Here is a 57,671-nt window from a genome sequence, read left to right as displayed (position 1 = left end):
AGTTAGGACGTAGACATAAAACAGATGTCGCAATCTTAGGAGATGCCAAAGAATCATTGAAGCGAATGGTTGATTTAGGCAGTTCTCGGCCAGTAGATAGATGGCTAAAAGCCAATCAAAAAAATAAAGAAAATTGGATTGCATGGTTAAGAAGTTTCGATGATAAAACTGATAAACCACTTCGCGTAGAACCTGTTTTTAAAGAAATTCGTAGAATAGCAGATGAAGATGCAATTTTTGTAACAGATGTCGGGAACACAACAATTCATGCGATTCGTCTTTTAGATATGAACGGCAAACAAAAATTTACAACGTCTGGATGGTTTGCTACGATGGGCAATGGTGTACCAGGTGGAATTGCTGCCCAACTTAGTTACCCTTATCGCCAAGTATTCACCTTAAGCGGTGACGGTGCGTTTGCCATGGTCATGCAAGATATCATCACCCAAGTAAAATACAAACTACCTATTATCAATGTTGTGTTTTCAAATGACTCTTTTGGTTTTATTGAAGCAGAACAAGAAGATAGTGAGCAAAAGAAATTTGGAGTATATTTAGAAGGAGCTGACTTTGGAAAAGCTGGCGAAGCGCTTGGCGCCCAAGGTTTTACCATTACAGAATATAGCCAATTGGAACCAGCTTTTGAAGCGGCTAGAAAAAGCACACGTCCAGTTGTAATTGATGTGAAAATCCGAAATACCCGACCTTTACCTGTTGAGGAACTGGTCTTAGACCCTGAAAAATTCAGCGAAAATGAAATCAATGTATTTAAAGAAAAATATGAAGTTCATGATATGCCCGTGTTGAAAGAGTTATTAAAGAATTAAAAAAACAGCAGATGCATTTTTCCGCATCTGCTGTTTTTTTATAGTTCATTTATTTATCATCATGTTTATGGAATTTTTCTTTGATATCTTCAAAACCTTCTTTGATTTTGTCGCCAAGTTTTTCAGCGCCATCTTTGATATCATCACCGGCATCACGAGCTTTGTCTTTTACATCGCCAAAAGCTGATTGCGCTTTGCCTTCAAGTTCTTTGCCTTTATCATCTGTTACTTTACCTTGAACTTCTTTAGCTGTTCCTTCAACTTTGTCTTTTGCATCATTTACGCGTCCATTTAAATCTGCCATGTGAAAAACCTCCTAGTTAATTTATATTACATAACTAGCATAGCATCATTTTTGACATGCTACAAACGATTCGCTTTGTTTTTTATCACTGAATACTTTAGCGCTCACTCAACCACCGTTTTGCTTGATTGATTTCATCCATGGTTATTTGATGACCTGAATTAGTGGGCATAATGGTAACCGTCGCCTGCCTATTTTTTAATTGTTGAATCAATTGATCTGACGCTTCCTTAGATACGATGGGATCATTTTCACTCACGGATAGCCAGATTTTTTTATCTGAAAGTGGAAAATTCTGGCTATCAACGCCTAAGGACATTGGATGAAGTAAAATTGCTTGTTTAATAGCAAAATGGCGCTCTAATAAGATATGAGCTGCAATATTTGCCCCATTTGAATAACCAACAATGACCCATTCTTCTAACTGGATCCCTTTTTTCTCACTAACTGATAAGATCATCTGAATGAGTCGGTCACTTTCTTCTTCCAGACTAACTAAGTCAAACTGATTTAATCCATTGCGTTTAAAAAATCGATTCATCCCCGATTCTTGAATTGTCCCACGAAAAGACAATACTGTTGCTTCTTCATCTAAATAGCGAGCAATCTCCACTAATGACGTTTCATCACCGCCAGTTCCGTGAAGTAATAATAATTTTTTCCCATACGAAGCACCTTTTTCAAATAGATAATGCATTTTTACTCCTCCTTTTCCATTTTTTTTAAATAAGTTATCTATCAATACGCTTACTTTTTGTAAGTGAATTTCATTTTAACATCTTTTATGTCATTTGTCACTTTACAAAACGTTATAACTGATACAAATATTCAGCAAGAGATGACGCTTTTTTTAATAGACTTTCCTTAAGTTGAATTGGCTCTATTTGTATAATGGCTGTTCCAAAACGAAGGAAATAATCCGTAATAAATTCCTCTTCTGTCTTATGATAATAACCATTAATGAGATAATTTCCCTCAGATGCTTGGATTGACATTGAGGGGTAATTTTCCTTAGAGAAAATATCTTTGCCTTTTTCATTAACTTTGATTGAAAATGACAGTTTTTTTTCGCTTTGATAAAAGGTTTTGGCTTTTTCTAGCAGTGTTTCAAGTGATAACGCCGCTTGGGTGTTTTCTTCTTCAAGTGACATGATTTTATCGCAACGAATGACACGAATTTGTTGTGTTTCATTATTCCAAATTCTAGCATACCATTGACCAAACTTAGATGAAAGCTGTACAAATTGAGCCTTGATCGACACGATTTCTTGTTCTTTTGCATACTGAACGTTAAAAACTTTTTCATGAAGGATTCCTTCAACGATTTCTTTTAAATACTGACTCGCATTACTATGGTTGACTTGTTCAAGCATGATGATTCTGCGCATTAACAAAAGCTCTTGCTGTAATTTCTCTGGTAAAACCTGACTATATTTTAATTCAAGGGTGCTACTTTCCATGTTAAAAGGAGTAGATCGATAGCCTTTTAGTGTTAGCAAAGCAAAATAAAGAGCATAAATTTCACCTTTCGTAAACAACCCAGGAGCCACTATTCGGGTATCTAATAGCTGATACTTGCCATATCTTCCAAGTTCCGAATAAATCGGCAAACCAATTTCTTCAAGAGACTGTATATCTCTTAATGCGGTGCTTTTTGAAATACTATATCGTTCTATCAGTTCTTTTAAATTGAAACTATTTTTATCAGCTAAAAAAAGAATCATATCATTTATTCGTTCTGCTTTTTTCATAACCCCTCCTAAAAGTATCATGTTTTGATACCTTTAAAAAGTATACTAAAAGTGGAAAGAAAATAAAAGAAATGAGGAATTGATATGACTTTAGAAATTGCGGTATTTTTATCCATGAACGGACGTGCTTGGGAGGCTTTAACTTTTTATAAAAAGCATCTAGGTGCTGAAGAATTACTCGTCGTAACGTATGAGGATATGGCAAAAAGAGACGAGACCTTTCAATTAACAGAGGAAAATAAACAGTTGATTTCTCATTCGGTTTTAAGAATCGGTCAGACTAAAATTATGATTGCTGAAGATGCAATGGATTCTAGCCAACTCTATACAGTCGGCAATAATTTTTCTTTGTGTATTCAAAGTGCCGATTTAACTGAAATTCAAACTTTTTATTCTAATCTAACGTCAGATGATCGAGTTAAAATCATCGTACCGCTGAATCAAAATATTTTTAGTGGTGCGTATGGAATTTTAGAAGATCCATTTGGGATACAAATTCAGTTGATGCATGACGAACGTTTAAAATAAACCATATATTTATCTAGAAGTAAACAATAGAAAACAAGATAACATACATTTCTTGATTGCTTATTGTTTAGTTGTTTTCCATTTCTTTTTTAGCTTATGCCAGTCAACCAATCGTCCCTGGATCATCTTCTAATTTTGGCATCACAATATATTGTTCTAATGGTGGTGTTTTCACAAAACCATTAGAACAATTTTTCAAATTCACGACAAATTTTTTCTAGCATATGACACCGTTTCATCACGCCACCACCAAAAATCATCACATCTGGCGCAATTACTAACGCCATTGTCTTCACTTTTTTTAGGAAAACTTACTTTTTCAATAATGTATAGATCATTATTCCTAATAACACATACAAATTTTGTGCCGCCAGCTTCGATACTGCCTAAAATTTTTCCTTCATCTTTGCACACTCAATTGTCTTATCTATGATCCTATATTTTGATTCAATTGATTTTAAAAATTGTGCGACTTTTATATGCGTTTTCTGGATACAAAATAATCTCCCCAAAGTCTTCAAATTCAATGGCTCCAGGACTAACCTGAGTCTCTAACGTGAGTCCACCATGATTGACTAATTTCTTACCTCGAACCACGGGGCCAGTTTCACCAAACTGCGCTGTGAAAATGACTACAGCTGGTTGATCAGTATACATCTCAACGGAAAGATCTTTTTTTGGTGCCGTAATAATTGCCTGTGGTTTATTAAAACCAGTTTGATTCAACATAAATGGATGATCCAACCCATTGACCAAAGTGTTTTGATCATAACTAGTTTCAAAAACTTGATTCATGCTCTTTGATTTTCTAAAATCGAAAGGAGTCTCCTTAACAGAGCGTAATTCACCCGTAACAGTTGTATCACTGTCTACCACTGCAAATCGGTCTGCATCCACAAATAACCCGTGCTCACCAACTGATTGTGTAACATCACCTGTCAAATTAAAATAGACATGATTTGTTGGATTATATAACGTTGGTTGATCTGTTTCAGCTTGATAATCGATGATCCATTCATTTTCGTTTGTTAATGTGTACGTTACATGAGCTTTTAACTCTCCTGGAAAACCATTTTCTCCATCTGAACTCACATAAGAAAATGCCACAGAAATATGGTTACTTTTTTCTTCTATTTCAACTTCCCAAATCTTTGCCTCAAAACTTTCAGCCCCACCATGCAACGTATGGCCATTTTCGGGAGAAACGGGTAATTGATAGTTTTGGTCATTAATTGAGAACGAACCATGCTTGATTCTTCCAGCAACACGTCCGATCGTTGCCCCAAAATACATATCTTTAGCCAGATATTCTTCCCCAGTCTCAAAACCTAACACAATATTACGCTTTTCTTCATTAACTGGTACGATCAAATCAACGATTCTGGCGCCTAAGTCTGTGACATTCATTGTCAAACCATTATCGTTCGTAAGCGAATACAAAATAGCCTTTTCTCCAAATTTTTGATTGCTGATTTTCAATACTTTCATCTCTCTTCCGTTTGAAATCGATTTTCCAACACAGTGAACTAATACTATTCTATCATCTTTGACGGTATTTTTTTCTTCAACGCTCATTTTAAACTACTTTTGTTTAAGTTTACAATATTTTTGTCAAGTTGCACTTAATGAAATAAATGCGTTTCTCTTTTAGCAACGTGAATCTTTTTTGATTCGATAAAAAACGAGGTATTCCATTTCGAATAAACAGAACGGAATACCTCGTCATTTTTTTATTAAATACTATAACCTTTTCAACTTTCGTGTTATTTGTTTTTCAAACTCTACGACTATGAATACAACAATTCCTGAAAGTAACGCCAATTTTATATAAGGCCAACCAATAACGGCTGTTCCTAATGCTAGATGCATGATTGGTGTAACTATCAACAATGCTTGTAAAATAAATAAAATCAGTAGTGACAACCATAAAACTTTATTTGAAAGTATACTTTTATTAATCGAAAACTGGTAAATTTCCCGGCAATTGATCATATAAAAAACTTGACCAAACACAATCGTCGTAATCAATGTCGTCTGCATAACAGCTTCAGACGCATTACGCCCTTCTAAGAATCCATTAACGAGAAAACCTAAAGCGGCTAATAAAAGAGACACGTAAACGATACGGAAAACAGCATATCTATCTAAAATATTTTCCCTAGGATTACGTGGAGGTTGCTCCATTCCATTTTTTGCCAATGGCTCAAAACCTAATGCAAAGGATAACGTAATCGTGGTCACCATATTCAGCCATAAAATCTGTACAGAGGTCAACGGTAGCGGTCTATCTAATAATAAGGAAACAACTACTAATAACCCTTGTGCAAAAGCCGTCGGCAAAGAAAAGTAAATTGTTTTTTTCAAGTTTTCATAAACGCGCCTACCTTCTTTGATTGCTAAGGTGATAGTTGCAAAATTATCATCTGCTAAAACCATATCTGCTGCAGCTTTGGTCACTTCAGTCCCTTTGATTCCCATAGCGATACCGATATCTGCTTGTTTCAATGCTGGTGCATCATTAACTCCATCCCCTGTCATCCCGACGATTTGCCCATTTTTTTGAATTGCGTGAACTAAGCGCAATTTATGCTCAGGCGTTGTCCTAGCATAGACATCATTGGTTAAAACAATATCTGCTAGTTCATCGTCACTAAGCTGTTCAATATCTTTTCCTACTAAGGCATTATTATAATTTTCAAGGCCAATTTCTTTCGCTATTGCCACCGCAGTATCTTTATGATCTCCTGTAATCATTTTTACTGAAATTCCCGCTTTGCGACTGTTTCGAACTGCTTCGATCGCTTCTTTTTTTGGCGGATCGATAATGCCGAATAATCCAGCAATAATCATCCCACTTTGTAGATCTTCATGAGCAAGAGTTGTTTGAGCTTTCGTTACTTCTTTAAAAGCTGCTGCTAAAATCCGTTGTCCTTTGGTAGCTTGTTGGCTAATTTTTTGCTGCCAATATCCTTCTTCAAACGTTTCGGTACTTTCATCAGCTAACTGATAGTCCACCATATTCAATAGAACATCTGGCGCACCTTTCAAATAAATATAACGTTTATCTTGAATCTCGACTAGTGTAGCCATGTACTTGTATGATGAATCGAATGGAATTTTGCTAATATCGTGTTCTTCTTCAACAAGTGCAGTATGATTAGCCCAGTCTAGCAAAGCACCTTCTGTTGGATTACCAATCACTTCCCTTACACCGTTTTTATAAGTGATTTTGGTATCGTTACAATAAGAAGCAATTTCTGCCATTTTTCTTACAGATTCATCTTTTTCCACCTGCCGAATAGAAGCTACTTCTACTTCTTCTAAAGTTGTATCAATTGTTTCTTTCGCAGTAACGAGTGCGACAACTGCCATTTCGTTTTTGGTTAGCGTTCCTGTTTTATCAGAACAGATAACTCCCATGCTACCTAATGTTTCAACAGCCGGCATTTTCTTGATGATCGCATGCTGGCGTGCCATTCGTGTCACCCCCACTGATAAAATAATAGATAAAACAGCTGGTAACCCCTCTGGCACAGCTGAAACTGCTAAAGCAATCATAGACGAAAGTAATTCACTTGCCGATAACTCACGGAAAAACAAACTGAACACAACAAGAAAGAGGATCAACGCCATTAAAAACAGAAAAATTTGTTTATTCAATAGCTTCATCTTTTTGATCAATGGTGTTTCATTCGTCCCTACGTTCTTCAAGTGCTGATTGATCTTACCGATCTCTGTTTGATCGCCGATTTGAATAACGATTCCTTTACCCGTCCCACTATTGACCAATGTCCCGGAATAAGCCATATTTATATGGTCACCCAAATCTTCCTCTTCTTCAAGAGTGCGATTACTTTTCTCAACAGGAGTTGATTCACCTGTTAAAATAGCTTCATCGATCACTAAGTTATATGCGTCAATAACGCGAAGATCGGCTGGAACGATATCTCCTGGGCTTAAATAGACAATATCTCCTGTAACTAAAGATTCAGCTTCGACTGTTTCTTTTTCCCCTTCTATTAAAATAACCGCTTCCGAGCTCATCATAGAGGTAAGACTATCTAAAGAGTCAGTAGCTTTTGCTTCTTGTACATAACCGATAACTGCATTGATGATAACCACCAGTAAAATAATCGCCATATCAATAAAATCACCACTGACTCCTTTTAATACTGCAGATACAAGCAATACATAGATGAGCAAATCATGAAAATGATGAAAAAACTTTTTCAGTTTGCTCGCTTCTTTTTCTTTAGAAAGAGTGTTACTTCCTTCTTCTTGTTTCGCTTTTCTTACAGATCTGTCGAGCCCATTTAGACTAGATTGTAATGCTGTTAACACTTGCTCCGCTGTCATTTTATACCAAGTCATAACGACTCCTCCTCAATAGTTACTTAATACTTCATTAAAGTTTACAAAAATAAAAGAATAATTCATACTAATAACCCCTTCCCTTAAGTAAAAAACCAGTATTTCTTAAACACTAGATTATAGCCATTTTCAAATAGTAAAAAAAATAAGACCCAGCTCATAAATGAGTTGGGTCTTATAACCATTGCTGTTTGAATTAACCTTCTGGGTTTGCGTTGGTATCTTTGATACCATACTTTTTGTTGAAACGGTCCACACGTCCGTCTGCTTGTGTAAATTTTTGACGACCAGTATAGAATGGATGAGAATCAGATGTTACTTCGACACGAATCACTGGGTAAGTGTTTCCGTCTTCCCACTCAGCTGTTTCATCAGAGTGCTTAGTAGAACCTGATAAAAATTTAAAGCCTGTAGTTGAGTCCATAAAAATAACTGGGTGATATTCTGGATGGATATCTTGTTTCATAGTCTTTTCGCTCCTTTGCCCTGATCCATTTGCTGCATCAGAGTTTATTTGTCGGTATACAACAGTACTATAATAGCATGATTCGTTTATCGATGCAATTATCTTTTAGTATTTTTTTTCGCTTGTCTGCCAAACGAAACATCATGGAAATCTTCAAAGAACTTCTGATTATTTTTTGTTTTACGTAAAAACTTAACGAATTGCTCTGTATATTCTAAAGAATCACCTGTCATATGATTACGCAACTTCCAAGTTTCTTCTAACTGCTCAGCCGACATTAGCAAATCTTCTTTACGTGTACCAGATTTTTTGATATCGATTGCAGGGAAAATACGGCGGTCTGCCAAGTCACGAGATAAATGCAGCTCCATATTCCCAGTTCCTTTGAATTCTTCGAAAATAACGTCATCCATTCGACTTCCTGTATCCACTAATGCTGTGGCAAGAATCGTCAAACTTCCACCCTCTTCAATATTTCTAGCAGCACCAAAGAAGCGCTTAGGTTTATAAAAAGCCGCAGGATCGATCCCACCACTTAATGTACGACCGCTTGCTGGAATTACTAAGTTGTAAGCGCGAGCTAAACGCGTAATACTATCCATCAAAATAACAACATCTCGTTTATCTTCAACTAAACGCATTGCACGCTCCAAGACTAATTCAGAGACACGTGTATGATTTTGTGGTTGCTGATCGAAAGTTGAAGAAACTACATCGCCTTTAACACTACGCTCTAGGTCTGTCACTTCTTCTGGACGTTCATCGATCAACAGTAAAATCAATTCTACATCTGGGTAATTTTCTGAAATACCGTTAGCAATTTCTTTCAACACGCTTGTCTTACCTGCTTTTGGAGGAGCCACGATTAGTCCTCGTTGTCCAAAACCAACAGGAGAAAAAATATCGATCATGCGTGTCGATAATCTACCTGGCGTTGTTTCTAATTTGATTTGTTTTTCGGGGTACAACGGTGTTAATGCTGGGAAATGTGGACGTTCTTTTGCTTCTTCTGGATCTTTGCCGTTGACACTTTCAACATGCATCAAGCCATAATAACGTTCTGATTCTTTTGGAGGTCTGGCTTTCCCGGCTACTTTGTCGCCATTACGTAAACCAAATCGGCGAATTTGAGAAGATGAAATATAGATATCTTCTGCACTAGGTCCATAATTGATTGGTCGTAAAAAACCATAGCCGTCTTGAGAAACAATATCCAAAATCCCTTCCATAAAGAAAAAACCTTGTTTCTCAGCTTGTGCTCTAATAACAGCTAAAGATAACTCTTTTTTATTCATTTGACTATAATAAGGGATCTTGAACTCTTTAGCATAGGAATAAATATCTTTTAATGTACTATTCTCAAGCTCCGCCATTGTTAAATAGTCACTCATTTAGCCACCTCGATTTCCTCTTCTGTTTCAATCATTTGGATATCCGCACCAAGTGCAGTTAATTTTTCAATAATGTGGTCATAGCCACGTAAAATGTATTCAACATTATAAATTGTTGTTGTGCCAGTTGCCATCAACCCAGCGATTACCAAACAAGCACCAGCTCTAAGATCTGAAGCCACAACTTCTGCACCATGTAATTGTGTCGGGCCATTAATGACAATCATATTTCCTTCGATCGATGCATCTGCACCCATTCGCACAAGTTCTGGGATATGTTTAGTCCGTTGTGCATAAATGCTATCAATAACTTCACCTGTACCTTTGGCTTTTAACATCAAAGGAGTGATCGGTTGCTGCAAATCTGTCGCAAAACCTGGATAAGGATAGGTTTTAACTGTTGTCATTTTTAAATCATGAGAGGGGTGTACTTCGATCATATCTTCTTCGATCGTCATTTTTACGCCCATTTCTTGTAATTTAGCAATAAAACTTTCTAGATGTTCATAAATCACATTACGAACTTTTACGCCTTCACCCATTGCTGCAGCTAAGGCTAAATAAGTTCCTGCTTCAATTCGGTCAGGAATGATCGAATGACGGCAGCCGTGTAATTTTTCAACGCCTTCGATTCTAATAATATCTGTACCTGCACCACGAATGTTTGCTCCCATATTATTCAATAAAGTTGCAACATCGATAATTTCTGGCTCGCGAGCTGCATTCTCAATGATTGTCTTGCCTTCTGCTTTAACAGCCGCTAACATCACATTGATCGTAGCGCCAATCGAAACCATATCCATAAAGATTCTCGTTCCATGAAGTCCGTCTTCTGTTCTTAAATACATGGCCCCATGTTCGTTTGTTACTTGAGCACCAAGTGCTTCAAATCCTTTGATATGCAGATCGATTGGACGCGGTCCAAGGTAACAGCCACCTGGAAGTCCAACGACTCCTTCACCAAATTTACCTAGTAATGAGCCCATAAAGTAATAGGAAGCACGAAGACTATTGATTTTGCCTTTAGGCATCGGAACGGAAACGATTTCTGTTGGATCGATAACGAGTGTATTGTCGGTAAATGTTGTTTTAGCACCCATAATTTCTAAAATTTCAATTAATGAATGTACATCTTGAATATCAGGTACACCATCTAATGTTACGGGCGAATCAGCCAAAATAGCTGCTGGAATCAAAGCTACTGCACTGTTTTTTGCTCCGCTGATCGATACTTCTCCAGTTAATGGACGATTGCCATTGATTACGATTTTTTTCATTTATTATTCTCACCTATCTATGTAAAACAAATAGTTTTATTTTTTTGTAATATACCCAAACTATTCTAACACATTAAGGAACAATAAAAAAGCCAACAGTTATTCGCATTAGGTTATTTTTCTTCATTTACATGATTTCAACTTATTTTTTTAACATTTTTGAACAAAAATACAGATGCAAACTATCTTTTTGGAAACAAAAAAACTGAAACAACAGATTTACTGTAGTTTCAGTTAGTATTAATTATAAAATTAATTATGCTTTGTTAGCAGAACCGAACCATTCGATACGTTGTTCTACTAATTCAGTAACAGCTTTTGTTCCTGGTGCTAATAATTTACGAGGGTCAAATCCTTTACCTTCAAGATCTTTGCCTTCTTCGATGTATTTACGAGTTGCTGCTGCAAATACTTCTTGACACTCAGTGTTAACGTTGATTTTAGAAACGCCCATTGAGATTGCTTTTTGAACTTGTTCTAAAGGAATACCTGATCCACCGTGTAATACTAATGGAATGTCACCAACAGCGTCAGCGATTTCTTGTAAGTGGTCAAATGCTAATCCAGTCCAGTTGTCTGGGTATGAACCGTGGATGTTTCCGATTCCGCATGCTAGGTAATCAATACCTGTAGCAACCATTTGTACACATTCTTGAACGTCAGCTAATTCGCCAGAACCGATGATTCCGTCTTCTTCGCCGCCGATCGAACCAACTTCACATTCTACAGAAACGCCTTTAGCGTGTGCTTTAGCAACAACATCTTTTGCTTTTTCGATGTTTTCTTCAAATGGTAAGTGAGATCCGTCAAACATAACTGAAGTGTAGCCGATTTCGATACATTCTAATGCATCTTCATATTCACCGTGGTCTAAGTGAAGAGCTACTGGTACAGTGATGCCCATTGAATCGATCAAGTCTTTTACTAAATCGTAACATACTTGGTATCCGCCCATGTATTTAGCTGCACCCATAGAAGTTTGGATCAAAACTGGCGCTTTTTTAGCTTCTGCAGCTTCAAGAATCGCTTTTGTCCATTCTAGGTTGTTTGTGTTGAATCCTCCGACACCGTAGCCGCCTTTGCGAGCTGCTTTAAGAAATTCTGTTCCTGATACTAATGGCATAATAAAATTCCTCCTAAGTTTTAAAAAAACTTTATTTGTTAAGGCTATCCTTAACCAACAGTTATATTTTAGCAGACTTTTTAGTACTTTTCTACTAAAATTGACTTTTTCAGAAAACTTTTGTCCATAGTTTCACAAAAGTGCAGACACTTACTGCTTTTTGTCCAAAAAAAGAAGGAAGGGCTATTTAATAATACCTTCACTCTTTTAAAAATTATTATGAAATTTGTTAATCGAAGTCAAACTAACACAAAATTATAAAACCCGTATTCTTTGTGCTTACTTCCGTTTATTTGTCTATTTCCAGATAATTGGGATTTCTGCGTCACCTTTGTAAGAAAAATTACCTTTCTTGATTTCCCAACTAAATTCAAGAAACTCTTCACCTTCATAACCCTCTTCTTCATTAGGATTTTCAATGTCCGTCCATTTTAAAACTCCATCTTCCACGCTTCCAGCAAAATACTGAATTTCTGCTCCTTCGAATTGTTTAGATAAAGTAACTGGATCGATCATCTGATAGCTAGTCATACCTTTCTTCAAAACAATTGGTTGCAACTTACCTCTAGTCTCTATCCGTACATTTTCAAGATTTGGCATGTTATTCAGCGCTGAAATATCAAGTAATGCCAAGTTGTTAGTAATTCCGCTACCTTTTTCTCCCATAACGCTTTTATTAGCATAAAGTTGTATGTTTATCCTTTTAACTTTAGTTAATTTAGAAAAATCTGATAAATCTGGTATTGAACCCCCAACTCCTATTTCAAGTTCTTCTACTTTAGTTAAATTTGACAACGGGCGAAAATCAGAAATATTTCCAAATTCTATATAAACTCCTTTGGCATTTTCAACATATTGTGCCCCTTCTAAGGATGTATCTTCGTCAAAGAACTCTGTTTCCACGACATCCAAATATTTCATATCACTTTTCTTAATTAAACCATAATTATCCAAAAGTTCTTGAGCATCGTTCGCTCTATTTTCTTCTCCCATTTCCTCTAAATGATGAATAGTAGCTCCCGCAAAAGCATTTCTTAGAGCAGGACTTGGTACATATGCATAATCTGATTCATAAATACGCTTCGTTTGTTTCTCAGCGTTCACCGTTGTTGTTACTCCACCAAGTAATAAACCAACTATCACTAAAGCAACCCTTATTAACTTTTTCTTTTTCACTTTATCACTCCTTGATATTTTTGTTCAAAACTAATTTTATATCAAAAAGTTATTTTTTTAAACAAAAACTATTGCAGATTTCATCCCATAAATCCAAAATATATTTTAAGTTTTTGATTTTAAAGCAGTATTTTTAATTATCAATCATCCATCAAAGTCCAAATTTAAACATTCCCCGTTTTGTATCAATCAAGCTTTCTAACACTTTCAAAAAATAAAAAAACATCTGAATTGCAAGAAATCAGTTCTCACAACTCAGATAGGTTCTTTACTTTTTCTTATTTTTCTTTAATTCAGGGAAACTCCCCGTACTTTTAAAGATCCGTTGTTCATCTTCATTTGCAAATCGTCCTAATACAGAATGCGTAGGAATAATATTCATAAAAGCATTTTCATCAACTTCATAAACGATTTGCTCCAAATCATACAGTTCGTAACGTGTGATCACCATCATGATCATTCGTCCTTCAACGCCAGAATATCCGCCCATCGATGGTAGCAAGGTCATCCCACGAATCATCTGTTTTGAAATTGCCTGAGTCACAACTTCAGGCTGAACTGTTACAATCATCGCAGTAACTTTTTGATGACTAGTATGGATCGTATCAACCACTTGAGTCATACAATAAATCGAAATAATCGTATATAACGCACTTTCCCAATCAAAAACAAAACCAGCTATTGCCACAATGATTCCATTCAACATAAACATATAATTGCCGACAGTTTTCCCAGTCGTCTTCGATAGAACTAATGAAATAACGTCCATTCCACCTGTTGTAAAGCCCATTTTAAGTGATAAGCCTGCACCAATCCCAATCAGCACGCCACCAGCAATCGCATTCATCAACGGATTCGTTGTGATCACTTCGATTGGAATCAAAATAGTTGTCAGTGAAACCCACGCTACATTTAAAAAACTGTATATCGTTGATTCTTTTCCAAGTTTCATAAATCCTAACACAAAAATTGGAATATTTAATAGCAAAATAAAAAGACCTGTATCAATCGTAATCCCAAGATGTGTGTGTAATAACGTTGCAATAATTTGGGCAACACCATTCATTCCAGCAGAAAAAACTTTGGCTGGTATCAAAAAAAAGTTCAAGCTGATCCCTACTAAAATCCCAGTAACAAAAATAACAGCAAACTTCTTCAATGTTTCACTTTGTTTATATGAAATAACCCATTTTCTCATCCAAGACCTTCCCCTCATATAAAAATCCTTCAGTCCTTAATCTAGCTTCTATGTTTACTTTCTTAGATAAAATCCCTCGAATTAGGATAACAGTTTGCTCAAAAAAAGAAAAGAAAAAAAGATGAAAATGAGGATTATTTTAGTCTTATCCATCCTTCCTCAACTCTCCAACTGATCTTTGCATTTTTTACTTGTTTCTTCCTTATTTAATGGTACTATAAAAGTAAGAAATAATGAGAGGAGATTATCCAATGGCAGCAAAAGAAGCTAGTTTTGATGTAACATCTGAGATAAATATGGAAGAAGTCAAAAATTCGATCCAAATCGCACTGAAAGAAATCAAAAATCGTTTTGACTTCAAAGGATCGATCGCAGATATAAAGTTAGAAAATAATAAGTTAGTGGTAGTTGCAGAAGATGACTATAAAATCGAGCAAGTAAAAGATGTCTTGTTCAGTAAGTTAGTGAAACGTGAGGTCCCTATTAAAAATATCCACTTCTCAACAAGCGAAAAAGCACTTGGTGGCGCTGCCCGTCAATATGGTGATTTGATTAGTGGAATCGATCGTGATAATGCTAAAAAAATCAATGTCGCAATCAAAAATTCCGGTATTAAAGTCAAATCACAAATTCAAGAAGACCAAATCAGAGTGACCGGCAAAAGCCGTGATGATTTACAAAAAGTAATTACATTGCTTAGAAATTTAGATTTACCTGTAGAATTACAATTTACGAATTTCCGTTAATAAAAAGCATAACAAACTGAAACATTTTTGTTTCTCAGCTTGTTATGCTTTTTTCGCTATTCACTTAAGAAATCAAATAAGGATTGCGAGTCTTTTCCACTATTTAAACCAACAATCAAGCGAATACGAGCTTTTGGTCCATTTAACCCTCTAGAAAAAACAATGCCCATTTTCTTTAGATTAACGCCACCACCTTCATAGTCATAAATATCTTCAGCAATTCCATTCGAACAGCGAGAAACTAAAACGATTGGGATATTTCTAGCTAAGAGCCGCTCTAGTGAAGGTAATGTCTCAGGTGGAAGATTCCCTGCACCCAAAGCTTCTATCACAATACCATCTGTTTTGTCATTATCCACTAAATCAAATAAACTACCATCCATCCCAGCATAGGCTTTGATTACATAAACCTCTCCCGTGACTTCTTCAATATCACAAATTTCTTGTGGGCGTACTTCACTGGCAAAAAAAGTTCGTTCCTTAGCAATCATACCAATCGGTCCAAAAGTCGGTGTGCGAAACGTTGCAACGTTTGTGGTATGGGTTTTTGTCACATAACGAGCTGTATGAATTTCATCATTCATCACAACCAGTACGCCTTTGCCAAACGATTCATCTGAACAAGCCGTCCAAACTGCACTAATAAAATTATATAACCCATCTGTCCCGATTTCGTTACTTGAACGCATGGCGCCTGTCAATACAACAGGAATTTTATTTTCTAATGTTATATCTAAAAAATACGCTGTTTCTTCTAATGTATCTGTTCCATGAGTGATTACGACGCCATCGATCTCTTCAGTATACGCTTTTTGGATACGCTCCTTTAATTCCAACATTCGTTCTAAAGTCATGTGAGGAGAAGGGATATTAAAAATCGGCTCTACGATTAAATTTACTTTCCCTGCTAATAATTCTTCTTGGTCTAGCAGTGGATTCATATTGTTTGTTGTGACATTTCCATCCGCCTCTTTTGACATCGATATGGTGCCGCCTGTATGTAACACTAGGATTGTTTTCATTTTTAATCTCCCTATGATAATTTTATTCAATTAAACTGACGAATTTTTGCTCAAAAAAGAGCCGATATTCAGATCGTCGGCTTTTTTATAGTCATGATACTCACTAAAAATAAAGAGTCACTTTTACATATCAATTCTTGTTTTAGTATACCAGTAAGAGCTTTTTTTTCCTATCATCAACTGCTTAATCCAACTGCCAAAATTCCTGTATGAGCTGTTTAGTTTGTTCATGCGAATAAGAAATTTGAACCTGATTCCAATGAGGCGGAAAAAAACGTTGAACAGCGGCTGTTGAGAAACGCTGATCCAAAAGTAAAACGATGCCCTTATCCCCTGTATCCCTAATCACTCTACCAGCTGCCTGTAAAACTTTATTCATGCCAGGAATTTGATAAGCAAATTGAAATCCTTGATTTTTTTCCAGATCATAATAGCCTTTGATCAGCTCTTGCTCATGATTGATTTGCGGTAATCCCACGCCAACAATTGCCGTACCAATCAAACGACTACCTTTTAAATCGATGCCTTCTGAAAAAATCCCTCCTAAGACACAAAAGCCAACCAATGTTTCTGTCGGTTCTACCACAAAATCAGCTAAAAAAGCTTCGCGTTCCGCTTCATTCATCATACTAGCTTGAATCTTGGATTTGACATGAGGATTTTTTTCTCGGAACATTTCATAAATTATATCCATGTAAGAATAGGACGGAAAGAAAACAAAATAATTCCCTTTTTTTGCTTGAATCATGTTGGTCAGACTTTCAATGATTTTTTCATAGCTATTCACACGTTCTTTATAAGTCGTCTGGATATACTTTTCAATCACTAATAATTGGTTTTCTTTTGGAAAAGGACTTGGAATTCGATAACGTAAACTTTCCTCTCCGCCACCTAAAATTTCTTGATAATAATCCAATGGCGTTAAACTTGCTGAAAATAAGACACTGGCTTTCCCTTTGTTTAACTTTTGCTGCAAAAGATAGTTTGGGTCGATACAAAATTGCTTGACGATGATGTCGTAATTTTGACAATTTACGTATGTACAATAATGATCATCATACCCTTCACTGATCTTAGTATAATTCAATACCTCAAAATACACAGACAAGACATGATTCAACTCAGGATGATCTTGATTTTCTGGAAGCCATTCTTTGATCTTCTCGGCTAGTGAATAAGCTACTTTCACAAGAGAGTCGATCGGCGCATTTTGATGTAAAAATTCTTTTCCTTCTTCATCACAGACTTGTTTGATTCTTTCAAATTCTTTTTCGATTTTGTTAAGTGCTCTAATCAGCTTGGTTTGTTTTTTATCCAGTACTTGTTTCAGCGCCAAAATCTTACTTTTAGACAAAACCGCCGAATACATTTCCCGTGAACGATTCACTAAATTGTGGACTTCATCTACTAAAAAAATATTTTCTTTCACTTCTGATTGTTCCTCAAAAAAACGTCTTAAATAAACAACAGGGTCAAATAAATAGTTATAATCGCAGATCACTAAATCACACCATAAACTAACATCTAGAGATAGTTCAAACGGACATAAGGTATGTTTACGAGCGTAGTGTTCAATGATCTCACGTGTAAATTGATTTTCATTGTTTAACAAATCCCATAAGCCTTCATTCAACCGATCATAATAGCCATTAGCAAAAGGACATGCTTCTGGTGTGCAATTCCGTTCTGTTAAGAAACATATTTTATCTTTTGCTGTTAAGGTGACACTCTTTAGCTGCATGTCCTTTTTTTTCATTGCTTCCACAGCATCTTCGGCTACTTGTCGCGTAATTGTTTTAGCCGTTAAATAAAAAGCTCTTTCGGCTTGTTCTTCCCCAATTGCTTTTAGCGTTGGAAATAAAGTCGAAATCGTTTTTCCCGTTCCAGTTGGCGCTTCAACAAAAAGTTTTTGATCGCTTAAAATCGTTTTATATACTGCAACAGCCAACTCTCTTTGACCTGCTCGATAATCGCCATATGGAAAAGGTAATTTTTGCAACGATTGATTCCGAATTTTACGCCAATTAGCTTTAAAAATCAGCCATTGTTCATATTTTTGTGTCAGCTCGTCAAAGAATTCTTTTAGCTCTTCTTTAGTAAATTCTTTTTCTTGCCGGGTGATTTCTTCGGTTGTTGTTTGATAGTAGGTCAATTGTAATGTGATTTCATCCAACTCTTCCTGCTGGCAATAAATATGCCCATAGCACATCACTTGATACCAAAACATGTCTATTTGTTCTTCTAATAATTCTGAAAACGCGGGTTCTGAAGTTTTAATTTCATCGATTACAGTTCGTTTTTTTTCATCAATAAAAATGCCGTCTGCACGACCTTCAATTATGTAAGTTTGCTTGTTTAATTCTATGTTTATAGCAAGTTTTATTTCTTTTTGGTAATTTTCACCGGCTGTTTTTTGAAGCTTCCGATGGATCTTAGCGCCTTCCAAAGCTGTATGTTCACTACTGTGTCTAGCGTCAATACTCCCTCTGCGTAAAATAAACTCCACTAATCTTCGGACTGCGATTCTTGGCGTATTCTGCATGTTCGATCCCACCTATCATGTTCTTATTATAGAACATACATTCGTAAAATAAAAGAGGAGAAAGCAAAACTTTTACATTTAGAAATAAGGTGGGTTCGTTCAATCATTTTTTCAAGAGACTAACTGCAAAGAAAAAGACTCAAGTCGAATAATCACTATTTATTTTGACATACTCATAACTTAAATCGCAACCAATCACTTCAAAATTTTCTGTTCCTTGATGTAGATCAACCGTTAAATGAATATCTTCATTTTGTTCGATGTATGTTGCAATTTTGTTAATGTGTTGCTTTTCTTCATTATTATTTGAAAAAATCGGATACTGTCCATAATAAATTTCTACTTTATTCTGGTCAAAAATCAACCCTTCTGTTTTCCCAAGAGCCATTGCGATTCGTCCCCAATTAGGATCATGTCCAAATAAAGCCGTTTTTACTAAAGGTGAGTTGATGATTGATTTGCCAGCATTTTTAGCTTGTTCTTTACTTTCAGCATTTTTAACGGTAACAAACATCGTTTTTGTAGCACCTTCTGCATCTCTTACAACATCTAACGCTAATTCTTTACAAATTTCATTCAAGGCTTTTTGCAATTCGGTTTTCTCAACTTCATGATGACTACTGGCTAAAAATGCGACTGTGTCACTAGTGCTTGTATCCGTATCAATACTAATTGTATTGAAAGAGTGATCGACTGCTATTTTCAACATAGAATAAATTTCTTGTTTCTCCACTTTTGCATCAGTCAAAATATACGCCAACATCGTCGCCATATTCGGTTCGATCATCCCTGAACCTTTGACGATTCCTAAAATCGTTGCATCCCCGACTTTTAGACTACGAACCTTGATTCGCTGATCGGTTGTTAAAATTGCATGGGCAAAATCTTCATAATTCTCTTTTAAATGAATTGTTTCTTTTTCTAAATATTCTTCAATAATATCGATTGGCAATTGCGGCCCTATCACGCCTGTTGAAGAAGGCAGAATATTTTCCTTTGAAATCGTCAATTTGTCAGATAATCGCGCTAAAATCTTGTATTCATTTTCTCTTCCCGTTTGTCCAGTTGCAACATTGGCGATACCACTTGTCACTACAACTGCTTGCAATTCAGCGTTTTTTACATGATCCTTCCCGATAGGTATGCATTCACCGCAAAATGTGTTTTTTGTAAAAACTGCCGCAGCATGACAAACTTCATCCGCTACAATCAATCCAAAATCTTTTCTTTTTTTCTTTATCCCAACATGTGTTCCATAGAACTTAAATCCCTTCGGTACGTTTTCATACTTTCCCATCAATAACACCATCCTGTACATGATTAACTTACGTGAAGCAAAGCGTTTTATTTCTTTAATTTTATAAAAGTATAAATCAAAGCAGAAGGATAGTCAATGGATTTTATATCACAAAATCACAATAAAAGGGATTTTTATACTTAAATAAGCAAAAAATATGCATATTAATGTATAAACAATGTATTTTCACAACAAAAAAGCACCCAGATTTCTCTGGATGCTCTAATGTTAATCAACTGATTAATTATTTTTACCAAATATGCGTAAGAACGCTAAGAACAAGTTAATGAAATCAAGGTATAATTGTAACGCAAAGAATACCGCAATCCCTGTTCCTGCTTGTCCGCCTGTTTCATTGTAAACTTGACGAATTTTTTGATTATCATACGCTGTAATTCCAGCAAAGATCAATACCATCAAAATAGAAATGAAAAATGAAACTGCGCTACTGCGTAGGAAAAAGAAATTGATGACCATTGCAATAATAATTCCGATCAATGCGCTATACGCTGCATGTCCCATTGCTGATAAGTCTTTCTTCGTAAACATTCCAACTAAAGACATTGCACCAAACGTTGCAGCAGCACTCACAAAAGCACTCACAACAGTTGCTTGAGCATACATTAGTAATGTCGCAGATATTGTTACACCATTTAAGATGGAATAAATTAAAAATCCGCTAACTGCTAAACTAGGATTCTTTTGTGCTTTTAGTCCTAGGAATAAAACTAAACCAATTTGTAAAATCCATAATCCAAAAAACAAGGCTGATGAGTTTAACAACGTAACTAAAACAACTGGGTAAACGGTTAAGATCAGGTATGATACTAGTGCACTAACACCAATTCCCATTGCTAAAAATGCGTAAATTTTTGAATAAAACTTATTTAAGCCAACATTGGCTACTGCTCCATTATTCATCTATATCTCCTTCTTTCTCCACTAAATCTGCTAATGTTACTTGGGGTGGTTGTACCATTACGACCGCGTCAAGCACTCGATCTTCTTCTTCATTGACAGCTTCAATCGAAATCGTCACAACATCTTTCATCTTATCTACCTTGATCACTTCAAACTGAAACGTCAATGTCTCATAATGAAAAACTGGCTCCACAAAGTTCACAGAAAAATTGACAACATGGGATCCTGGTCCTGGTAAATGCTTTGAAATTGCACTCGTGATGATTCCCATGAGCATGATCGATGGAACGATTGGCTTACCATATTCTGTTTTTTGGGCATAATCATGTTGGATATATAAGGGATTGGCATCGTTTGTTAAGCCCAAATAAAGAAGTAAATCTTTATCTTCGATTGATTCGGTTAAAGACAGCGAATCGCCTTCCTCAATATCTTCGATGGTTTTGCCTAATTTTCTCGGTTTTCCGATATTCAAATTAGTACACCTCCACTAATGATAAGATAATTGTACCAAAATGACGACAAAAGGCAAGTTAAAAAGAAGAAGCTTCAACAAATCATAAAAATGCATTGTTGAGGCTTCTTCAATGTTATTTTTTATTTTATAAAACACTTCTTGTTGTATTACTTAATAAAGTTTCATATGCTTGCTCAAATTTTTGAACGTCACCAGCACCCATAAAGACCATTACAGCATTTTCATGATCTAAAAGGGGTGAAACATTCTCTTCTTTGATAACTTGGCCGCCTTTTTGGATTTTATTGCCTAAATCCTCGATTTTAACATCGCCTTGTTGTTCCCTTGCCGAACCAAAGATATCACAAAGATAAACAGCATCCGCCAAATCCAATGCCTCTGCAAACTCATCCATCAACGCAATTGTACGAGTGAATGTATGTGGTTGAAAGACAGCAATGATCTCTTTGTCTGGATATTTTTGACGTGCACCATCGATTGTTGCAATGATTTCTGTTGGATGGTGAGCATAATCATCAACAATGATCATATCAGAAACTTTTTTCTCAGTAAAGCGACGTTTCACACCTTCAAACGTCAACATTTCTTCTGCCACTTTGTTCATATCTAATTTTTCAAAATAGGCTACTGCAATCACACCTAAGGCATTCATGATATTATGTTGACCAAATGCAGGTAAAACAAAATGACCAACAAATGCATCATGGTGGTAAACATCAAAAGAAGAACCTTGCGTTGTTCTTTTGATATTCTTAGCCTGAATATCATCATCCTCTGCTAAACCATAATAGTAAATCGGTACATCCGTTTCTAGCATACGCAAATATTTATCATCCCCATATGCAAAAATTCCTTTTTTAACTTGTTTTGCCATTTTCTGGAACGCAGAGAATACATCTTCTATACTCTTAAAGTAATCAGGATGATCAAAATCGATATTCGTCATGATTGCATAATCTGGAGAATAAGCAAGAAAATGACGGCGATATTCACAAGCCTCAAAAGCAAAAAACTCAGCATTAGGGTCGCCATGTCCTGTACCATCACCAATCAGGTAACTGGTTGGCGCAATTCCTGTTAAGATATGAGAAAGTAATCCTGTTGTACTTGTCTTCCCATGAGAGCCAGTTACTGCGATGCTTGTATACGGTTGGATAAAACGGCTAATGAAATCATGATATCGAATGATTTCCGCACCCAATTCTTTGGCACGAACTAATTCTTCATGTGTATCTGGAAATGCATTTCCTGCAATAATAATCATATCTTTCGTAATATTGTCAGCATTGAAAGGTAAAATTGTAATACCAGATTTTTCTAAATCACGTTGTGTAAAGAAGTATTCTTCCACATCTGAACCTTGCACCTGATACCCTTTTTCAAATAAAACTAACGCTAATGAACTCATCCCAGAACCTTTTATCCCAACAAAATGATGTAACTTATTCTCTAAATTGCTCATTCTAATCCTCTTCTCTTAAAATCTATATAAAACGTAGCTTTTTTAAACACTTTTCAACAGTACGAAACCCATTATCGTATAAAAATATGAAATAATCAACTAAAAAAACAGCGAATCCACTCGTTTTAACTTGTATAACAGACTTTAACCGTTATTTATTTTCTTCATCACTGATTATATACTCATTCATCAACTATCATTGTGTGCCATACTAATTCTACCTCTTTACTGGCTGGAAGATTAAATTACCTTTTGGTCCCTGTGCCTGATACTTACATCACAGTAAAAAGCTGAGACAAAACCAATTTGGCTTTGTCTCAGAAATTTTTTACTTAAAATACTTGCTATTTTCTAGCTCCATGCTTGAATCTTCAATAATTCCACTTAGAGATTTATCTAAGATCCCACGTTTTTTTTCTTGCTCAGCTTCTGCTACTTTTTGACCATAAGCTGTCTGACTTTTCGCATTCTGTTTTGCCGTCTTAAGCTCTTTTCTAGAACGCGGTAATGTATGGCTAATATCTTCTTCTTTACCAAAACGCTCCATATCAGGTTTGATTTGTTGATATTGACGTCTTGTCACAGGAATTTCAGGTGATCCTTTAGGGATATTGAACTTTTGAACCGTTGGGTCTTCATTCCCTTTTACTTGAAATGCTGCCGGTTCATCGTCAAAAAGTAAATACGAATTTTGATCCTTTTTCATCGCTTCAGCTAATTCTTCTTCTGTCAAAGCAGGAGCTTTTTCTTCTGGAATGACAGAAGCTGGAATATATTTCGGAACAAAATAGGAACGGGTATCATATGTAAAATCTTTTGAAAACGCCGCTTTATTTTTACTAGAAGATGGCTGTGAACCAAAACCATAAGAACTTCTTTTAGGCATATTGCCAAACAGATTGTTTTTTTGCTTTGGAGAAGTTGGTTTATTATGCGTCATCATATAATTCGGTAAATTAGATTTGTGACGGGCTAATTCTGCTACTTGTTCTTGACTATGTGAAACATGTTGGTTATTAGTTTGTGTTGGTTGTTTGTGCAACACTGGCTGAACACTTATCGGATCGATTACTGGTGCACTTTGTTGTGGTTGTGATGTTGTTTTAGAGAGCATTGGATCTTCTTGAAACAATGTTCGTTTATTTTCAGAAACTAATTTCACGCCTAAGTCATCGTCATAAGCTGGAAAACGAAAATGTTTTCTTTTAATTTGAGTTGAGTTTTCCATTCGAGTCATTCCTTTATTCTACTTTCTGTCAATTTTACCACAAAATAGTGGAATTCTAAACAAATTACCTTACTTTTTCTTTTTTCTTATTGTAATTTTATTTGAACGTTTCATTTTCTATAAAAATTAGTCGCTGAAACAAAGTCTAAGCTTCGTTCAACGACTAACTGATTAACAATTTCTAAGGGTAAATACGGTTTAATAAACGTGGGAACGGACTTGCTTCACGAACATGCTCAATTCCAGCTAACCATGTAACAGTACGCTCTAAACCTAGACCAAAGCCTGAATGCGGAACAGAACCATAACGACGTAAATCTAAATACCAAGAATATTCTTTTTCATCTAGATTGTGGTTACGAATTTGTTCTAATAAGTAATCATGATCAATGGCTCTTTCAGAACCCCCGATAATTTCACCGTAACCTTCTGGCGCAATCATATCAGCACAAATTACAACATCATCACGAGTAGGATGTGGTTTCATGTAGAAAGCTTTGATTGCTTTTGGATAGTTTAAAATAAAGACTGGACGGTCAAATGAGTTGGCAATAAATGTTTCATGTGGTGAACCAAAATCATCCCCCCATTCAATATCATCAAAGCCATTTTTCTTCAATAACTCTACAGCTTCATCATAAGAGATACGTGGGAATGGTAATTGCGTATATTTTTTCAAGACTTCTCGATCACGTTCTAACACATCTAAAGCATGATCACAATTGTCTAATACGCTTTGAACAAGAAACGCTACGTATTGTTCTTGCACTTCTAAACTTTCTTCTTGATGCATAAAGGCCATTTCAGGTTCGATCATCCAAAATTCAATCAAATGACGACGTGTTTTTGATTTTTCCGCTCTAAAGGTTGGGCCAAATGAGAATACTTTCCCAAATGCTAAAGCCGCAGCTTCCATGTATAATTGACCACTTTGAGATAAATAAGCTTTTTGATCAAAATAATTTGTTTCAAATAAATCAGTTGTCCCTTCTGCTGTACTTGCAGTTAAGATTGGTGGGTCGATTTTAACAAAGTTGTTGTTATTGAAAAATTCATATGTTGCGCGAATGATTTCGTTACGAATTTGCATGATTGCATGCTGACGAGACGAACGTAACCATAAGTGACGATGATCCATTAAAAAGTCTGTTCCGTGCTCTTTTGGTGTAATTGGATACTCATGGCTTTCACCAATGACTTCGATTCCTGTTACACCGATTTCATAACCAAATTTTGAACGGCTATCTTCTCTGATTTCACCAGTGATCCAAACTGAAGTTTCTTGAGTTAAGCTTTTCGCTAATTGAAAGACTTCTTCTGGGACTTCACTTTTTACTACAATTCCTTGAAAATAAGCTGTTCCATCACGTAACTGTAGAAACGCAATTTTTCCACTTGAACGTTTGTTAGCGATCCAAGCCCCTATTTTTACTGTTTCCCCTACATGATTCTTTGAATCAATAATTTGAATTTGTTCCACGATCGTCTCTCCATTCATTTATTCTTTTACCTATCCCGAATTAAGTGTTTTATTTAATTGATTTCTTCTCAATAAATGCTTTGATACGTTTTACAGCTTCTTTTAATGTATCTAAATCTGTTGCATAGCTGATTCGAACATGTTCCGGCGCTCCAAATCCAGCGCCTGTAACAAGTGCTACTTGCGCTTCCGCTAATAAATCATCTACCCAGTTGGTGACATCTGTATAGCCACACATCGTCAACGTTTCTTTGATATTTGGAAACAGATAAAACGCACCATGCGGTTTTTCCAATTTAAATCCAGGTAATGCAGCAAATAACGGATAAATCTCATTTAAACGCGCTTCAAATGCTTGTCTCATGATTTCAACTGTTTCTTGTTCACCACTCAATGCTTCGATTGCTGCATATTGGCTGACAGCCGTAGGATTACTTGTTGATTGCGATGCAATATCATTCATCGCTGAAATAATTGTTTCATCGCCAACCGCATACCCAATACGCCAGCCTGTCATCGCATAACTTTTAGAAACACCATTGATAATGATTGTTTGTTTCTGTATAGCTTTAGACAAAGTAGCAATTGGTGTAAAGGTGGCTCCATTATAAACCAGTCTGCCATATATATCATCCGATACGATCAAGATATCATGAAGCACAGCCCACTCACCGATTTTACGTAATTCTGTTTCAGAATAAATCATTCCCGTTGGATTAGAAGGTGAATTTAAAATCAATAATTTCGTTTTATCTGTTCTTGCTTTTTCTAATTGCTCCACAGTTACTTTAAACTCTTTTTCCTGAGCACAAGAGATAAAGACGGGCACGCCCTCGGCTAATTTAACTTGTTCTCCGTAACTTACCCAGTAAGGTACTGGAATGATCACTTCATCATTTGGATTTAATACCGCTTGAAACAATAGATACAACGCAAATTTAGCGCCATCCGTTACAATCACATTTTTTGCCTCATAACTCAGGTGATAGTAGGATTTGATATAGTTTACAACAGCCTCACGTATTTCTTTTATACCAGCAGAAGGTGTATAATAGCTCGCTTTACCACTTTCGATTGCTTGAATTGCAGCTTGTTGAATATTTTTAGGTGTAGTAAAATCTGGTTCTCCTACAGTTAAACTTAAAACATCTTTACCTGCAGCTTTTAGCGCATTGGCTTTAGCTGACGCGGCTAACGTAACAGAAGGTTCTAATTTTTGTGCTCGATTCGATATCTCCATATTATCGCTCCATTCATTTTTTATCAGATGTTTTAATCATGAAGCTCTTCCATTTTAGAAGTAGATAAGATGTGGTCTACCTTCGTTCAACATTTATCCCTGCTTCATTAAATAACTATCTATTATTGTAATTGTTTGTTTTATTCCTAAGAAACTTGCAAAAACGTCTCGTCAGACATTTTTAATAATCATGATTTCTTCTGCTTTTTCAAATGACAATAGATAATAATTTAATGATCCATCCTCATTTTTGGTAACAACTTCCCAAGTTGGTTTATCCTTGTATAATCCTAAGCTGATTTTTTGAATACGTTTTTCTTTATAGTCTGTTTCCATGATCTGGCGGATGTGCCCTTCTTCCACCCCATCTTTTTGATTTAAAACAGTCACTTTATCACCTGATTTCGGAATGATCACAGCTAAGTTTTCGCCTTTATCGTCTTTCCCAGTCACACTAAAGTATGTATCTTTTCTGGTAAACCAATAAAAGTTATCGACTGTTTCTAGGTGTGCATATTTTTTTGCGATTGCCGTAGCTTCTTTTTTCGCTTGTGTTCTTGGATGAGTTGAGCGAATATAGGAAATAGTAATCATGACAATGATCACTAATAAAACCGCAATTACACTTACTAGGATCTTGGTTTTTCTTGCTTCATTTTGATCTTCTTGTTCTTGCAATTTTCTCGCCCTTTCCAAACTTACTGGCTACCATTATAGCAGAAAATCAGTTTGATTTAATAGATAGTAGCCAAATTTATTTATTTAAAAATTCTTTTAGCTCTGACGTTATTTCTACTATTGATTCTTCTTTCACCACTAAATTTTTCGGCAAAGCTTTTAACATACGCTTACCATACTTAGCTGTCACCAAACGCCTGTCCAAAACAACTAGAGCGCCTTTATCCCCGTCAGAACGAATTAAACGCCCCAATGCTTGACGCAAACGTAATGCAGCTTTAGGCAAAGCCTCGTGAGTAAAGGGGTTGATTCCTTTTTCTTCAAGGTAGTCATAACGTGCTTTGACAAAAGGTCGCTTTGGATTTTCAAATGGTAGACGTGTCACGATCAACAGCGATAATGCTTCTCCAGGCAAATCGACACCTTCCCAAAAGCTATCAGCACCTAATAAGATACTATTTTTTGAATGAGCGAAACGTTTTAAAATTTTTTCTCGACTCCCACTGATTCCTTGTGCTAAAAGCTCTCTTCCTTCATTTAAATATTGCGGATGTAAACGGTAATAAACACTGGATAATATCTCATGTGATGTGAATAAAACCAATATGGAACGATCTTGTTCTTGTGACAATTCTTGAATCACAGACGCAATGTAAGCCGAAAATTCTGCAGCATTTGCTTGACTGATCGCAATAGCTTCTGTTGGAATGTACAAGCGAGCATTTTGTTCATAGTCATAAGGATCAGGTAACGTTTTAAACAAAGCATCCGACAAGCCTAATTTATTAGGCAAATACTTCTTATCGTTCCCGAACTTCAACGTTCCACCCGTGTATAAAATCCGCTGATAGCGATCATACCAAATCGTCTCAGGCAAAATACTCGCCTCTAAATCATTGATTGCAAGTAACCCGTATCCTTGAGGCGTGGTACTATATTCTTTGATCCAGCGAGGATGCCATTCATTAACATAAATATCAAAACATTCATATAGAAATTCAATCCGCTCAAAGAATTGCAATAGACTAACAAATATAATCCGCTCTGATGCTGTATACTTTTCCAACTCATCAACAATTGACTGCCGTAATCTATTTTGGATTTCCTGCATTTCAGTTAAAAGGATTTCAATCTTTTGAATCGAAGTCTCTCCATTCAATGATAAATGATCAAAAATTGGCTTAGTCAATAACGTCGCTTCCAAATTCGGTTGCTTATCGTTTTTAAAGAGTTGACTTATTTCATAAAACAAATCACTAAATTCTTCTACTAAATCATTCAGTGCTTTAGAATAAATCCGTAACAAACGTTGTTCTTGTGTTTCTGATTTAAAAATTTGATTCACTTGATCAAATAGCTGATCTTCTTCTAGATAAAGATTTGCCTGCTTTTTAAAAGCAGCATAATTAAATTGACGATTTGCAATCTTCCCAGCTATATCGGGTAGATGATGTGCTTCATCAATGATCAGATACGAACTTTTAGGTAAAAGTGGCACTTCTCTAAGTGTTTCTTGTGCCAAAAATGCATGATTGACGATCAATACATTGCTTTGTTTGACTTTTTTATAGAGAAAACGCACAAAATCTTCTTGATACAAGGAATCTTGATCAGATAAAAAATCGATTCCTCTATGGGCAACATCACGCCAAAAGATGTGGTTAAAATTCGTTAATTGAAGTTCATCAAGATCCCCTGTCTCTGTTTCCACAAGCCAAACCAAAACGCCCATTTGATACAATGCATATTGTTTTTGCTGTATCGGATTTTTCAGTGTCGCTTTAAATCGTTGTAAATCGATATAATGACGATGACTCTTAATGATTACAGCTTGAATTGGTTTAGGGCAAAGCTTGTTTGCTAAGGGAATATCTTTTTCTGTTAATTGATTTTGCAAAACGATTGAGACAGTACTGATAATGACTGGATTATCTGGTGTTGCTAAATAGCTTAGTGGAAATAAATATCCTAGCGTTTTTCCTGTTCCTGTCGCGGCTTCAATAAATAAATTTTTATTTTCATCCTTCGTAAAATGATCATAAACTAAATTCATCATCCGGCTTTGCTCTGAACGATAGCTGATTTTATCTGCAAAAATTTTTTCTTTGGCTTTTTTCTTTTGCGGAAAACTCGGTTTTCCATATAACTTTTCTTCATAAAGCGGAACTTCTTTTCTTCTCAAAGCAATGCCAGATACGACATGCTGTTCTACTGCTAATGGCTGAATATCCTGCTTCATTTCTTCGTATATATGATGGATATAAGAACTCGTATCCATTCCTGTCTGCTGACTTAAACGATCGATTGCTTCCATCGTAATCAACGGCAAACGGCGCATTTTCGCTTCGATCAATAACAAAAGTTCGGCCGTTACCTGCGCATCACTATCTGCTTGATGAGGATTATCATGAATCAAACCTAAACTTTCAGATAAGTCGCCTAAACGAAAACTTTTTTCTGTCGGTAAAAATATCTGAGCTAATTCAACTGTATCAATTCCGGGAATCTTCAATTTAGGCGTGCCGCAGCGAAGCAATTCTTGGGTTAAAAAGGAATAATCAAAATAGATATTATGTGCAACAAAAACGGTATCTGCTAGCAAATTATAAATCGTAAGTGCTACATCCTCAAAATAAGGTGCTTTTTGTACACGAGAATTACTAATACCGGTAAGCTGCTGGATCTGCTTGGAGATAGCCTGATTAGGATTGATATCAGTCGCAAAACGGGAAATGATTTTTCCTTCTTGGATCAATACACAGCCGAATTGAATAATCCGGTCAACCAATGGATCGGTCCCAGTTGTTTCTAAATCAACTACTGCGTATGTCTGCTTATTTTTCATGGACTTCCCCGCCTTTCCTCTATCCTTGAAAATTATACTACAAAATCAACTTTTTTTTTAGTGTTAGTTTGAAAGGTTTTGGGGTGAGGATGATTTAGGTGTTTTTTTGTGGTGTTATTATACTTAATGTGTTGGACATTTAATTCATTTTTCTACTTGTTTTAGTGCTTTAGCACTTAGAATTTGATATGATCGAAGTGCAACGTAGTAACAACTTTTTTCTCGCCATTTATTCAAATTTAGAGCGCGAAACAAAACGGATCTTTCGTTTTGTCTCACGCACTTGTTTTCTATGGTTTATATTTTTTGGCAATCTAATACTCTGAGCAATCGAAATTCCTTCAAAACAGTTTTTGTTTCTTTATCAACATGACTAATTTGAATAGTCGTATCAGATTATTACATTCAATTGTCTTAAATTTTTAGTTACTTTTCTTGGCAGCTACATACTTTTCACGAGCATCTATTAATCTTGTCTCATCGTTGGGCATGCTTTTTTTATATCATTGGCAGTAATAAAAAAATAGTTGCTACAATTTCTATAGGAAATGCAAGTAGACTTATGAATCCAAAAGCAACGATAGCATTCCCACCAGTTGACATTCCGATAATCATTAATATTAGTAGATACTAAATCAACTAACTTTTTATAGCTCATCTAAAAAAAGTTGAATCTGTTTTTTATTTTTTAAAACTATTACTTTCTTAGTTTTTGGTACAGTTTGTAATATTCTTAGAATATCAATTCTTTGTTTGTTAGGAAAATTCCAAACCCACTTTAAAAAGCTTAAATCAAACTTCTCTGGACAATTATTTTGCATATCAGGTCTGGTTATCCCGTTATATTTTTTTACTCTTTTTAAAATCTGATAAATACAAACGAATCTATTTCTATCTAAAAATATTATAGTATCTGCCGCTTTCATTCTAATATCCAGTGTTCCGCCGTAATTTCCGTCAATAATCCATGAAGGCTTCATGATTAGATTATTTTGTATTTCATTTTGGTACTCTCTATCTGTCATTTCCCAGTTAGGCTTCCAAAGTAGTTTATCTAAATGAAAAACTTCAATATCTAATTTTTCGCCTAGTTTAAGTGATAATGTCGACTTCCCAGCTCCACTTGAGCCAATTAAAATAATCTTTTTCATGAATATCCCCTCCAATGTAATTTTTCGGAAATTTCATTATAACACCTAAAAATCAACTTGGTATAGTCCTAATTTATGTTTTGTTGACTTCAAAGTAAATGAGTTCGATTTTAACGTATATTGTCAAAATCGAACTCATTATTCCTATTATACATAAAGCCATCTTTTATCTTAGTTGATACGTATCTTCTGTCAACGTAACATTGAGTTTCTGAATGTAAAATTCGATTGCTTCATCATACTCATCAACTACTGATGCTATAGGGGCTATAGATTGTCTCTAAAAAATGCCTTTATTATTTTACTGTTTCGATTCTAAATCCAAGATCATCCTTACTTTATTCACAAATTTATTTCGATTTTTTATTAGAATTTTGTACCGCATTAAACAGCGTTTTAAATTGTCCTTTAAACGTCATCGTTTGTTCAAAGATATCTTCACCATCATTTAACATTTTTACCGTTATCCAACCTAGTGTTTCTGTAATTGTGCTTGCAACCGTAGCATTGATAGCAGCACCAGCAACAGTTCCAACTGCAGGAATAAACTTTAGTATGTTTCCAACCGCACTTTTCCCAAGACCGACAACGACAATTTCCTTCCCTAAACTCTTACCCATACTTTCAGACCACGATTGTCCAAATATTTTATGTAATCGAGCCATCATAGTTAATTGAATCGGAACAAGTAGAAAGGCGTCTGAAAAAGGAATAGGCGAGCAACCTACAATAGCCGCTGTTAAGGATGCAGCATGAACCGTTTTATGACATTTTTTCCGCGTATCTTCGTCCACACCTTCCAAAAATTCATCAAAAACACTATCAAATTGACTTTTACTTTTATCCAGAACTTTTTCCGCACGCTCTTTTGATTTCCCGTAACTATTAAGAATAATTGAGGATGTTTTTTCAGGAAATTTTTTTATTACTTCAGAGAAAAATGATTCAAATTCTTTTTCATCCGCTTTACTATCCACATTTACAATTTCTTTAAGCTGTTCACTTTTCGTTACTTTATTTAGGTTAGATTTTTTTTCATCTGCAGTTTTTTTCTTAATCATTTTCTTCATGCTATTTACCTCCACTATGATTAACTATTATAGGCTATATGTATCTTTCAAATATTTTTTTCAATGATATACTTACTCTAATCATACATTAGAAATCTTATTTAACCAATCAACAACACTTTGGTTGAGGTACATAATTTACCTATACAAAAAATAGACTAGAGCAAAACTTATACAGTTTTACCCTAGTCTATTAAAATTCAATTCACTATACTCTAGCCTACTAACTACTTTTCGATCGGCATCATACTTAGGTTTTTCATATATTGATCCATTAAGATGTAGCCTTCCAAACGACGTAAAAGATCAACTGAGCAGCGGACTTTTTTACCAAATAAAGAACGGCTATAGGCTATTCCACGCATTTCTTGTAGAAAGTCATCTAAAGAAGAGACTAACCCTCCACAGCTTAAACGTCCGCAAATCAAGACATCTTCCTTGCGCTGTCTCAATACTTGTCCCCATGAATAGTTTAAATACTCAGCTTGACTGATCTGAGCGAGTAATTCAGAGCGTAAAATTCTTTTCTTTTGGGCTGCATTTTTCTTCGTCCCTAAACGCATACGTTTGTTCATGAAACACAAGTAGATTTCGTCTTCCAAGTTTTCCATTTCACTCTTTGAAAAATTTGGTATTTTTGACGGTGCTTCCAGAGCTTTACTTGCTTTTAGTTGTTTAGAAAAGCGCGGCCAATTACTCGGAGTTGCTTTTTGTGTTTTTCCTTTTTTGAATACTAAAAAATCAAGATCTAATGGGTGAGACTTTGGTATCTCTTGCGTTGTTTCTTTTTTTACCTTAGGCTCAATTGTGTCCTTAATTTTTTCTACCTTCACTTGCTTACGTTTCAATTTCATTGAAGTACGTTCTGTTTTTGCTTGTTCATTATTTTCTGGCTTTTGGATTGACGAAGTTATAGGTTCTTCTTCTACTGGGAAATCTTCTTGAACTGGTTTTTCCGCCAATTCTTTCTCCGACTTTTTTTCTGCTTCTTCTCCTACAACTTCCTTTAGTTCTACAAATTCTGAGGAATCAGTTTCCGCAATGGCTGACTTATCAACAAGTTCGACTTCAACATCAACAGATTCATCTAGGTCAGAGTATTGTTTCTTTTCAGATTTATTCTCTTCAACCACTAATGGCTGCGCTCTTTTAAGATGAATCGTTTGAATACTTCTTGAAATGATCGGATCACTTTTAGCCGTATACATCTCAATTTTACCTTGATTGATCGTATCCGTTAAATCCGTAATCATTTTGCGTAGACGAAAAATCTCATTCGACGTTTCAAGCATTTGCTTCATCATCCCCTGTACTTCTCCAGAGTTCAATGTTGGCTCGCCTTTATAGACTAAAGATCGTTCATTCTTTTCAAGAGCGATTTGTTCAAACCATTGCTTTAAGTTCATACGAAGTTCTCTTCTAGTTGGTTCAAAACTTCCCATCAGTAATGTATAATACATGATTTCAGTTTCAACATACATATAAATCTTTTTAACTACTAATTCTTCAAATTCTTCTGTTGCATCCCAGCTATCACAGATTGCATCAAAAAAAGCTTCACCTTCCGCTAAATTTTGATAATCTTTTGCTAGATTTAACTTTCGAACTAAATAAAATGAATAAGGGGTATCTACATTATCGGCGTAAATCTCACGGCCAAGATAATCGGGATCAACATCTTTACAAAGGTAGGTTGATCTTTCTTCTTTTTCTGATTGACGTTGTCGCTTACTAATCGTTCTCACTTCCTCAATTTTTTTCCTGAATAAATCGTATCATTTTTTTAGAAAAAAGAACAGGCTTCTATTTCATTATACCGATAAAAAGGAAGAAATGTTCTCATTTTTTTACAAATATATGAAATTAAAAGAAAAATAAGTCAAATAAGAACCATTAAACTTGCAATAGTTTAAATAAATCAAGCGTTTCATTATAGCCTTATTATCCTCAAAATTCGTGAATAAAGATCGTTCTAATCTTTTAAAGATAAATAAAAAAAGAGGAAAATACTCACTTACTGAGTATTTTCCTCTCTTCTTCTTAATTTATTTGTGCTTTCTTTTTATCACGACGAGCTAAAGCAGGTAGAATCATACCTAATAGAATCAACACAACTGGTGTGATAATATTAGAAGCCAACTGGAAGAACCATGCTTTAGGATCTGCTGCAAAATCAACTTTTGGCACCATTCCTAAAATACAAGCGAATGCTGTAAATAAGAAACACCATAGTCCAAAGCCAAAGGCAATTTTAGGATTTTTAATAAATTTGTATTCCGATGAATAATTTTTATACGCTTTATTCAACATCATATATGCAAAGAATACCCATAGATAACGCATTGGCATCACAACAGAATTTAGGTTAGTCAACCATTTCACGAGTTCTTTGATATTGTCGATACCAAACATCGGTAATACGATGATGATACTAACTAAAATACCTGTTAACAAATAACCATTAACCAACGTTCCTTTTTTACTTCTCTTACGTAATGCTGCTGGAACGTAATCTGGATCTGCATCCGCTAAAAGAATTTGTAGGGGTGCATCGATTGAGAAGGCTAAAGCTGAAATTTGTCCGATACCGTTTGTGATCGCATAAATGATCATCAGTAAGTTACCAACACCATAATACTCACCTAACAATTGGAAGGCAGTATAAGCACCATTGGCCATTAAATCTTCTGGAATATTATTACTTGCAAATAACATCCCCATTGCAAATGAACCCAATACAGCGGAAACACCCACCATTGCAGCTAAGAAAATCATTCCTTTGGGAAATTCTTTAGCTGGATTTCTCATTGAGTTTACATATGGCGAAATTTTTTCAGCTCCACCAACAGCAAACACCAACATGGAAACCGTCGTAAAGTAGCTAAAATCAAATTTAGGGATATACGTACTAAGCTTGTCCATATGAGGTGTAGCGAATTCAACAGTCGAATTCATCATTGGCGCACCAATTGCTAATAAGATAAACAACATGGACATGGCAAAAATCGCAGTTCCTGCCATTCCACCAATGACTTTTAGGGTCATCAATCCTTTAGTAGATAGTAATAAGAAAATCAAGAAAATAGCTAAAGATATCAAGGTAATTCCTACAACTGAGAAATTATTTACAATATCACCATTGCCTTGGATTGCCCAGCCAAAAGCAATCAGAACTAATTGAGGCTTTTGAGCTAAATACGGGATATGTACGACCCAATACGTCCATGCAGCATAATATGCCAAACGCTTTGTACTCGTATTTTGAACCCACGAACTAACTCCGCCGCTGCTATCTTTAAATGTTGAACCAAGTTGTCCTACGATCAATGCGTAGGGAATAAAATATAAGACCAAAATCAAAACCCATGATGTTACAACTGAGATTCCTTGTTGTGCATAGTTATTCACGACATTACCTAAGCCCCAAACCATGTTAAAGGCAATCAGACCAACGGTAAACCATCGCATTTGCTTTTGTTCCATCAAAACACTCCTAATCATAATTAAGTATAAAATATCTTTTTAATCATAATCATTTTTAAGAGTTTAAACAAGCTTTCACATGCATAAATATTGATTTTATCAGCAATTTATTAGATAAAAAACGAGAACGCCCATGTCCTCTAATAAATTATTCCTCTTTCTAAAACAAAGAAGACCAAAACCTTGATAAAACAAAGTTCTAGTCTCCATCGTTATTTTATATTCCCTCTATATTTTCTCATTAACATTAGAATATGGCTATTAAGAATCAGCTTAACGAAACATCCCGCTTTTTAAATAATAGCTGCATCACAAGATAGATAATCATACTATACACCAAAATCCCACCAGCCATTTGCCAAAAATTCAAGTAACCCGGATAATTGCTCACAGCGTCAGTATTTTCCATGACTGTATTTTTGATATTCAGCATATTGAACGGATTCCATTTCAGCCATTGATGCTTTGAGATTACAACATTCAAAAATGAATTAATAATGCTACTTCCAAATAAAACACCTAGCCCAACACCCACAGCTAAACTCTGTGAACGTACTGCAGCTGAGATAAATAATGTAATTGTGATATACAATAAAATCAATAACAGATTGGCTCCGGCATATGCACCAGCAACAGTTAAAGCATTCCAACCATGATAACCTTTTACAACAGCTAAAGGAGACTGAGCGCTTAACAATAAATTTGCGGAAACAAGGCTGCTAATATACAAAATCACTGTTCCAAGTACACTATAAATCAAACAAGCAACAAACTTTGAAAATAAAATTTGGCTTCTGGTAAAAGGTCGGATCAGTAAAAACTTGATTGTTCCACGACTAAATTCTTCTGCAACGATCGAAGCCGCAACTACTACTACGAATAAATTGAGAAATGAAGTCATTTCAGTCAAACTCGCAAATAAATCATTTGCTTTCATCATAATATCTCCACTTGGAGACTTGGCCGTTGATCTTACTAACAATGTGATCGCAAAGGTCATTACTACTAACATGATCCACATGATCCAAGAAGATTTTTTCTTGATCAGTTTTAACCATTCATTTTTTATCAACACGCTCATGTTATAATCCTCCATCTTCTGTCCAACGTAGGAAATTCTCCTCTAGAGAATCCACGTGTACTTTTAACTCTTTGATTCCAATACCTTTATCTACCAATTGTTTGACTAAAACTGTTCTAGTATCTTCTAGTAATTCGATCTTTAAATAGTTTCCATCGACATTCACGCTATATTCTTGCTCTTTTAAGAAGCTTAGGGCAGCTTGTTGCTGATCAGTTTCTAACAATAAAATCAGTTTGTTTTCATCTTCTTGGTTATTCATCGGTCCAACATAGGTAATTTCTCCTTTTTGAACGATCACTAAATCATCGCATAACAATTCCATATCACTTAATTGATGGCTTGAAATCAGCACACCGACCCCTTGATTTTTCAACGCCTGGATCATCTCCCGGAACTCGCGCATGCCTTTTGGATCCAAGCCATTCATCGGTTCATCCAAAAGCAGCAAATCTGGTTGATGTAATATAGCTTGCGCTACACCCAATCTTTGACGCATTCCTAAAGAGTAAGTTTTGACCTTTTGATCAATGTTATTTTCAAGATGAACACTGTGAATCACCTGAATTAATTCATCATCTGTAATTGGTTTGGGTGACATCCTAACATACTGTTTTAAATTTTCCATCCCCGTCATATAGTTATAAAATTCAGGATTTTCAACAATTGCACCGACGTGAGCCATTGCTTCTTTAAAGTTTGTTGAAAGTGATTGACCGTCGATTTGAATCGATCCTGCATCATGACTCATTAGCCCTACTAACATCCGAATAATCGTTGTTTTCCCTGCTCCATTAGGTCCTAATAAACCGGTTACTTTCCCACTTTTAACAGTAAATGACGCGTCTTTGATAATTGTTTTTTTGCCGACACGTTTTGAAATATTTTTTACTTCTAATACTTGTTTATTTTCCATGATTTACCTTCTTTCTGCTTCAATATATTTCTTCAAAATAAAAATACTAACCACACAGCTAATCACAAGTAAAAATCCATCAAAAATTAGATCTTCTAAATACAACGGAACATACCCTACAGTAACTTTAAACTGATGACTATCAATAAATGCGATTTTTTTGTAACCATTTAATAGTTGATCGCTGACGATGACTTCTGCCGCAAACAAAAATAGAAAGAGTACATATTTTGATACTCTTTGCAATCTAACAGGCGCATTCATGCTAATCAGACTGCTTAATAAATAGACAAACTGGACATAAATTGATGTAGAAAAGAAAAAATAACTGGCAATCAAAAGATGTTTCCAATACTCTTGAAAATTCGCCATATCTGCTTGTTTATCCAAAATAAAAACTAACCCGACAAGACACAAATAGTAACAAAACATGAAGAATATGGTTGTAATCCAGCTAAAGAGAATATTACTAAAATAAAATTTTGCTTCACTGATTGGTAGTAAACGATATTGACTTTTTTTCCAAACTTTGATTTGTCGATACATTTCCCAGATAAAATGAGCGAATAGAAAGAAAAACACCATAATCAATACAAATTGAGCAATTCCTTGAAAATGCATTTGTTGAAATCCTACTTTATAAATCATAAAACCACTGAGAAGTAGAAATGAAAAACTACTAAACATCCAAAACAAACGGCTCTCTTTCCTATATTCATTCCATAACTGCCACATTTATTTATCCCCCGCTTCCACATACCGATTAATTAGCCAGATGCTTAGGTTAAAATAAAGACAAGCCGTTACTAATTGCAACATTACTCGAAAATAGATTTCTTGCTTCAGACCAAAAGTATTCCGCACAAGCCCTTTTAAGATGCCCAAGTCAAATCCTGAAAAATGATCCATTAAAATCATAAAGACTATAAATAATAAGATTTCAGCTATCCAACGAAATCTCTTTTGGATAAACTGCTTACTCGCAGAGTAAATAAAAATTAAAAATTGTACCACTAAAAATAAAACGACTATATCAACAATTGCAGCCACTCCCTCGATCCACGTTGTGCTTAGATCAAATGGTATATTAATTATCGTATAATTTACCACCACTCCAATAAACGCATTTCCTATGAAAAAAACAAATCCCACGATCGTACTGAAAATAACGTTATAAAAATACAGTTTTCCTGTACTAATTGGCAGTAATCGATAGTCAGTTTCCCGAAAAAATTGATAAATGCGATTAGATTCTAGTACAAAAAAGAGCAGCAAAAAAATCATGATCGAAAAAGCTAAAAATGCTGCACTAAAATCAGTCGATTGTTGCTTGACGTTATATACATTTACAAGCCCTAAGAAGATTGTCAAAAGACACGTAACACTATAAACTAAAATAAGTGTCTTTGAGAAAAATAACCGAAATAGCTTAATCATATTTCGTACACCTCTCGATACAAATCTTCTAAGTCTTTATGTTTTACTTCTTTGATTGTTTCTAAAGATTCATGAAGTATGATCTGACCATCACGTAAAAACATTACTTCATCAATAATATTTTCAATTTCTCTTAACTGATGCGTAGTGATAATGATGGTACTTTCTTCGTCAAACCACTGCAACAATGATTGTATGATTTTTTCTCTTGATAATAAATCTACTCCGCTCAATGGTTCATCTAATAAATATAATTTTGCTTTTCTAGCCAACGTCATACTTAAAGCAAATTTTTCTGTATTTCCTTTTGACAAGTTCCCTATTTTTTCTGACTCACTCAAATTCATAAATCGCAATAATTCGTAAGCTCTTCGCTTATCAAAATCTGAGTAAAAACGTGCATAAAATGAAATGACCTCTTCTATTTGCACGTTAGATTGAAAATTATTCTGATCTTCTAAATAAGCCACAAAAGATTTCGTTTTTGTCCCAACGACACAGTTATCAATTAAAATCTGACCTTTCCAATTCAAAGCTAAACCAGAAAGCAAGCGCATGATCGTTGTTTTTCCAGAGCCATTCTCCCCAATCAGTGCAATGATTTTTCCTGATGAAACAGAAAAATTCAACTGATTAAAAATTTGTTTCCTTCCCTTACGATAACTCAATTGTTCAATCTTAACTAATTCCTTCATGGTTATTTCTTCCTTTCAATATACTCTCCCAATAACTGTTTAGCTTGTTCATCTGCCCAACCAAATTTTTTCATTTCTGCTAAAAAATTTTCGATTACTTGGCCAACTGCCTGGTTTTGTAATTGAGCAATTTTTTCAGTATCTTCTGTTACGAAACGACCTAATCCACGTTTAGAAAATAAAATATCCTCACGCTCTAATTCTTGCAACGCACGTTGAACGGTATTTGGATTTGTAGCTAATTCGACCGCCATCTCTCTTACAGCTTTAACTTTATCTCCCGGCTCAAACTTTCCAGAAACGATCTGCTGAATGATAAAGTCCATAATTTGTAAATAAATCGGCCGATCTGTATGGAAATCCATGACTCTACCTCCAATTGATTTTAACCTTCACTAGTGTTCTAGTTAAATAGTACACTAGTTGTAAAAAAAGTTCAATAATTTTTTTGCAACTAGTCGATACTCGAAAAAGAAAAAACTCTATGAAATGATCTAGAACATTCCATAGAGTTATATTACTCTATTCTATTTTTCTAAAAGACATACCTAAAACTATTGAATTTCTTCTATTGGTATATTTAAAGCTTCAGCGATTCTGGAGCCATAATCTTTATCCGCTTGATAGAATTGTTTGATTTCAAGAACTTGAATTTCTCGATTATCCACTTGACCTAAATTGTTTTTGATTGTTTGAACTAAGCGTTCTTTTTCATCTTCTGGAATCAAACGATAAAGATCACCTGCTTGAGAATAATGGTCTTCACCATATTCATAAGTTGCTGCCTGTCCTTCTACATCAAATGGCGTAATCGCTGCAGATTCGTCTTGGACTGGTCCACCTTGACTATTCGGTTCATAATTAACTGCCCCACCTGGATTATTTCCTTGCATAAAACCATCTCGTTCATAATTATTAACCTCATTAATTGGTTTATTGACAGGCAATTGATCATAATTAACGCCTAAGCGATAGCGCGCTGCATCTTTATAGGCAAATAATCTTCCTTGCAATAACTTATCAGGTGACACTTCTATCCCAGGCACCAAGTTAGCTGGGGAAAAAGCAATTTCCTCAACATCTGTAAAATAATTTTGAGGATTTTCATTCAATGTCATCTTACCCACTTCGATCAACGGATAATCCTTTTGTGAAACAACTTTGGTTACATCAAATAAATCATATTTATAGTTTAAACCTTCTTCATAAGGAATAATTTGTACACAAAGTGTCCATGAAGGAAAGTCACCTGTTTCAATCGCTCGAAATAATTCATCTGTTAAATAATCCGTATTTTCAGATGCAATCTGTGCAGCAACATCATCCGTTAAATTTTTCACCCCTTGGTTTGTTCTAAAGTGATACTTCACCCAAAAAACTTCCCCTTGATTATTGACCCACTTAAACGTGTGGCTGCCGTAACCATGCATCGTACGATAACTTGCTGGAATTCCTCGATCAGCCATCAAAATTGTTACTTGGTGTACAGATTCTGGTGAGTGAGCCCAAAAATCCCATTGCATATAAGGATCGCGTAAATGTGTTTTTGGATCACGTTTTTGAGAATGGATAAAATCTGGAAATTTCAAAGCATCATTGACAAAAAATACCGGCGTATTATTGCCTACAATATCATAATTCCCTTCTTCCGTATAAAACTTGACTGCAAAACCTCTGACATCACGATACGTATCGATATACCCTGATTCACCTGCTACTTGAGAAAATCGAATCGCTACTCTTGTCTTTTTACCTACACCATTAAAAAGCCCGGCTTTTGTATACATACTCATATCATTAGTAAGCTCAAATTCGCCAAAAGCACCAGCTCCTTTAGCGTGAACAACTCTTTCAGGAATTCTTTCGCGGTTGAAATGAGCTAACTTTTCTAAAAGATGAACATCTTGGATCAATACTGGTCCTCTTTTACCAGCAGTTTGTGAGTGTTGATTATTGGCTACTGGTTGTCCTTCGCTTGTCGTAATTTTTTTACTCATATTTTCACCTTCCTATATATATATATTCTTTACATATCAATAATAACTCTAATAAAGAGATTGTACAAATAAAAAAGAGAGCTTGGGACGTAAGTCCCAAGAATCTTAAAATAGAAGAGCGAAAATCGTAAAAAATGATTTTCGGTCTTCTATTTTTTAGATTGTGTAGAGAATCATCCTTGTTTATTAGCTTAGTTAGCCTATATTTCCTTAAATTTACTGCCATTAACGCGAATCCAATTTCATTGTGTGTCTGCTGTTTTCCTCGAACAGAGAAACGAGTGAAGCCTAAACAAGCCTTCAAATGTCCGAAAGCAGGTTCGACGTCAATTTTTCGTTGGCGATAGATTTTACCTGTTTCTACTTCTGAAAGCAGCTGTTGAACCGTCGCTTTAAAATATTCCCAGTTCATGTTCTTTTGAATCTCACGATTCTTGTCACTCTTCGCTTTTGTACATTGTCTTCGAAGAGGACAATTCGAGCAGTCTTCACATTCATACCGTTTTAAATACCGTTTAAATCCATATTTATCTGTACGAATAGAATAATTTCGAAAAGTCATTTTCCGTCCGTTTGGACAAAGAAACGTTTCCTCTACTTCTTGGTACGGCCAGTTTGCTGGAAGGAACGGATTTTGTTTAAACTTTCTCTTCTGTTCTTTATGATACATGGCATAAGTGATGAGTGGTGTTCGCTCATGATCCTCTAAAACCGCTTGATAGTTTTCTTCTCCTCCGTAGCCGGCATCTGCGACAATATAGTTTGGCAGATCAAAGAAACGCTCTTTTAAGGTGATTAAAAAAGGGCGGAATGTTCGTGTATCTGTTGGATTTGAGAAAAGATCGTACCCTAAAATGTACTGACTGTTTGTGGCAATTTGAAGATTATAGCCAGCTTTCAACTGCCCATTCTTCATGTGATCTTCTTTCATGCGCATAAAAGTGGCATCTAGATCCGTTCTAGAGTAACTGTTTCGTTGCCCTAAAATCTGTCTATGTTTTTGATAAGCGAGTTTTCGCTCTTTAAAGTCCTTGAAAAGTTTCCTTAATTTTTTTGGAACTTTTCGTTTAGAACGAATTGATTTGCGAGTAATTCCATCCTCTGCTTGTTCGATTTTGACTGTAAACTTTTCTACAACCTGCGCTAGATTTTCTTCAATCTTGCCTAATTCAGTGACAGATAATTCCTTTGCGGACTCTCGCTCAATTTCAGGAATAATTTGATTTTTTAACAATTCATCGTAGAGAAAATTTGATTTTTCAGTAAGCTTTTTATCAAAGTTATCAATGGATTTTCTCCAAACAAAGGTGTATTTATTGGCATTGGCTTCAATCTTTGTACCATCGATAAAAATGGCTTCTTCATCGATTAATTGTTCCTTGACTAATTGGCTACGAAACTGGACGAAGCACTCCCGAAGGAGTGCATTCACTAAAGGATTCACTCGAAAACGATTGATGGTTCGATAACTAGGTTGATAACTTTGAGTAAGCCACATCATGCGAATACTGTCTTTCGTTAGCGCTTCAATCTTACGACCAGAAAATACAGATTGCGTGTAAGCACATAAAATCATCTTCATCATCATTTTTGGATGATAAGAAGAAGGCCCCATTTGATGGTGAAAAGGAAGAAAGCGTTCCTCTGGAATACTTTCGACTAATTGATTAATGGCAAAAGCAATATCATTTTTTTCTAACTGAAAACTAAAATCTAGAGGAAGAACGACTTGATTTGTGGTATAATTTTTAAACATAAGAACACCTCGCTAGTTTATTTGTTTAGTCACTTTTATTTTAGCAAAGGTGTTCTTATTTTTGTACAAAAAAATAATCCAGATGCCAATCAATTTGACTGATATCTGGATTTTTCGTTAGGACTTACGTCCCAAGCTCTCTTCAATAATATTCTTCTTACTTATACTTCTTTTTTCTCTTCTCTAACCGCATGAAGTCCTAATTTTATCTCGCGTCTTTTTTGAACCAAGACATAAATAAAACCAATCAAAAATGGTAAAACAAAACTACCAAAACGATATAGCAGCAGTGATGAGACTGCATCAACAGTTCCCACTAACGGTTTAAATAGTAATAAATAAACAAATTCAAACGGACCAATTCCTGCTGGAGTCGGAAATACACCAGACAAAATAACTGAAAAACTGGTAAAGGAAAGGACTAAAAGAAAATCGATATTCGGATGGTTTTCAACCAATACAACATATGGAATCACATACCAAAAAAGTAACTTTGCTACATTCCAACCAAATATGCGAATCATGGCTGAACGATCTTTTGTAATTGTCTGAACAGTTTCTCTTAACGAATAAATTTGCAAATTGCATTTATCTACCCAATCCCGTAATTTTTTCCGCTTAAAGTGCTTATTGGTCCAGCTTATTAACATCACTTGAAGGTTGATACTACTTGAAAGAATCAGTAACGAAAATATAATTGCAAACGTCAATCCGACACCCACTAAAATAAAAGGAATCATTTTGGGTGCACGCTCATAAAATAAAGAAAATTGGAAAATCAACCCAAGTACTGATAAAAAAATAACAGCAACTTTATACATGATCATATGCAATGCTGTTACGCCAACTCCTTGGGAAACCGCTAGTCCTTTTTTCTTATAAAAATAAATTTCAGAAAGCAATGTCCCTGTTCCAAATGAAATGACACGATAAAAGGCAACATAGCAAGAAGTAAAAAAACCATCTTTTGTGGTGAAATCTTTCTGAAAATAAGAAGCAATTTCTTTAATAGAACGCCCTTCAACGATTTGGTAAACAACGCCTAACAAAATAACTAGAGCGACAACGATCCAACTTGTTTCCATTAATTGCGCAAATATATCGCTTAGAGAATTATCCATCACATAGATGATCACCGCAATAAAAATGGCCAACAAGCCGATATTTAGGAAAACTTTTGTTTTAGAATTGCTTTTCATAGTTTCTCCCCACTAAATTTGAATTCACGATTATTTTTTATAACTAAAACAAATAATTGCAATAGCCACAAGTGTACCAAAAATAAAGAAAAAATAAAAGCGCAATTTTCTCGTTTTATGATGAAAAAGTTGCTGAGCTAACAAACCGCCAATCCCTCCTCCGATCACTCCTATGAATAGAAGGTCGAATTCTGGTATTCGCCACTTTCCCCTTTTAGCTCGCTGTTTATCAAGATACATCATAATAAATTCAACTAAATTTACAATGAGTAAATAAACCCACGGCAAATGTTTCAACAAACCTGTCATACCTCTTCCTCCAAAATCTTTCTCTTATCTTAATAGAATACCTTGAAAGAACAAGAGCTGTAAAGTTAATTCAATAATTTTAGAAAATCTTGATTCTATGATTCCGGTACAAAAACAGTCAGACCATGCTTGACTACATTCATTTGAATTGGTAAATCTTCACTTGGATCACCATCCACGCGTGTTCCAACTTTTTTTTCATTCATACTTTTAATCCTTATTTCGGCTGCCGTCATATACTTGATATCAGGAAGTTCATAAATTTTTCCTAGAATAATTTTAGGTAGATAAAATGCTAATTTAAAAAAGTTTAATTTCGGTAAAATAGTTAAATGAAACAACCCGTCATCTGGAGAAGCTGAATCATCAAAATTCGTATAACCGCCAACAGAATTCGTCATGGTCACGGTAACTAACTGAGTTTTTCCTTGCCATTGCTCTTTTTCTGTTTTGATATCTAAGCGGTAACGTTTTTTCTTAGCAAGCAATTTGAAAAAGTTCTTCACAAAAATAAGCTTGCCATATTTTTGTTTATCTTCTTGGCTGATTCGAGCCGCAGTATCTGCTAAAATACCGATTGTCATTGTGCTAACAATCACTTTTTTGTTGATCATACCATAATCGATTTTCCTAGTAACGCCACCTAAAATCACATCTGCAGCTGCTTCAAATTTCATAGGAATTCCTAAAACTCTCGCCATGTTATTAACGGTTCCACCTGGCAATAAGCCAACTTTTAGATGAGGTAATTCTTCTTTGAAATCTTCAACATTATGGTTGATCGTACCATCCCCGCCAATAAAAATCAGGGTATCAATAGCTTCAGCCTTTGCTTTTTCAACCGTTTTTTTACTATCACAATCTGGACCAACTTGTTCTAATAGAAAATGCGTGTCTGTTTGTCCATGATTTTTTGCATATTCTACAAACTGTTCTGCTAATTCTCTCCCTTTGTCTTTACCCGATGTTTCATTAAAAAGAATCATTACATTTTCCATTATCATCACATTTCCTTCCAATTTAAAAGTGAGCACGCTCGTCTAGCTTTGACAGAAAAACAGGAAGTAAGTCACTACCTGTAACTTTACTCCCTATTTTAAAATTTTACTATTATTATAACTAGTCACAATCGTTACTTAGCGTTAGATTCTGCAATTTTTACAATAACATCCGTTGCTTTTTCCATAGCTTGTAATGAAACAAACTCAAAGCGACCATGCATATTTTCGCCACCAGCGAAAATATTTGGCGTTGGAATACCTAGATAAGAAATCTTAGATCCATCTGTTCCGCCACGTACAGGCTCGATCAAAGGTTCGATGTCAAGTTCGATCATCGCATTTTTCGCTAATTCAATAATACTCATATCTTTTTCGATCACTTCACCCATATTGTAATATTGATCAAATAAATCGATTTTAACTCGTTCTTGATCAAATGGTTGGTTGATGATTTCTTGAATTTTAAGAATCAACGCTTTGCGAGCTTCAAATTTCTCACGATCATGGTCACGAATAATGTACGTCATTTTCGCTTCTTCCGGAGTACCACTCATTTGTGCTAAATGGAAAAATCCTTCATAACCATCTGTTTTTTCGGGCACTTCATTTTGCGGTAATTGATTCTGAAAATCAATTGCCAATTGTATGGCATTGATCATTGTATCTTTGGCTGTTCCAGGATGGACATTTTTCCCTTGAATCGTTACTTCAGCTTGCGCCGCGTTGAATGTCTCATATTGTAACTCGCCCACTGGACCGCCATCCATCGTATAAGCAAAATCAACGTTAAATTGTTCTACGTCAAATTTATCCGCGCCAACACCAATTTCTTCATCAGGGCCAAAAGCGACACGAATCGTTCCATGTTTGATCGATGGATTTTTGATCAAAATTTCCATAGCTGTCATGATTTCAGCGATACCAGATTTATCATCTGCACCTAAAAGTGTTGTGCCATCTGTTGTGATCAACGTTTGATTAGCATAGTTTTTTAGATTAGGAAAATCAGTTGTATTTAATGTGAATTTTCCTTCTTTATCTAGTTTGATCGTTGATTCACCGTCGTAATTTTCAATGATTTGTGGATTGACATTAACGGCATTGAAATCTGCCGTATCCATATGAGCAATAAACCCAATTGAACGTACCTCTTTGTCTATGTTGCTTGGCAAAGTAGCAATCACAAAACCATTTGTTTCGTTATACACAACATCGGTCATACCGATTTCTTCCAACTCTTTTTTCAACGTTTGTGCAAAAGCAACTTGGGTTTGCGTTGAAGGGGTCGTTTCACTTTTGGGATTAGAGCGTGTTTCTGTTTTTACATAGCGTAAAAAACGCGGTAATAAATTCTCATACATTGTTCGGTTCCTTCTTTCCACATTATCTAAATTTAAACGGATTCGTATTTACCTCAGATTCGATAAATTCTATGTCCCAATTATAATCTTTTTTCCACTGATTGAATAGTTCGACCAACTTAGGTTTGCATAATTGTTCGATATAATGCCCTGGATCGATCACAGACAAGCCTTCTGTCAACATATCATGTCCTGTATGATAATAGACGTCTCCTGTGATATAGACATCTGCTTGTTTTTTAATGGCATCGCGGAAAAATTTTTCACCACTGCCCCCGCAAATTGCAACGCGCTGAATCATTTTTGTTTCATCTTCCGCGACAATTCGCAAACCCTCTAAATCGAATACTTTTTTTATGGTAGAGACAAACTCTTTTAAAGGTAGAGCTTGTTTTAAATGCCCAACTCGTCCTAAACCATATTCTTTAGTTATGTTTTCTATTGGATACACATCATAAGCTGGTTCTTCATACGGATGTGCTGTTAACATTGCTTTGATTACTTTTGTTTCGATCGTTTCTGGAAAAATCACTTCGATTTTTGCTTCTTGAACAGTTTCTTCTTTGCCGACCACACCAAGGGTTGGATTAGCCCCAGTAACGGGTGTAAATCTGCCTGTTCCAATCAATGAATAACTTGTATTTGCATAATCCCCTTGAAGTCCGGCCCCTGCTTGGCCTAACACTTTGCGCATCTTCGCTGCATCTTCTACAGGAACAAAAACAGCTAATTTTTTATAGCCAACAGTATGGGTTTTGGTTAAATAAGTCGTATCTTCTATCCCTAAAAGTTCACAAAACCAATCATTTAATCCATTGTCTATAATATCCATATTGGTATGTGCTGCAAAAACGGCGATATCATGCTTCAATAAGTCCGCATACATTTTCGTTTGTAAATCATCTGTATCTAAGCGTTTCACTGGTCTAAAGATAGGCGGGTGTTTTGCAATGATCAAGTCAACTTGCTTTTCGATAGCTTCGGCCACTACTTCTGGACGTACATCCAATGTTACTAAAACTCGATTTAGTTTTTTATTCAATGTACCGATGTGTAACCCGACAGGATCTCCTGCTTCAGCGAGCCACTGGGGACAATACGCTTCAAACCGTTCAATAAATACATTGCCATCAAGACTCATTTGATAAAACCTCCTTGATCTCAGTGATTTCTTTTTCTATTTGTTGGATTCTAGCTTGCTGATCACCAGAAGCTTTGGCTAGTTGCGCTAAAATAGTTTCACGTTGTTTTACTTCACCTTGCCATTTTCTTTGAAAAATAGAAGACCGTTTTTTTAGTAAAATGGGCCCGAAAAGGCGCTCTTTTTCAGAATAAGCAACTCTCACTTCTTGTCTACAAGCTACGATGATTTCATAGATTTTATTATTTTCTTCCAGAATATCTTCATCGATGATTGTATAGCCATGGACTGTCAACCAATCACGCAATGGCTTTTCACCAATGTTTGGTTGTAAAACTAAGCGTTCATTGCCTTGCAGTCGTTGGTTCGTCCAACCAGCTTCCAAAATATCACGAATCAAAACACCACCCATGCCGCAAATAGTGACAGCCGTGATTTTATCTGCTTCTTCTACAGCATCTAAGCCGTCTGCTAAGCGCACAGTGATTTGATTATTCAGTCCATTTTTTTGCACTTGTTTTTTGGCAGCTTCGAAAGGTCCAGATACGACTTCTCCAGCTACCGCAAAAACAACTTTTTTTTGTAAAACTAATGCTACAGGTAAATACGCATGGTCAGAACCGATATCTGCTAAACGGCTTTGTTCAGGGACTAGTTCTCCCACACGTGCTAAACGTTTTGATAATTGATTTTCATTCATTCGACATATTCCTCCGTGGCTATTATACCATTGAAAAATGAGGTTGAAAACTTTGAAAGATGGAATTTATTCTTTTATAAAACGAAAATAGCGGACAAAAATCCAAAGTTCTGTCTTTTACAGAAAAATGATTGATGCTTAGTAATCGACTATACAAAATTCCCCCTTTAAAGTTAGTTGTTCACTCTGACTCTAAAAGGGAGACTGTTTTGATTTTTTTATTTAACGATCTATTACAATGAGTATACGGTCAAAAAACAGTTGGACTCACTAAAACTAGTTAATTATTATCCTCTATCGTTTCTTTCTCTTGTCTTTTCTGCATTTCTTTTCTTAAATTCTTATGGGCTTTTTTAGAGCCTCTTTCAAGATCTCGTTGTCTCTTGCGGTCATGATAATTGTCAAACAAGGAATCTAAATCATAATTTTTTGGATACAAGTCTTTTGCGCGGCGCTCTAATTTTAATTGGCGCTTATGAACGGTTATTTTTTCGTTTTCAAAGTAGATCACGACATCATCTGTCATTTCTATCAACTCATATATTAAAGCAATTTTCTTTTTCTCCGTCCAAAAAACTCGATCTCCTTTTTCATAGGCTGGAAAAATCATTTGCTCTTTTTGTTTTTTGACTTTTTGAAAAGATCCTTCTTTTTTCGTTGAATAGTTGCGATCATGTAAATAGTTTTGGGCAAGTTTAACAACTTGTTCATCTAGATTCATCTTGTTAGCGATCCAAAAAGCGTTACTTTCACCAGTTTTTCCTAAAATCAATTGATATTTAGGCATTAAGTTCTCTGAATCAAACGCCATCGCAGCAGTTAGAAAATCTTCATGTTGCTCGGAAAAACGCTTGATTTCTCCATAGTGGGTTGTCGTTATAAGAATACTACCCTTTTTGTAAAAAGCTTCCATGATCGCAATCGCTAATGCTGCACCTTCATTAGGTTCGGTTCCACTACCGATTTCATCGAGCAAAATCAAGCTATTTTGTTTTGTTTTAGCAAGAATTTCGGAGATGTTATGCATGTGTCCTGAGAAAGTACTTAAAGCATTCTCAATACTTTGCTGATCCCCGATATCAACGAAAATCTGATCAAAAATAGCGATGTTCGTACCTGCATCTGCCATAATTTGGACGCCAATCATCGTTTGCAAACAAATCAAGCCCACTGTTTTTAACACAACCGTTTTCCCTCCCGCATTAGGTCCGGTAATCGTCAGGCCGCGGTATTCCTTTCCTAGCGACAGATTCAAGGGAACTGCCTTATCGGCTAATAAAGTGTGTTTCACGTTAACAAATTCAATGATTCCTTCTTGATTGATTGCAGGTTCGATCCCGTTGATTTCTCTGCTGTATTTCGCTTTAGCAAAGATCATGTCATATTGTGCAACTACTTCTAAATTTGATTGGATCGAGATCATTTGCTCTGCAATCAACCCCGTCAGTGAAGATAGAATTTGATAAACTTCTGTCGCTTCCTCCATTTTCAGCTGATATAATTTATCATTTAGTTTCGCGACTGTTGTCGGCTCAACAAAAACAGTCGTTCCCTTCGAAGAAGCATCTATGACGGTTCCCGAGATTTGGTTTTTATATGTTGCTTTGATCGGTATGGTGTAACGGTCGTTTTTCTTAACAACAATTGATTCTTGAATTTTCGGTTTATTTTGCACGTTTCGAAGAAATGAATGTAATTTCAGTTCAATTTCTTTTTCACACTCTTGAATAGCACGACGGATTTTACGAAGTTCACGACTGGCATCATTCTCCACTTGATTGTTTCGAATGACTTGATAGATTTCATCTTCAATATCAGAAAAGAGCAATAATGATTCACTGTATCTAGCTAAAAGTGGCGCGATAAATTGATTTTTTTGCATAAAGGATTGGATCAAACGACTACTTCTAAGAAAATCTGCATAGCCGACTAATTCATTTGGCTCTAAAATAAACCCTTTTTCAACTTGATTTGTTAAATGTTCAATATTGTTCAATCCCATAAATGGAACATGTAGATTTGCTAGTAGCAAGGCTTTTGCTTCTGCTGTTTCTTGTAGACGCTTTTTAACCACGTCTAAGCGACTACTTGGCTGTAAACGTTTGATTTGCTCTTTTCCGTAATAACTGATTGCGTAAGTCATTAGTTTTTCTTTGATCATATTAAATTGTGTTTTATCATAGGTTTCTTGATTCATTGGTATCTCCTTTTCTTTTAAGAGATACCTATCTTCTTTTGAATAGACCAAAGAAATTCCTTCTAGCTGCGTATAGATTGGGAAAACAAAAAAGGGACGAAGTGTCCCTTCATCCCTCACTAATTAATAAATAAAGATAGATATACAGCAGTCTATCAGGTATTTTTTTATGAGTTAAGATAGGTATCAACATAGGTATGCTAAAGAAGCCATCAAAAAATGGTTATTTATTCTTCAGCTATTCATTTCCTTTAGTTAGATACTTACACTCACAAAAACACCTCTATGGCTTTCTTTGGCTATTCATTTCTCGCTAAAAGTATAACCTGTTTTTTTTATAACGTCAATCGTAATTTTAAAATGATATTTTTTCACCTACGATTTAAGAGGATTGAACCATCTTTTGATATAGTTCCATGTATAATCGACTTGATTTTTCCCAACTAAAATCTTTTCTCATCGCTTTTTTCATCAATTGAGTCCATGTGTTCTGATCATTCCAATACAGATCAATCGCCATGTTTGTGCTATACAACAAGTAATAGGAACTAAAATCAGAAAAACCAAAGCCTGTTCCTGTCTTTGTTACTGGATCAAAGGGTATTACAGTATCTTTCAAGCCGCCAACTTCATGGATGATCGGCAAGGTCCCGTAACGCATTGCAATCATTTGTGACAATCCGCATGGTTCTGTAGCAGATGGCATCATGAATAGATCAGAACCAGCATAAATCAGTTGCGCCAAGTCAACATCAAACGTAATTTTCGCTTTAAATTTAGTTGGATAATGCTCTGAAAAAGAGTTGAACGAATTTTCAATTCCAGGATCGCCAGTTCCAAGTAGTACCAGTTGAACATCTTTTTCCAAAAGTTTCGCTAAATCATCTAAAATCAGATGAAAACCTTTTTGAAACGTTAAACGACTGACGATCCCGATCAGCGGAACATCGGCCCGAATAGGCAAAGCCATTTTTGTTTGCAACGCTTCTTTATTTTTCTTTTTCCCTACTAGATTATGTATCGAAAAATTTTCAGGAATTGATTTATCTGTCTCTGGATCATTCATCTCATAATCGATCCCATTTAAAATACCCCTTAACTTCTCTTGTTCTAAACGTAAAACGCCATCTAGACCAAAACCAAATTCAGGTGTTTTTATTTCTTCTGCATAAGATGGGCTCACTGTATTCACTTGATTTGCATATAAAATCCCCGTCTTCAAGTAATTGACGCCATCCCCAAAACGGGCAGCTCCATCATAATAACGATCGAATTCCATTCCGAAAAAGTCTGGCAATAAATCCTGACTATAGGATCCTTGAAATTCAATATTATGAATCGTCAACACCGTCTTGATTGAACGGTATGCTTCGATCCATTGATATTTCTCTTTTAATAAAAAAGGAATCATCGCTGTGTGGAAATCATTAACATGGATAACATCAGGTAGTAAACCGATTTTCTCCAACATCTCAATGATAGCTAAAGAGAAGAAGGCAAAACGTTCTCCGTCATCATCATACCCATAAAGGTTTTCACGATCAAAATAATACGAATTCTCAATAAAATAATAGGCCACATCGTTCATAACTAAACGCTTAACACCACAATATTGATGCCGCCAGCCAACATCAACATAAAAATTAGTTAGCTCTTCACATTGTTCTTTAAAGCGTTCAGGCATCTTAGTAAAATAAGGCAAAACAACAGAGAGTTTTGCCCCTTTTTTAACTAATTCTTTGGGCAATGCACCTGCTACATCTCCTAAACCACCAGTTTTAAAAAATGGTGCGCATTCAGCGGCTGCATATAATACCTTCATCACTCATTTCCCCCAATAACATCTGTTTCAACTATCTGATTTTTCTGAATCACGACAGGATGTTTTGCTGTGCCAGAAATTTTCACACCAGCCTTGACTGTGACATTTTTATCTAATATAGCGTATTCGATTACTGTATCTTCTTCTATTTGAGCGTTGGACATCACGATTGTTCGCTTCACTTTGGCTCCTTTTTTAATGATCGTTCTTCTTGAAATCAAACTGCTATCCAAGCTTCCTTCAATAATACAACCAGTCGCACATTGACTATTTTTCACACTGGAATCCTCTGAATAATAAGTAGGTACTTCGTTTTTACGTTTTGTGTAAATTTTCTGTTTTGTATACATTAAAGCATTGAATTTTTTTGCATCGAGCATATCCATGTTGGCTTGATAGTATGAAGCAACATCATCTATATTACTTAAATAGCCTGTATACTCATAGGCTGTCGTCTGAGTTTCTGCCATTCTTTCACCTAAAAATTCAATCAAGTTTGTCGAACTATCATTTTTTTGACCGATTATTAATTGTTCGATCAACCACTTCGTTTGAACAATGAAGATATCCATAGAAAGGTTCAATCGTTCTCCTTTTTCTAAAACTTGGTCAAAAGCTTGAATGGTTTCTACATTACCCGTTTTATCGACTTGAATGATTCGATTATCTGCTGATAGTTTTTCTGATTCCATCCGTTTGTACACCATAGTCATTTTGTTTTCTTGTTTTTGATGTGTTTTCAAAACAGCTCGTAAGTCAATGGCACAAAGCATGTTACTACCCAAGAAAACCGTATATTCAGACTCCGATTTTTCAAGATAATCGATGATTGCAGAATAATAAGGTAACCCTTGTGCTTTTTGCTTTAAGAAATCTTGGTAGAAATAGACAAAATAGCTGTTTTTCAACGAATCTAAATTCCATTCTTTACCGCCGCCGATATGATCAAAAACAGAACGGGTTCCTCTATCGTTGAATATCATAAAAATTGAATTGATATTCGCATTGGCAATACTTGAAAGAGGAAAATCAATCAATCGATATTTACAATCAAAAGGCAGGGTATCTAAAGGTCGCTCTTCAGTTAATGGTAATAATCCTTGAAACTCTGATACATTCCCTAAAATCGCACACATTTTTTTAGTCCTCATCGCTTTGCACCCCTATCACTTCAGAATAGCCAATCACTTCAATATCATTTTCTCTATAAACTACGGCATTGTCCCCAATGATCGCGTTCTCACCGATAATCGCATTTTTGATTTTAACATTTTTCCCAATTGTCGCACCTGGCATGATCACACTACTTTCAATCGTTGAACCAACCTTAACCTGAACATCCGTTGAAAGAATACTGTCTATGACCGTACCTGCTACATAACAGCCGTCAACGACTAATGAATTGCTAACAGAGGCGGTTTCTGTAATAAAATGAGGCGGAGAAATGGTATTTTTTGAAAACATGCGCCAACTTTTATCCCGCATATGCAGTTCGTTTTCCAAACTGATAAATTCCATATTGGCTTCCCACAAAGACTCAATCGTTCCAACATCTTTCCAATAACCATCAAAGTGATAAGCATAAACATTTTCACCAGCCTCCAAGTAAGAAGGAATGACATGTTTTCCGAAATCAAGCATTTGTCCGTCTTTTGAATAGTTGTTCAACAAGACATTTCGCAGACGTCCCCAATTAAAAATATAAATCCCCATCGAAGCCAAGTCGCTCTTTGGTTCTGCTGGTTTTTCATCAAACTCGATGATTCGATTATTTTCATCTGTATTCATGATCCCAAAACGAGAAGCTTCTTTAAGTGGCACTTCAATAACCGCCACGGTCAATGAAGCATTGTTTGCAATATGTTCTTCCAGCATCTCTTCATAATTCATTTTATAAATATGGTCTCCAGATAAAATCAATACATATTGCGGGTCCATTTGATCGATATAGGAAATATTTTGATAAATAGCGTGAGCGGTTCCTTCAAACCATTTTTCACCATCTGAACTAGAATAAGGTTGCAAAATCGTGACACCAGAATCAATACCATCTAAGCCCCAACTTGCTCCATTTCCAATATGATTATTTAACGCAAGTGGCTGATATTGAGTTACGACTCCAACATTTTTGATGCCTGAATTAATACAATTACTTAACGTAAAATCAATAATTCGATATCTTCCCCCAAAAGGCACAGCAGGTTTAGCGATCTTCTTCGTTAGCTTTCCTAGACGTGTTCCTTGTCCTCCGGCTAAAATCATTGCAAGCATTTCTGTTCTCATCTACTACGGGTGAAATTCCACCCTGCCCCCTTTCAAAAATTCATCTTTTTTCTAAAATTAAGGATTTGACTATTTAACTTTTTTAAATTGATTTTCGTTCTTTTATTCACGTATCAATAATTTTGGGCTTTAAAATAATAGCTCCTAGAGAAGGTACAATGGTCTGGATTTGATAATCAAATTGTTTAAAAGACTCTTTTCTCGTTACGCTTATTTGATTTGATTCAGTCCAAGTACCGCCAAATTCTTGCATCTCAGTATTTAGTACTTCCTCATAGATTCCAGAAAACGGTACACCGATTACAAAATTTTGCCTTTCTATTGGGGAAAAATTCAGGATAATAATCAAAAAATCCTTCTCATCCTTCCCTTTTCGAATAAAACTTAATACGGTTTCTTGATTATTATCGGCATCGATAATTTCAATCGTTTCAGACACATGATCTAATTCCCACAAGGCTTTTTCCTTTTTATAAAACCGATTAAGTGTTTTGGTAAAATGCTGCATGCTAAAGTTCATCACATCGTCGAGATCGATCCATTCCAAGCTTTCATTTGACTTCCACTCTAAAAATTGTCCCCATTCACATCCCATAAACAGAAGCTTCTTACCAGGATGAGTCATCAAATAGACATATAGATTACGAAGTTGAGCGAATTGCTTGTACCGATCTCCCCACATTTTATGCATCAAACTTCTTTTTCCATGCACGACCTCGTCGTGAGAAAATGGTAAAATGTACTTTTCATTCATCATATACATAAACGAAAAGGTAAGAAGGCGAAAATTATATTTCCGAAACGCAGCATCCATTTCATAAAAACGTAGCGTATCGTTCATCCAGCCTAAATTCCATTTGTAATCAAAACCTAGAGCCCCACTTTCAACACTTCCAGTTATTTTAGTTTCTGACGAACTTTCTTCGGCAATCATGATTACATCTGGATGAGTCTGTTTGATAACGGCATTTAGTTTCTGTAAAAAGTAAAAACCATCCCAATTACGATTGCCTCCCTCTTGATTCCAAACCCTAGGTCCCTCGTCATAATCAAGATAAAGCATATTCGAAACAGCATCTACGCGTATACCATCAACATGAAATGTTTCTATCCAATACAAAGCACTGGAAATCAGAAAACTCTGAACTTGGGGTTTGCTTAAATCAAAATTAAGCGCTCCCCAACGAATATTCTCCGCACGAACTGGATCATCATACTCAAATTGCGACGTTCCGTCATAATAAGCTAACGCATCATCATTAATACAAAAATGTCCAGGTACCCAATCAATCAAAACCCCGATATCGTTCATATGACAGGCTTCCACAAAATCTTGAAACTCAGCTGGTGTACCATAATACGAACTTAATGCAAAATAACCGATCAACTGGTAGCCCCAAGACTCTCCCAAAGGATGCTCCATCAAAGGCATAAACTCAATATGAGAAAAACCCATTTCTTTCACATAAGGAATCAATGTGTCTTTTAACTGTTCAAAGGTATAAGGCGTTCCATCCTCTTCACATCGCCAAGAACTTGCATGAACTTCATAAATATTTAATGGTTGTTTGAAATAATCCTTCTTCTTTCGCCGCCATTGTTCATCAAGCCACTTCTTTTCAGGTGTTGTATACATTATTGATGCATTATTCGGTCGTTTCTCGAATAAATTAGCAAAAGGATCAACCTTATAAATTTCTCTGCCATCTGCTTGTTTCACT

The 57,671-nt window shown here is 35.5% G+C and carries 48 protein-coding genes and 1 pseudogene (2 of these 49 only partly in view); 3 read left to right on the top strand and 46 right to left on the bottom strand.

Features of this window, described 5'->3' with window-relative positions; all coding sequences use genetic code 11:
• Positions 1 to 827: the final stretch of a pyruvate oxidase gene (gene spxB / locus IGJ02_RS06135; RefSeq protein ID WP_010760944.1), read on the top strand. The gene continues 901 nt to the left of window position 1, outside the view; only the last 827 of its 1,728 coding nucleotides appear in the window; the start codon falls outside the window, past its left edge; it ends in the stop codon at positions 825 to 827.
• Positions 828 to 876: 49 nt separating this feature from the next.
• On the opposite strand, the gene IGJ02_RS06130 is transcribed toward spxB, so the two are convergent.
• From IGJ02_RS06130 to IGJ02_RS06120, 3 genes are all read right to left on the bottom strand, one after another.
• Complete coding sequence (locus IGJ02_RS06130; protein WP_010760943.1) at positions 877 to 1,131, bottom strand: CsbD family protein; 255 nt, start codon at positions 1,129 to 1,131, stop codon at positions 877 to 879.
• 97 nt (positions 1,132 to 1,228) lie between these two features.
• Positions 1,229 to 1,828 carry an alpha/beta hydrolase gene (locus IGJ02_RS06125; RefSeq protein WP_430603647.1) on the bottom strand — a complete coding sequence of 200 codons (600 nt, stop codon included), beginning with the start codon at positions 1,826 to 1,828 and terminating at the stop codon, positions 1,229 to 1,231.
• A 112-nt stretch (positions 1,829 to 1,940) separates the two neighbouring features.
• Entirely contained in the window at positions 1,941 to 2,882 is a 942-nt protein-coding gene (locus IGJ02_RS06120; RefSeq protein ID WP_430603646.1) for a helix-turn-helix transcriptional regulator, read from the bottom strand.
• Positions 2,883 to 2,966: 84 nt separating this feature from the next.
• Here IGJ02_RS06120 and IGJ02_RS06115 point away from each other — a divergent pair, with 84 nt between their 5' ends.
• Positions 2,967 to 3,410, top strand: a complete 444-nt coding sequence (locus tag IGJ02_RS06115; RefSeq protein WP_430603645.1) for a VOC family protein — start codon at positions 2,967 to 2,969, stop codon at positions 3,408 to 3,410.
• Between the two features lie 303 nt (positions 3,411 to 3,713).
• On the opposite strand, the pseudogene IGJ02_RS06110 reads toward IGJ02_RS06115, so the two are convergent.
• The 9 genes and pseudogenes from IGJ02_RS06110 to IGJ02_RS06070 form a co-directional block, all read right to left on the bottom strand.
• A pseudogene (locus IGJ02_RS06110) lies at positions 3,714 to 3,803 on the bottom strand (fructokinase); the annotation flags it as partial.
• Positions 3,804 to 3,857: 54 nt separating this feature from the next.
• The gene (locus tag IGJ02_RS06105) at positions 3,858 to 4,898 is read right to left on the bottom strand and encodes a galactose-1-epimerase (RefSeq protein ID WP_430604074.1); all 1,041 of its coding nucleotides are present in this window, start codon (positions 4,896 to 4,898) and stop codon (positions 3,858 to 3,860) included.
• A 252-nt stretch (positions 4,899 to 5,150) separates the two neighbouring features.
• Positions 5,151 to 7,781 carry an HAD-IC family P-type ATPase gene (locus IGJ02_RS06100; RefSeq protein ID WP_430603643.1) on the bottom strand — a complete coding sequence of 877 codons (2,631 nt, stop codon included), beginning with the start codon at positions 7,779 to 7,781 and terminating at the stop codon, positions 5,151 to 5,153.
• Between the two features lie 196 nt (positions 7,782 to 7,977).
• Entirely contained in the window at positions 7,978 to 8,247 is a 270-nt protein-coding gene (locus IGJ02_RS06095) for a type B 50S ribosomal protein L31 (protein WP_010760936.1), read from the bottom strand.
• 98 nt (positions 8,248 to 8,345) lie between these two features.
• Positions 8,346 to 9,638 (bottom strand): transcription termination factor Rho, encoded by a 1,293-nt coding sequence (rho, locus tag IGJ02_RS06090; RefSeq protein WP_010760935.1) that lies wholly within the window; start codon positions 9,636 to 9,638, stop codon positions 8,346 to 8,348.
• Positions 9,635 to 10,915 (bottom strand): UDP-N-acetylglucosamine 1-carboxyvinyltransferase, encoded by a 1,281-nt coding sequence (locus IGJ02_RS06085; RefSeq protein WP_430603641.1) that lies wholly within the window; start codon positions 10,913 to 10,915, stop codon positions 9,635 to 9,637. Before IGJ02_RS06085 ends, rho begins: the two co-directional genes overlap by 4 nt.
• Before the next feature lie 256 nt (positions 10,916 to 11,171).
• Positions 11,172 to 12,038, bottom strand: a complete 867-nt coding sequence (locus IGJ02_RS06080) for a class II fructose-bisphosphate aldolase (protein ID WP_010760933.1) — start codon at positions 12,036 to 12,038, stop codon at positions 11,172 to 11,174.
• A gap of 297 nt (positions 12,039 to 12,335) precedes the next feature.
• Positions 12,336 to 13,214, bottom strand: a complete 879-nt coding sequence (locus IGJ02_RS06075; RefSeq protein ID WP_010760932.1) for a hypothetical protein — start codon at positions 13,212 to 13,214, stop codon at positions 12,336 to 12,338.
• A 268-nt stretch (positions 13,215 to 13,482) separates the two neighbouring features.
• Complete coding sequence (locus IGJ02_RS06070) at positions 13,483 to 14,412, bottom strand: YitT family protein (protein WP_430603640.1); 930 nt, start codon at positions 14,410 to 14,412, stop codon at positions 13,483 to 13,485.
• Positions 14,413 to 14,663: 251 nt separating this feature from the next.
• Between IGJ02_RS06070 and IGJ02_RS06065 the strand changes: the two genes are divergently transcribed.
• Entirely contained in the window at positions 14,664 to 15,158 is a 495-nt protein-coding gene (locus tag IGJ02_RS06065) for a YajQ family cyclic di-GMP-binding protein (protein ID WP_010760930.1), read from the top strand.
• A gap of 56 nt (positions 15,159 to 15,214) precedes the next feature.
• Here IGJ02_RS06065 and IGJ02_RS06060 read toward each other — a convergent pair whose 3' ends face one another.
• The 34 genes from IGJ02_RS06060 to glgB form a co-directional block, all read right to left on the bottom strand.
• Positions 15,215 to 16,180, bottom strand: coding sequence for an asparaginase (locus tag IGJ02_RS06060; RefSeq protein WP_010760929.1), 966 nt, complete (start codon positions 16,178 to 16,180; stop codon positions 15,215 to 15,217).
• Positions 16,181 to 16,364: 184 nt separating this feature from the next.
• Positions 16,365 to 18,722, bottom strand: coding sequence for an ATP-dependent DNA helicase (locus IGJ02_RS06055; protein ID WP_430603639.1), 2,358 nt, complete (start codon positions 18,720 to 18,722; stop codon positions 16,365 to 16,367).
• A 139-nt stretch (positions 18,723 to 18,861) separates the two neighbouring features.
• Positions 18,862 to 20,019, bottom strand: coding sequence for a bifunctional glutamate N-acetyltransferase/amino-acid acetyltransferase ArgJ (argJ, locus tag IGJ02_RS06050; protein WP_010760927.1), 1,158 nt, complete (start codon positions 20,017 to 20,019; stop codon positions 18,862 to 18,864).
• Positions 20,020 to 20,259: 240 nt separating this feature from the next.
• A complete protein-coding gene (locus IGJ02_RS06045) occupies positions 20,260 to 20,940 on the bottom strand; it encodes a Bax inhibitor-1/YccA family protein (RefSeq protein WP_010760926.1) in 681 nt (226 codons plus the stop codon).
• A complete protein-coding gene (locus IGJ02_RS06040) occupies positions 20,933 to 21,415 on the bottom strand; it encodes a MaoC family dehydratase (protein ID WP_010760925.1) in 483 nt (160 codons plus the stop codon). The genes IGJ02_RS06045 and IGJ02_RS06040 overlap by 8 nt, the downstream gene beginning before the upstream one ends.
• A 127-nt stretch (positions 21,416 to 21,542) precedes the next feature.
• Entirely contained in the window at positions 21,543 to 22,880 is a 1,338-nt protein-coding gene (gene murC, locus IGJ02_RS06035) for a UDP-N-acetylmuramate--L-alanine ligase (RefSeq protein ID WP_430603637.1), read from the bottom strand.
• Between the two features lie 328 nt (positions 22,881 to 23,208).
• Positions 23,209 to 24,108, bottom strand: coding sequence for a hypothetical protein (locus IGJ02_RS06030; RefSeq protein ID WP_430603636.1), 900 nt, complete (start codon positions 24,106 to 24,108; stop codon positions 23,209 to 23,211).
• Positions 24,109 to 24,289: 181 nt separating this feature from the next.
• Complete coding sequence (asnS, locus tag IGJ02_RS06025) at positions 24,290 to 25,588, bottom strand: asparagine--tRNA ligase (protein WP_034682849.1); 1,299 nt, start codon at positions 25,586 to 25,588, stop codon at positions 24,290 to 24,292.
• A 49-nt stretch (positions 25,589 to 25,637) separates the two neighbouring features.
• Entirely contained in the window at positions 25,638 to 26,828 is a 1,191-nt protein-coding gene (locus IGJ02_RS06020; protein ID WP_430603634.1) for a pyridoxal phosphate-dependent aminotransferase, read from the bottom strand.
• A 171-nt stretch (positions 26,829 to 26,999) separates the two neighbouring features.
• Entirely contained in the window at positions 27,000 to 27,506 is a 507-nt protein-coding gene (locus IGJ02_RS06015; RefSeq protein ID WP_010760920.1) for a DUF5590 domain-containing protein, read from the bottom strand.
• A gap of 76 nt (positions 27,507 to 27,582) precedes the next feature.
• The gene (locus IGJ02_RS06010; protein ID WP_430603633.1) at positions 27,583 to 30,351 is read right to left on the bottom strand and encodes a helicase C-terminal domain-containing protein; all 2,769 of its coding nucleotides are present in this window, start codon (positions 30,349 to 30,351) and stop codon (positions 27,583 to 27,585) included.
• A 647-nt stretch (positions 30,352 to 30,998) separates the two neighbouring features.
• Complete coding sequence (locus tag IGJ02_RS06005; protein ID WP_430603631.1) at positions 30,999 to 31,502, bottom strand: DNA topology modulation protein; 504 nt, start codon at positions 31,500 to 31,502, stop codon at positions 30,999 to 31,001.
• A 350-nt stretch (positions 31,503 to 31,852) separates the two neighbouring features.
• On the bottom strand, positions 31,853 to 32,572 hold the full coding sequence (locus tag IGJ02_RS06000) for a YcjF family protein (protein ID WP_430603629.1): 720 nt from the start codon (positions 32,570 to 32,572) through the stop codon (positions 31,853 to 31,855).
• Positions 32,573 to 32,799: 227 nt separating this feature from the next.
• On the bottom strand, positions 32,800 to 34,317 hold the full coding sequence (locus IGJ02_RS05995) for a hypothetical protein (protein ID WP_430603628.1): 1,518 nt from the start codon (positions 34,315 to 34,317) through the stop codon (positions 32,800 to 32,802).
• Between the two features lie 295 nt (positions 34,318 to 34,612).
• Positions 34,613 to 36,055, bottom strand: coding sequence for an amino acid permease (locus IGJ02_RS05990; RefSeq protein WP_010760915.1), 1,443 nt, complete (start codon positions 36,053 to 36,055; stop codon positions 34,613 to 34,615).
• Between the two features lie 268 nt (positions 36,056 to 36,323).
• Positions 36,324 to 37,136 carry an ABC transporter permease gene (locus tag IGJ02_RS05985; protein ID WP_010760914.1) on the bottom strand — a complete coding sequence of 271 codons (813 nt, stop codon included), beginning with the start codon at positions 37,134 to 37,136 and terminating at the stop codon, positions 36,324 to 36,326.
• A gap of 1 nt (position 37,137) precedes the next feature.
• Positions 37,138 to 38,052: an ABC transporter ATP-binding protein gene (locus IGJ02_RS05980; protein WP_430603625.1), complete on the bottom strand. Its 915-nt coding sequence runs from the start codon at positions 38,050 to 38,052 to the stop codon at positions 37,138 to 37,140.
• Between the two features lie 3 nt (positions 38,053 to 38,055).
• Positions 38,056 to 38,787, bottom strand: coding sequence for a hypothetical protein (locus IGJ02_RS05975; protein ID WP_430603623.1), 732 nt, complete (start codon positions 38,785 to 38,787; stop codon positions 38,056 to 38,058).
• Positions 38,788 to 39,489 carry a hypothetical protein gene (locus tag IGJ02_RS05970; RefSeq protein ID WP_430603622.1) on the bottom strand — a complete coding sequence of 234 codons (702 nt, stop codon included), beginning with the start codon at positions 39,487 to 39,489 and terminating at the stop codon, positions 38,788 to 38,790.
• Positions 39,486 to 40,184, bottom strand: a complete 699-nt coding sequence (locus IGJ02_RS05965; protein ID WP_010760910.1) for an ATP-binding cassette domain-containing protein — start codon at positions 40,182 to 40,184, stop codon at positions 39,486 to 39,488. The genes IGJ02_RS05970 and IGJ02_RS05965 overlap by 4 nt, the downstream gene beginning before the upstream one ends.
• 2 nt (positions 40,185 to 40,186) lie before the next feature.
• Positions 40,187 to 40,549: a GntR family transcriptional regulator gene (locus tag IGJ02_RS05960; RefSeq protein ID WP_430603621.1), complete on the bottom strand. Its 363-nt coding sequence runs from the start codon at positions 40,547 to 40,549 to the stop codon at positions 40,187 to 40,189.
• Positions 40,550 to 40,738: 189 nt separating this feature from the next.
• A complete protein-coding gene (locus IGJ02_RS05955) occupies positions 40,739 to 42,181 on the bottom strand; it encodes a catalase (protein ID WP_430603620.1) in 1,443 nt (480 codons plus the stop codon).
• Between the two features lie 4 nt (positions 42,182 to 42,185).
• Positions 42,186 to 43,937, bottom strand: coding sequence for an IS1182 family transposase (locus IGJ02_RS05950; protein WP_430603618.1), 1,752 nt, complete (start codon positions 43,935 to 43,937; stop codon positions 42,186 to 42,188).
• Positions 43,938 to 44,098: 161 nt separating this feature from the next.
• Complete coding sequence (locus IGJ02_RS05945) at positions 44,099 to 45,136, bottom strand: lysylphosphatidylglycerol synthase transmembrane domain-containing protein (RefSeq protein ID WP_010760907.1); 1,038 nt, start codon at positions 45,134 to 45,136, stop codon at positions 44,099 to 44,101.
• 30 nt (positions 45,137 to 45,166) lie between these two features.
• Positions 45,167 to 45,445, bottom strand: a complete 279-nt coding sequence (locus IGJ02_RS05940) for a DUF1294 domain-containing protein (RefSeq protein WP_010760906.1) — start codon at positions 45,443 to 45,445, stop codon at positions 45,167 to 45,169.
• 95 nt (positions 45,446 to 45,540) lie between these two features.
• A complete protein-coding gene (locus IGJ02_RS05935; RefSeq protein WP_430604072.1) occupies positions 45,541 to 46,443 on the bottom strand; it encodes a diacylglycerol/lipid kinase family protein in 903 nt (300 codons plus the stop codon).
• A gap of 134 nt (positions 46,444 to 46,577) precedes the next feature.
• Entirely contained in the window at positions 46,578 to 47,807 is a 1,230-nt protein-coding gene (gene pepT / locus IGJ02_RS05930; RefSeq protein WP_430603615.1) for a peptidase T, read from the bottom strand.
• Positions 47,808 to 47,829: 22 nt separating this feature from the next.
• Positions 47,830 to 48,948, bottom strand: coding sequence for a Nif3-like dinuclear metal center hexameric protein (locus IGJ02_RS05925; RefSeq protein ID WP_430603614.1), 1,119 nt, complete (start codon positions 48,946 to 48,948; stop codon positions 47,830 to 47,832).
• The gene (locus IGJ02_RS05920; protein ID WP_430603612.1) at positions 48,938 to 49,648 is read right to left on the bottom strand and encodes a tRNA (adenine(22)-N(1))-methyltransferase; all 711 of its coding nucleotides are present in this window, start codon (positions 49,646 to 49,648) and stop codon (positions 48,938 to 48,940) included. The genes IGJ02_RS05925 and IGJ02_RS05920 overlap by 11 nt, the downstream gene beginning before the upstream one ends.
• Positions 49,649 to 49,928: 280 nt before the next feature.
• Complete coding sequence (locus IGJ02_RS05915; RefSeq protein ID WP_430603610.1) at positions 49,929 to 51,845, bottom strand: endonuclease MutS2; 1,917 nt, start codon at positions 51,843 to 51,845, stop codon at positions 49,929 to 49,931.
• 382 nt (positions 51,846 to 52,227) lie between these two features.
• Positions 52,228 to 53,667, bottom strand: a complete 1,440-nt coding sequence (glgA, locus tag IGJ02_RS05910) for a glycogen synthase GlgA (protein WP_430603608.1) — start codon at positions 53,665 to 53,667, stop codon at positions 52,228 to 52,230.
• Positions 53,667 to 54,818 (bottom strand): glucose-1-phosphate adenylyltransferase subunit GlgD, encoded by a 1,152-nt coding sequence (glgD, locus tag IGJ02_RS05905; protein ID WP_430603607.1) that lies wholly within the window; start codon positions 54,816 to 54,818, stop codon positions 53,667 to 53,669. Before glgD ends, glgA begins: the two co-directional genes overlap by 1 nt.
• On the bottom strand, positions 54,808 to 55,950 hold the full coding sequence (locus IGJ02_RS05900; protein ID WP_034682860.1) for a glucose-1-phosphate adenylyltransferase: 1,143 nt from the start codon (positions 55,948 to 55,950) through the stop codon (positions 54,808 to 54,810). The genes glgD and IGJ02_RS05900 overlap by 11 nt, the downstream gene beginning before the upstream one ends.
• A 106-nt stretch (positions 55,951 to 56,056) precedes the next feature.
• Positions 56,057 to 57,671: the 3' portion of a 1,4-alpha-glucan branching protein GlgB gene (glgB, locus tag IGJ02_RS05895; protein ID WP_430603605.1), read on the bottom strand. The gene runs 263 nt beyond the window's last position; 1,615 of the gene's 1,878 nt are visible here — the last part of the coding sequence; its start codon lies beyond the right edge, outside the window — the gene reads right to left on this strand; the stop codon is at positions 56,057 to 56,059.

It is taken from the genome of Enterococcus sp. DIV0724b, assembly GCF_050531475.1.
Lineage (GTDB): Bacteria > Bacillota > Bacilli > Lactobacillales > Enterococcaceae > Enterococcus_L > Enterococcus_L haemoperoxidus.
Note: the sequence above shows the minus strand (reverse complement) of the source record. Positions and strands in the feature narration are given on the sequence as shown.

Excerpts from the sequence above, each read along its gene's own strand:
- IGJ02_RS06130 (WP_010760943.1), bottom strand. The coding sequence starts at position 1,131 with ATGGCAGATTTAAATGGACGCGTAAATGATGCAAAAGACAAAGTTGAA.
- IGJ02_RS06125 (WP_430603647.1), bottom strand. The coding sequence starts at position 1,828 with ATGCATTATCTATTTGAAAAAGGTGCTTCGTATGGGAAAAAATTATTA.
- IGJ02_RS06120 (WP_430603646.1), bottom strand. The coding sequence starts at position 2,882 with ATGAAAAAAGCAGAACGAATAAATGATATGATTCTTTTTTTAGCTGAT.
- IGJ02_RS06115 (WP_430603645.1), top strand. The coding sequence starts at position 2,967 with ATGACTTTAGAAATTGCGGTATTTTTATCCATGAACGGACGTGCTTGG.
- IGJ02_RS06105 (WP_430604074.1), bottom strand. The coding sequence starts at position 4,898 with ATGAAAGTATTGAAAATCAGCAATCAAAAATTTGGAGAAAAGGCTATT.
- IGJ02_RS06100 (WP_430603643.1), bottom strand. The coding sequence starts at position 7,781 with ATGACTTGGTATAAAATGACAGCGGAGCAAGTGTTAACAGCATTACAA.
- IGJ02_RS06095 (WP_010760936.1), bottom strand. The coding sequence starts at position 8,247 with ATGAAACAAGATATCCATCCAGAATATCACCCAGTTATTTTTATGGAC.
- rho (WP_010760935.1), bottom strand. The coding sequence starts at position 9,638 with ATGAGTGACTATTTAACAATGGCGGAGCTTGAGAATAGTACATTAAAA.
- IGJ02_RS06085 (WP_430603641.1), bottom strand. The coding sequence starts at position 10,915 with ATGAAAAAAATCGTAATCAATGGCAATCGTCCATTAACTGGAGAAGTA.
- IGJ02_RS06080 (WP_010760933.1), bottom strand. The coding sequence starts at position 12,038 with ATGCCATTAGTATCAGGAACAGAATTTCTTAAAGCAGCTCGCAAAGGC.
- IGJ02_RS06070 (WP_430603640.1), bottom strand. The coding sequence starts at position 14,412 with ATGAGAAAATGGGTTATTTCATATAAACAAAGTGAAACATTGAAGAAG.
- IGJ02_RS06065 (WP_010760930.1), top strand. The coding sequence starts at position 14,664 with ATGGCAGCAAAAGAAGCTAGTTTTGATGTAACATCTGAGATAAATATG.
- IGJ02_RS06060 (WP_010760929.1), bottom strand. The coding sequence starts at position 16,180 with ATGAAAACAATCCTAGTGTTACATACAGGCGGCACCATATCGATGTCA.
- IGJ02_RS06055 (WP_430603639.1), bottom strand. The coding sequence starts at position 18,722 with ATGCAGAATACGCCAAGAATCGCAGTCCGAAGATTAGTGGAGTTTATT.
- argJ (WP_010760927.1), bottom strand. The coding sequence starts at position 20,019 with ATGGGAAAGTATGAAAACGTACCGAAGGGATTTAAGTTCTATGGAACA.
- IGJ02_RS06045 (WP_010760926.1), bottom strand. The coding sequence starts at position 20,940 with ATGAATAATGGAGCAGTAGCCAATGTTGGCTTAAATAAGTTTTATTCA.
- murC (WP_430603637.1), bottom strand. The coding sequence starts at position 22,880 with ATGAGCAATTTAGAGAATAAGTTACATCATTTTGTTGGGATAAAAGGT.
- IGJ02_RS06030 (WP_430603636.1), bottom strand. The coding sequence starts at position 24,108 with ATGGAAAACTCAACTCAAATTAAAAGAAAACATTTTCGTTTTCCAGCT.
- IGJ02_RS06020 (WP_430603634.1), bottom strand. The coding sequence starts at position 26,828 with ATGGAGATATCGAATCGAGCACAAAAATTAGAACCTTCTGTTACGTTA.
- IGJ02_RS06010 (WP_430603633.1), bottom strand. The coding sequence starts at position 30,351 with ATGAAAAATAAGCAGACATACGCAGTAGTTGATTTAGAAACAACTGGG.
- IGJ02_RS06005 (WP_430603631.1), bottom strand. The coding sequence starts at position 31,502 with ATGAAAAAGATTATTTTAATTGGCTCAAGTGGAGCTGGGAAGTCGACA.
- IGJ02_RS06000 (WP_430603629.1), bottom strand. The coding sequence starts at position 32,572 with ATGAAGAAAATGATTAAGAAAAAAACTGCAGATGAAAAAAAATCTAAC.
- IGJ02_RS05990 (WP_010760915.1), bottom strand. The coding sequence starts at position 36,055 with ATGGAACAAAAGCAAATGCGATGGTTTACCGTTGGTCTGATTGCCTTT.
- IGJ02_RS05985 (WP_010760914.1), bottom strand. The coding sequence starts at position 37,136 with ATGAGCGTGTTGATAAAAAATGAATGGTTAAAACTGATCAAGAAAAAA.
- IGJ02_RS05980 (WP_430603625.1), bottom strand. The coding sequence starts at position 38,052 with ATGGAAAATAAACAAGTATTAGAAGTAAAAAATATTTCAAAACGTGTC.
- IGJ02_RS05975 (WP_430603623.1), bottom strand. The coding sequence starts at position 38,787 with ATGTGGCAGTTATGGAATGAATATAGGAAAGAGAGCCGTTTGTTTTGG.
- IGJ02_RS05970 (WP_430603622.1), bottom strand. The coding sequence starts at position 39,489 with ATGATTAAGCTATTTCGGTTATTTTTCTCAAAGACACTTATTTTAGTT.
- IGJ02_RS05965 (WP_010760910.1), bottom strand. The coding sequence starts at position 40,184 with ATGAAGGAATTAGTTAAGATTGAACAATTGAGTTATCGTAAGGGAAGG.
- IGJ02_RS05960 (WP_430603621.1), bottom strand. The coding sequence starts at position 40,549 with ATGGATTTCCATACAGATCGGCCGATTTATTTACAAATTATGGACTTT.
- IGJ02_RS05955 (WP_430603620.1), bottom strand. The coding sequence starts at position 42,181 with ATGAGTAAAAAAATTACGACAAGCGAAGGACAACCAGTAGCCAATAAT.
- IGJ02_RS05950 (WP_430603618.1), bottom strand. The coding sequence starts at position 43,937 with ATGTTTAAAAATTATACCACAAATCAAGTCGTTCTTCCTCTAGATTTT.
- IGJ02_RS05945 (WP_010760907.1), bottom strand. The coding sequence starts at position 45,136 with ATGAAAAGCAATTCTAAAACAAAAGTTTTCCTAAATATCGGCTTGTTG.
- IGJ02_RS05940 (WP_010760906.1), bottom strand. The coding sequence starts at position 45,445 with ATGACAGGTTTGTTGAAACATTTGCCGTGGGTTTATTTACTCATTGTA.
- IGJ02_RS05935 (WP_430604072.1), bottom strand. The coding sequence starts at position 46,443 with ATGGAAAATGTAATGATTCTTTTTAATGAAACATCGGGTAAAGACAAA.
- pepT (WP_430603615.1), bottom strand. The coding sequence starts at position 47,807 with ATGTATGAGAATTTATTACCGCGTTTTTTACGCTATGTAAAAACAGAA.
- IGJ02_RS05925 (WP_430603614.1), bottom strand. The coding sequence starts at position 48,948 with ATGAGTCTTGATGGCAATGTATTTATTGAACGGTTTGAAGCGTATTGT.
- IGJ02_RS05920 (WP_430603612.1), bottom strand. The coding sequence starts at position 49,648 with ATGAATGAAAATCAATTATCAAAACGTTTAGCACGTGTGGGAGAACTA.
- IGJ02_RS05915 (WP_430603610.1), bottom strand. The coding sequence starts at position 51,845 with ATGAATCAAGAAACCTATGATAAAACACAATTTAATATGATCAAAGAA.
- glgA (WP_430603608.1), bottom strand. The coding sequence starts at position 53,667 with ATGAAGGTATTATATGCAGCCGCTGAATGCGCACCATTTTTTAAAACT.
- glgD (WP_430603607.1), bottom strand. The coding sequence starts at position 54,818 with ATGAGGACTAAAAAAATGTGTGCGATTTTAGGGAATGTATCAGAGTTT.
- IGJ02_RS05900 (WP_034682860.1), bottom strand. The coding sequence starts at position 55,950 with ATGAGAACAGAAATGCTTGCAATGATTTTAGCCGGAGGACAAGGAACA.